The organism is Luteococcus sediminum, assembly GCF_054783495.1.
The window spans coordinates 111,378-165,585 of record NZ_BAAGQL010000018.1 but is presented as its reverse complement, the minus strand read 5'-3'; the positions used below and the strand labels follow the sequence as shown (position 1 = coordinate 165,585).

The window sequence follows — 54,208 nt, the reverse complement described above, 5'->3', positions numbered from 1 at the left end:
CTAGGACGCCGCCGGACTTATACATACCCCCTGTCGGGACTCTTCATGGGTTCCTGGCAGGGGGTATTTTCATGCCCGAAAACGGGTGCCCGCGGGCGGCGGTATGTCCACTCGCGGCGGTGTGTCCGCAAACGACAGTGGCAGCGCGGGGTGGTGGTGTTGGGCGGGGGTGGGGTGTGCTCACCCGCCCGTTTGGGGACGACACCCCGGGCGACCGCCCGGACGCCCCCAGACACAATCCTGCAACGAGAAGGCCCCGGAAGACAGGGGAGTGGTAGCCACGAGCACCAAGCCTGTCTGCTGCCTGCGAACCGGTCGTCAAACCGGGACACGGATTGGTTCTGGGGCCCACAAAGGAATACGGTTGGGGCGTCACCCTACAGGGCTGGTCAACGACGGCTGGCCCCGGGGTATCACTGCCAGGACCACGGCCCATGCCGGCTCTTGGTGGTGCGAACACAGGACCAATCGGAGGAATGGTTGTGGCATTCGGGAAGCGCAAGCCCAACAAGTGGCCCGTCGAGGCCGAGGAAGTTGACGTCGCCCTGATCGGTGGTGGCGTCCTGAGCGCCACGATCGGCCTGATCCTGCACGAGCTGCAGCCCGACTGGAAGATCGTGGGCTACGAGCGCCTGCCCAAGGTGGCCAAGGAGTCCTCCAACCCTTGGAACAATGCGGGAACGGGCCACGCCGGCCTGTGCGAGCTGAACTACACCAAGGAGAACCCGGACGGCACGATGGACAATGCCAAGCCGGTCCAGATCAACGAGCAGTTCCAGCAGACGCGGCAGTTCTGGGCACACCTGGTGGAGAAGGGCGTCCTCGGCCTGCCCGAGACCTTCATCAACCCGTCCCCCCACATGTCCCTGGTCCACGGCGACGCCGACGTCGAGTTCCTGCGCAAGCGCTGGGAGACCCTGAAGCAGAACCCGCTGTTCGCCTCGATGCAGTTCAGCGACGACCACGAGCAGATCCGCGAGTGGGCTCCGTTGATCGTGGACGGACGTGATCCCAAGGAACACATCGCTGTCACCTACGACCCGAGCGGCACCGACGTCGACTTCGGCTCCATCACCACCCAGATCTTCAACCACCTCGCCTTCGACGGCGTGCATGTCGAGACCTCCAAGGAGGTCACCGACCTCAAGCAGAACACCGACGGCAGCTGGACCCTGCGCATCGTCGACAGGGGAGACCTGGGCACCCGTGGCGGCAAGGAGAAGTTCGTCCGCGCCAAGTTCGTCTTCAATGGCGGCGGCGGATGGGCGCTCAAGATGCTCCAGAAGGCCGGCATCCCGGAGGTTGCGGGCTACGCCCTGTTCCCGGTCACAGGAGCCTTCCTCTCCACCGATGACCAGTCCGTCGTCGCGCAGCACAAGGTGAAGGTGTACGGCAAGGCCAAGGTTGGCGCCCCGCCGATGTCGAACCCCCACATGGACGCCCGCGTCATCAACGGCAGCAGTTCGGTGCTCTTCGGCCCCTATGCCGGCATTGATCCGCGCTTTTTGAAGTTCGGTTCGCTGTTCGACATGCCCAAGATGATCCGCACCGACAACATCGGAGCGGTCCTCAACGTCGCCAAGGACAACATCCCCCTGATCAAGATGCTGGCCGGCATGATCTTCATGACCCCCGGTCAGAAGCTCTCCGAGATGCGCGAGTTCGCCCCGCGGGCGAGCATGACCGACTGGCACCTGATCAAGGCCGGCCAGCGAGCCCAGATCATCAAGACCGATGCCAACGGCAAGGGCGGCAGCCTCCAGTTCGGCACCGAGGTGCTCACCTCCGCCGACGGCACGCTGGGCGCCGTCCTGGGGGCATCCCCGGGCGCCTCCACGGCCGTGCCGATCGTCCTCGACATGCTCACCCGCTGCTTCCCCAACAAGCTGGAGGAGTGGGAGCCCAAGTTCAAGGAGATGATCCCGACCTACGGCAAGAAGCTCAGCGAGGACCCGGAGCTGGCCTACGAAATCATGGGCCGCACCGCCGAGGTGCTCAAGCTGAACCGTCCGAAGAAGGTCGGCGAGGCCTGACCTTTCCGCAGTGACGCACAGTGGCGCCCGTCTTGTGTGGACGGGCGCCACTGCGCGTCAGTGCGGTCAGTACAGGACGCATCGGGTGCCGCGCGTTCGATCAGAAGCGCACGTGGGGGAGAGAGCAGTGAGAAGGATTGATGGCCTCCGCTGGTGGCAGGCGCGCGAGCTTGCGTCCCACCGGGGGCGACTGGTGTGGGACCTCCTCCGGTCGGTCCTGCGTGGCGAGCGTCCGGTGAGCGACAAGCCCGCCGTGGATGCCGTCGAACGGGAGTTCTGGGACCGGGGACGGCAGTTCCGCGTCTGGGACCTCCCTGCCCGTGCCGGGGATCCTGCACCGGTCTTCGTCCTGCTGCACGGGTTGGGCACTGCATCGCGGCTCTACCACCACACCGTGCACCATCTACGTCCCCACGGACGGATCCTGGTGGTCAACATGCCGGGCTTCGGTGACCTGGCGCGGCCGCAGGGGCCCATGGGCATCGCGGACTTCGCGGAGTCGATCGGTCGCGTCCTGGCCCGGATGGGAATCGAAGCCCCCGTTCTGGTCGGCCACTCGATGGGCACCCAGGTTGCGGTGGAGCTCGCCCGCCAGCACCAGCACCTTCGCGATCGCATGGTCCTGGAGGCGCCCGTCGTCCATCCGCGACGACGCACCATTCCACGCCTCCTGCTGGCCTTCGTCCTGGGATCGCTGAGAGAACGGCCCGGCGCGGCGCCGGTCTCGATCCGCGGATACCTGCAGATGGGCCTGGGCCTGGCCATGAGAGGTGCTGCCGTCGCTCGTCCATCATCCGCTGGAAGACCGGATCCAGGGCCTGGGAGGGCGTCTGGAGATCGTCAGGGGCGAGCACGACCTCCTGTCGACCAGCCAGTGGGCCGATGAGCTCCTGACGCGCAGTGGCGCCCAAGGCTCCGTGACGCTGGTCAAGGGTGCCTCCCACCAGATCCTGGTCGACGACGCCGACCAGGTGGCCGCGACCGCCGCAGAGGTGGCGGGCCGATGAATCGTTGGCAGCGGGTGGCCGTGGTCATGCGCGACTGGAGCCATGTTGCGTGGCGGATGCCGCTGGCCGTCGTGGATCGCACACCGCTGGATGCCTTCCGACAGGGCCATCTGGCGCCAGTGGTGCTGCTGCCTGGGATCTGGGAGCCGTGGCGCTTCCTGGTTCCCCTGGCGCGCGCCCTGAACGAGATGGGGCACCCGGTCCACCCTGTGCCTGGCCTTGGCTGGAATGGACGATCCCTCGAGGAGTCGGCCGCCATCGTCTCCGACGCTCTTGCAGGCCAGGTGCCTTCGCCAGCCGTTCTCGTGACCCATTCGAAGGGGGGCCTGATCGGCAAGCGGGTGAATGCTGGACGAGGTGAGGCCGGGGGAGAGGGCCGTTGGCCTGGTCGCCGTGGGATCACCCTTCGGGGGGTCCTCACTGTCCTGGCGCATCCTCGCCAGGACGCCCCTGGGCATGTTTGCGCCCGCCGGACTGGTGATCCAGGCCTTGGCGGCCGAGCTGGTCCTGAACTCCAGGATCGTGTCGATCGGTTCGGCCTGGGACGAGATGGTGCCCAACGGCACGCACCTGGACGGTGCGACCAATGTCACGGTCGCGGGCGCCGGACACTTCCTGCCGCACGTCGTGCAGCTCGTGCACGAGCACGTGCAGGCCTTGTGGGAGTCGCGTCACTGACCGCCGTGAGAGGGCATTGGGTGCTCGATGGCCTGGCCTCTTGAGAGGCGGTTAATGACCGATAAGCTACATTATGACAAAGTACCCTTTGAATCGCTCCTCCCCGTCATGGTGCCGGGCTGTACATCTTCACCACTGCGGACACCGTCGACGCGTACCATTTGGCACCTCCCTGCGCCGTGGGCACGCCCTCGGTGTTCAGCTGCTCGGCGATGGCCCGCAATGACTTCTTCCGTGCCCTCTGTTCAAGGATCCTGGCCACGATGTCGTCGTCGATGCCTCGAGGTCTGCCAAGGCTGGCCCCCGAGGCCTTCCGGTGGGCCAAGGCCTCCTTGGTGCGGACGCTCACCAAGTCCCGCTCGTACTGTGCGGCGCAGGCAAGGATGTTCGTGGTGAAGCGCCCAGCGGCATCGGTGGTGTCGATTCCCGGTGAGAGCATCACGACATCCCAGCCCTTGTCCTGGGCCCTGCCCAGGATCTCGCCGAGCCCTGCGACTGAGCGCGTGAGTCGATCCAAGCGCACGACCATGAGGACATCGGCCTCACCGGAATCAAGCTGGGCCATGGCCTGACGAAGCCCTGGGCGTTCCATGGTCGAGCCGGAACTCCCCTTGTCGGCAGTGATCTCGAGGCTCCATCCACGACGTCTGGCCTCCTCTTCGAGGGTGGCCTGCTGGGCCTCCAGGCTGATGCCATTGACGGCTTGGTCCGCGGTGCTGACGCGGACATATCCCACTGCCTGACGGGGGGTTCCGGGGGTACTCTTCGGGGTGCTCACTCCCCCAATGTACAACAAATGGTCCTCTGATGTACAGCAATGTTGGCGTACGCCGTGTGGTCCACAGCAGCACCCCGCCTCACGCAGTGGGCCATTTTACGTTCGTGGTGTCGGTTCCACGCCTTGCATGCTTCGCAGGCCCTGGAGAACTCCTGCCAGATAGGCCCGCTCACTGGGTGAGGCATCGAGCTCCCCCTCGTCGACCAGGCCGATCACCTGTTCCAGAAAGCGGCAAACCGTCGCCTCTCCCCCGTCCCCCGGCGCCGGGAGCTCCACTGTCATTCCCGGACCCACTCACGGGCCACGGCCACAGAACCCAGAGAACTGCCGTCTTCCCCCGTGACCACTGCGAAGGTCATCACGACATAGACCGAGGAGCCATCGGCGTGGATCGCCTTGGTCCGGCGTGGTGCACCGTCAGTGGACACATGGCCTTGTGCCATCGCCTTCTCGAAGCCCTTGTCGTGTGCCTGGCGGAGGCGCTCGGGGATCATGAAGTCGAGTTGCTGCCCCATGACGTCCTCCGCCCGGTGGCCGAAGAGTTTCTCGGAGGCGGCATTCCAGACAGTGACCCGGCCATCTGTGTCGATCACGATCACGGCATCACCAGCACACTGCAGGACACGCTCGGTCACATGGCTCATGAAGGCCAATGTACTGCCAGGGGTGGGTCCTGGGTGGTTCCGGCCTGTCGATCTGCTGTTTGGGGTGCCGGTTCAGAGCAGACACCCCGCCGGCGCTCGTACAGTGACTCGTTGTTCGCAGGTCGATTCGGGGGTGTCGCGGTGTGGCTGGAGCCACGCCCTGGGTCCTCGACACGACCCAGGTGTGATGGGGGAATCACCTTGATGGAATCTTTGCTCTCGCTCCGGAATGTGACCAAGCTCCACGGCGGGCGTCCCGTGCTTCGCGGTGTCAGCTTCGACCTCAGCAAGGGCGAGGTGCTGGGCCTGATCGGTGAGAACGTCGTCGGCAAGAGCACCCTGATGGGCCTGCTGGCCGGCGACTACCCGCCAGATTCCGGCCAGATCCTTCTCGACGAGTTGCAGTACCAGGTGCACAACCAGTCCGAGGCCATGGCTCGCGGCGTCGGCATGATCCGTCAGGACCTGGCAGTCAACCCCCGCCTCACCGTCGCCCAGGCGCTCTACCGCACCGGCCTTCCCCACGAAGAGATCCGGGAGCAGACAGCTCAGGAACTCGCCGACCACGGCTATGGCCTCAGCGTCGATGGCCGACTCGGGAGCCTGTCGGGGCTCGAGCGCGTCATGGTCGAGATGGCCCGCATGGGCGTCGGTGACGCATGCGTCATCCTGATGGACGAGGTCGGTGCCCTGTTCAACCGCCGTGAGATCGACGACCTGCACGACGTGCTGTGCGGACTCAACGAACGCGGCGTCAGCGCGCTCTGCATCACCCACCGCCTGTCCGAGATGAAACGCGTCGCCGACCGCGTGGCAGTGCTCAAAGAGGGCCGCATCTTCAGCATCGTCGACGCCGGGAAGCCAGCGTCGAAGAGATGGCCGCCCTGCTGATCACCCGCGAACAGATCCAGCTGGCCGACCGCAGCGGACATGCCCGTGAGGAACTGGCCCTGCAGGTCAAGGGATTCAACAGCTCCGCCTTCGAGGACATTGACCTCGAGCTGTACCGCGGAGAGGTCCTGGGACTCACCGGCCCCGCCCGCCGCGGCGGCATGCACCAGCTCGCGGAGGCCCTCACCGGCCAGGACCAGGAAGTCACTGTCGAGATGACCGTCGGTGAGGCAGCCGTGGACCCCACCAGCGGCGTGGCCGGGCTCGGCGTGGCCTACTTCGCCACCGAGGGCAGACTGCGCGCCGAGGACGACGAGAGCATCGCCCGCACACTGATGCCCAAGGGCCAGGACGGCGAGGATGCCTCCGAGATGGCGGCCATGCGCGAGATCGTCGGTATCATCAAGCAGATGAACATCCGCACCACCAGCGCCCACAAACCGCTGCGCAACCTCTCCGGAGGCGACCGGCAGAAGGTGGCCCTGAAGCGCTGGATCAATGACGGTCCGGATGTGCTGATCCTCAACCACCCGACCCGCGGTCTGGACGTGCGGTCCCGGCAGGACCTCTACCAGATGATCTACAACCACACAGAACAGGGAGGTTCGGCCATCCTGATCTCCTCGGACCCCACCGAACTGCGTGGCTGGTGCGACAGGATCGTCATCATGCGCAACGGCATGGTGTGCCAGGTGGTGCGCCCCGACGAGATCACCGACGACGAACTCGACGATGCGATGGTCGCTTCTCCGGCGCGCGGTGTCGTCGTCGATGACGACCGGTCCGCCGACGGATTCGATGGCTTCCGGGCCAGCCGCTTCCTTGTGGGGTGACTGAAAGAAGCCCCAGCAAAGTCTCGCGAGGTCAACAGCGGTCAGCCGTCCTCCGCAGAGTGAAAGGCGTCGTCGGGGGACGACGGATGGTTCCAGCAGCCATCGTCGTTGACTGGGGTTGAGGCAATCGTGGGGATCTTCGAGTGGTTCAGTGGCCGTGAGGCCCCTGCCCCGTCGCAGGACGAGTCCCACGACCACGGACCAACGGACGCGGACTCCATCGAGCCCAGGACCGTCACACCGGACTCCCCCGTCAACGCCCCTCAACTGGGCCCGAACACGGCGACCCCACCGGGTCCCCCACACCAGATGCGCCGCACCTCGGCGCTCCTTTGGAAAGGAACTCGTCCAAGAGCCCTCTGCAGCAGTCGATCCAGGATCTCCTGAGCATCGAGGGCGCCACCGGCGCTGCCATCGTCGACCTCAGCTCCGGCATGGCCCTGGCCACGGGTGGAAAACCCCGGCTTCAACCTCGACGTCGCCGCTGCCGGCAACGCCAGCGTCATCCAGACCAAGCTGCGCACCATGGCCGACATGGGCCTGTCGGACGAGATCGAGGACATCCTGATCACCTTGGGTGGCCAGTACCACCTGGTGAACGTCATGAACGAGGACACCACCAAGGGCCTGTTCGCGTACGCAACCAGGCGAACCTGGCCCTGGCCCGCCACAAGCTTCGCAATGTCGCCCGCAGCCTGACGATCTGATCGTCGCAGGACACCGGCCACGGGGTCGCCTCCCTTGGGGGCGACCCCGTTGTCACGTCCGAGGTGGGAGGCTGCGGTTCATGCCAGGGGTGGCCGCCCTTGGCCCATCTGTGACAATGGGTGCGTGAGCGGATACTTCTCGATGGGCAATGACCTGCGCGACCACTGGTTCAAGATCGGTCGCACCGAGGTCGGCTCGACCCTGCTGGTCGTGGGACTGGTCATCCTGTCCTGGTTCGTCTCGGTCGGCGCCCCCGCCGCCCCCACGCTGCTGGCCTATAGCCCCCAGGACCTGCTTGGTGGCGCCTTCTGGAAGGTTCTCACCTGGCCGCTGGCCAATCCCATCAGCCTGTGGGGTGCGCTGAACCTCTTCTTCTTCTGGGTCTTCGGCACTGAACTGGAGAGCCAGCTCGGCAAGGTGCGCATGGCGCAGCTGCTCGTCGGCATCTGGGCAGCGTTGACTCTGTCGTCCACCGTCGTCGGTCTTGCGCTGGGCGGCACGCTGCTGGCCGGCATGGGGCTGGTTCAGTTCGTCGTGCTGCTGTTGTGGATCGCCGAGAACCCCAACCGGCCTTTCTTCTTCAACATCCCCGCCTGGATCATCGGCGCCGTCCTGGTCGGGATCCAGGCCCTGGCGATGCTCGCGGGACGCGCCATCGGCTCCCTGTTGAGCATGGCGCTGGCCTTCATGCTGGTGGCCGTCCTGGCCCGTTGGCTGGGTCTCCTGGGCCACGTCGAGCAGATCCCCGGCCGTCGCAAGACACACCCCTCGCGTCCCACGCGGGAACAGCGACAGGCACGAAAGCAGCACCAGCAGCGTGAGCAGGACTCCGCACGCCTCGACCAGCTGTTGGACCAGATCAGCGAGAAGGGCATGGACTCCCTGACCCCTGCCCAGCGACGCGAGCTGATGAAGCTGCGCAATCGCCGCTGAGTCGGGTCCCACGCTGAGAGCCTGGCCCGTCAGGATCGCGCTGGGGTGCTGGCCCCACTAGATTGGAGCGGTGAGCACCAAGCACCCCAAGACCGAGCCCAAGCAGCCCGCCACCGCCGCTGAGGCCCATGACGAGACCACGCCCGAGGGCATCCCGCTGGAGGACATCCTCCCGGAGACGAGCTTCGAGCACCAGCGCTTCGCGGCCCGTCCGGCGATCGTGCGCCCACGTGCCACTCGGCACCGCCAGGGACGCGGTGCCAGCCCCCTGACGCCGCCCTTCGAGGCCGACGGCCGCAACAAGGCCTATGTCGAGTGGCTGGAGAGCCAGTCGATGCTCAGCGACGCCACCACCGTGGCCCGTCAGCTCGCCGGCAACCACCAGATGTGGGCCAACCCCTTCGCAGCCCCGGACCCGCGGGCCGCCGTGTCCACCGCGTCGGTGTGGTTCACCGCCTACCCGCTGAGCATGATCACCGAAGACGGCCAGTCCTTCCTCGGCGCCCTGGGCTCCGAGGAGCTGTGGGAGACCTTCGAACAGATCGGCATCGACGCCATCCACACCGGCCCGGTGAAGCTCGCCGGCGGCCTGACCGGGTGGAAGCCCACCCCCAGCATCGACGGACACTTCGACCGCATCAGCATGGCGATCGACCCCGTCTTCGGCACCGAGGCCGAGTTCCGCACCATGTGCGAGAACGCCGCGCGCCACCGCGGCACCATCATCGACGACATCATCCCGGGGCACACCGGCAAGGGCGCGGACTTCCGCCTGGCGGAGCTGAACTACCGCGACTACCCCGGCATCTACCACATGATCGACATCCCCGAGGATGCCTGGCACCTGCTGCCGGAGGTCCCCAAGGGGCAGGATGCCGCCAACCTCGATGCCGCCAGCGAGCGGGCCCTGGCCGAGGCCGGCTACATCATCGGCGAGCTGCAGCGCGTCATCTTCTACGAGCCGGCCGTCAAGGAGACCAACTGGTCGGTCACCCCCGAGATCCACGACTGCGAGGGCGTCAAGCGACGCTGGGTCTACCTGCACTACTTCAAGGAGGGCCAGCCGTCGATCAACTGGCTCGACGCCACCTTCGCCGGCATGCGACTGGTGATGGGCGACGCACTTCACTCGCTGCTGGACCTCGGCTCGGGCGGCCTGCGCCTGGACGCCAATGGCTTCCTGGGCGTCGAGAAGTCCGTCGACGCCACCCCCGCCTGGTCCGAGGGCCATCCCCTGTCCCAGGCCGCCAACCAGTTGATCGGCTCGATGGTGCGCAAGGTGGGCAGCTTCACCTTCCAGGAGCTCAACCTGGGCATGGACGACATCAAGAACACCTCCGCCGTCGGCCCGGACCTGAGCTACGACTTCGTCACCCGGCCCGCCTACCAGTACGCGATGGCCACCGCCGACACCGAATTCCTGCGCCTGACCCTGCGCGAGGCTGCCGGCATCGGCATCGACCAGGCCTCGCTGGTGCATGCGCTGCAGAACCACGACGAGCTCACCTACGAGCTGGTGCACTTCGCGAACAACCACAAGGACGACGTCTACCACCTCGACGGCCGGGACTGGACCGGCGCCGAGATGAGCGAGCACATCCGCCAGACCATGCGCGACCGCCTCACCGGCGAGGCCGGACCTTACAACTTCGTCTTCACCCAGAACGGCATCGCCTGCACCACCGCCTCCATCATCGCCGCCACACTGGGGATCACCGACCTCGACGAGATCGGCGAGGCCGAGACCCGGCGCATCACCCAGGCGCACCTGCTGTTGAGCATGTACAACGCCTGGCAGCCCGGTGTCTTCGCCCTGTCCGGCTGGGACCTGGTGGGTGCGCTGCCGGTCGACCGCGGTACCGTCTCCAAGCTCATCGAGAGTGGTGACACCCGCTGGATCGAGCGCGGCGCCTATGACCTGCTGGGGGCCAACCCCGAGGCGACCACCTCCGACTCGGGCATGCCCCGCGCACGGGCCCTGTACGGCTCGCTGCCCGAGCAGCTCGAGAACCCGAACTCCTTCGTCTCGCGCCTGGCGCAGGTGCTCAAGGTCCGCAAGCGCAATGGGATCGCCTCCGCCGAGCTGGTCGACACCCCGGACGTGGCACACCCTGCACTGCTGGTGCTCGTCAACCGTCTGGAGATCGGAGCGATCCAGGTGACCGCGCTGAACTTCGGGGCCGAGAAGCTCACCGCCCGGGTCCAGTCCGACCACATCCCGCAGGGACGCGTCTTCGACCTGACGACCCGCCGCAAGGTGGACAATGTCGACGCCCTGGGAGGGTTCACCGTCTCGCTGCCCCCCTTCGGCGGCATGGCGATGATCGTGCGCGACTGAGCACACCCGTGCAGCAGGGCCCCAGCCGATCCCGGACGGGGCCCTGCTGCACTGCGCTGGCGGGATCGGCCTAGGTGGCACCCATGCCGGTCAGCAGCATGACCGCGAGCACGGGGCAGCCGGCAGCCAGCGCGATGGCCCACACGCCACTGGCGAAGGAATCGGGGCGCCGCGCCAGACGGACGCCACCCACCAGCCCGACGAGCATGAGGAGGCCGGCCGGGACGAAGAGCCAAGCTCCTGCCTGCATCAGCCCCACGGCCTGGTCGGCCTCTGGCCCGGGAGGCACGCGGTCCAGTGCCGGCGTCGGGCCTGGGAGCCGGGCGAGGCGAAGGAAGCCATTGAACAGGACGCCGGAGGCCAGCGCCGTGGTCGCCAGTGCGAGGGCGGAGACGACCACCGCCCAGCGACCTCCCCTGCCGGAGCCGTCGTCGGCGCGGACGGCTCCCCCGGTAGTCCCGGGGCGCTCGTCGATCTCACTGGTCAGCACTACTCGTTCTCCTCCATGCCGGGCTCGCCCGGCTCGTCGTGGTGCCAGGTGGGCCCCGGCACGTACCCCAGGTTGCGGGCCACCACCGACAGGGCATCGGCGAGGTTGACGGTGGTGGCAGGGTCCATCCCGCCGAAGAGCAGTTCCTTGACCAGGTCGAGGTGCTTGGGTGCGGCCTGCTCGAGCTGTCTCATGCCCTCGCCGGTCGCCACCACCAGGGCGCCGCGACCGTCGCCGGGAACGCGCTGGCGAAGGACCATCCCGCGCCGCTCCATCCGCACCACGTGGTGCGAGGTGCGGCTGCGTTCCCAGCCCAGGGCCCGCGACAGCGCCCCCATGCGCAGCCGGTGATCGGGACTCTCGCGCAGGTACACCAGCACGTCGAAGTCCTGGAAGGACATGCCGCTGTCGGACTGCAACTGGCTGTTCAGGGCGCTGAAGAGCTGGGAGTTGACCGAGAGCAGGAGTCGCCAGGCCCTTTGCTGGTCACTGTCGAGTGACTGGCGGTCGAACGGCATGGCAGACATGCGCCGAATGCTACCTGCTGGCGGCCCTCGTCGAGGACTGACCGGTTGGGCCGATGCGCCAGACTGGTGCCGTGAGCCTGATGACCGATTCCCCCGGTGACGCCCAACGGCGCGCCGACCTGCGCCGGATGCGCGCCCTCGCCACCGGCCTGCTCGTCCTCGCGGCCGTGCTCTACCTGCTGACGCTGCGCGACGTGCGCCAAGGATGGCTCGGGTGGGTCAATGCCGGCAGCGAGGCAGCGATGGTCGGCGCACTGGCCGACTGGTTCGCCGTGACCGCCATCTTCCGCCACCCGCTGGGCCTGCCCATCCCCCACACGGCGCTGGTGAAGCGGCGCAAGAACGAACTGGGGCGCAGCCTGCAGGAATTCGTCACCAACAACTTCCTGACCGTGCAGATCATCCAGGACAAGATCGCCGAGGCCGGCCTTCCCGGACGTGCCGCAAGGTGGTTGCAGTCGGCCGAGAACCGCCGGCGGCTGGGTGCACAGCTCGTGCGCGGAGCCCGGCTCCTGCTGGCCAAGGTCAAGGACGACGACGTCGCCGCCGTGGTGGACCAGTCGGTGCTTCCCCGGCTGCGCGAGCACCAGGTCAGCCCCGTAGCAGGCAGCCTGCTGGCCGATGTTGTCGCCGACGGATCGCACCAGCACCTGGTCGACGTGCTGGCCCGCGAGCTCAACCAGTGGCTGCGCCGCAATCCAGACGCGGCCCGCCATGTCATCGGTGAGCGCGCACCGAGCTGGAGCCCGCGGTGGATCGACAAGCAGGTCTCGGGCTTCGGCTACCAACAGGCGCTGGACTGGACCCAGGCCGTCATCGACGAGCCCGGGCACCCCTTCCGCGGCGCAATCGACACCTTCCTCGAGAAGCTCGCCGTCGACCTGCGCGAGGACCCGACCGTGATGGCCAAGGCCGAGGCGATCAAGCTGCAGCTGCTGGACAGTCCGTCAGTGACCCCCGCCGTGGTGGAGGTCTGGCAGACCATCCGGGCCTCCTTCGAGCAGGCCCTGGACGATCCCGAATCGACCCTGTGGCGCAGCATCGACGGGTGGCTGAGCGAGCTGGCCGCCCAGCTGGAGCAGGACGCGCAGATGCGCGAACGCCTGGACGCCCGCATCCAGGACGTCGCCGCCTTCCTCGTCGAGACCTACGGCGAGGAACTCACCACGGTCATCTCCAGCACGGTGGACCGCTGGGACGCGAACGAGGCCGCCAGTCGCATCGAGCTGTTCGTGGGCCGCGACCTGCAGTTCATCAGGATCAACGGCACCATCGTCGGTGCGCTGGCGGGCCTCGCGATCCACGCGGTCAGCCAACTGGTCTGAGGCCTCAGCCGGGCAGCAGCCAGTCGTTGGGGCTGAACAGCTCGAAGTGGATCGACTCCTCGTCGACGCCCCGCTCGGCCAGCTGGCCGCGGACCGCCTGCAGGAAGGAGTTGGAGCCACACAGGTAGTAGCTGGCGCCCTCGGGCAGGTCCTGGTCTGCCAGGTCCATGTGGCCGGCCAGGGCGGGCTCGGTGGCGTGATGGGAGAACCACAGCTGCATCGAGCCGTTGGGCATTTCCTCGACGGCTGCGCGCAGTTCGTCGACCAGCGGCGCGTCCTCGGCGTCGGTGTCGGCGTGCAGCACCCGCACGGTGCGCTGGCTGCCGCTCTGGGACAGGTAGTTGGCCATGCCGAGCATCGGGGTGGCGCCGATGCCGGCGCTGATGAGCACCACCGGGTTGTCGGCGGTGGTGTCGAGGACCAGGTCGCCGGCGGGCAGGCTGAGCTCCAGCTCGTCGCCGGCCTTCAGCCCATCGATGATCGAGGCCGAGACCTCGCCGACCGGGCTGCCCGCCTCATCGATCTTCTTGACCGTGATCTGCCAGGCATGGGAGCCGGGGGCATTGCACAGACTGTACTGGCGCAGCTGCCCGGCGCCGTCGGCCATGGTGCGACGCACCGAGGTGTACTGGCCAGGCTTGAACGCCGGCAACGGCTTCTCGCCGTCGCGGGCGACGATGGTGAAGGTGGCGATCCTGTCATTGCGGTCGATGCGCTCGCTGACCCTGGCGGTGAAGAAGACATCTCCGGGCTCGACGCCGAGCTCGTGGTACTGCGTGCTCTCGAAGGCGACCAAGGTCTTGGCCATGCTCCAGTAGACGGCGTCCCAGGCCTCGGCGACCGGGGCAGTGACGACATCGGCACCGAGCACCTCGACGATGGCAGCCATCAGGTGGTCGTGGACGATCTGGTACTGGTCCTCGGTGATTCCCAGGCTGACGTGCTTGTGGCCGATGCGGCTGAGCAGGGAGTCGGGCGAGGGAGCCTGGTCATCCACCAGCAGGGTGGCATAGGTGGCGACGGAGGCGGCCAGGGCTCGCTGCTGGGCGCCCTGGGCCTGATTGCCACGGTTGAAGGTGTGGCGCAGCAGCTCGGGCTCGGCGGCGAACATGCGACGGTAGAAGTTGGGTGCGATCTCGTCGATCTTCGAACCGACCAGCGGCAGCGTCTGGCGCACCGTCTCGGCGTGCTCGGCGGAGATCTCATGGGTGGTGAACTCGCTCATCTGTCGCTCCTCGGGTTGACTGGTCTCGAGATTATCATTGACAAGGAAACTGCCATGTTTTTCGGCGGTGGCGTGCCCGGATGGGGGGCAGGCGACGACTCAGCAAATTCTTGGCCCAAGGTCCGCCAGCCGCTGCGGCAGCAGCCAGCCCTGCCTAGGATCGATCCAGGCGCGCCTGCGCCCGGATGCCATCGGGAAGAGGACATGCCGAACACCAGTCACTACCGCCAGTACATCGACCGTCTTCGGGCAGAGGGCTACACGGTGCTGCCCGACATTGCCGGCAGCGATCCCGACCTCATCGATCCCGGGGGCTCGGCCGTCGAGACCTGGCGCGAGGACTATCCCTACGAGGAGCGGATGGGCCGCGACGAGTACGAGGAGGAGAAGTACGCGTTGCAGGTGGAACTGCTCAAGTTCCAGTACTGGACCCAGGACAATGACCTCAAGCACATCGTGCTCTTCGAGGGCCGCGACGCCGCAGGCAAGGGTGGCACGATCAAGCGCTTCGAGGAGCACCTCAACCCGCGGTACCTGCACACCGTGGCGCTGACCAAGCCGAGCAACCGCGAGCTTCACCAGTGGTACTTCCAGCGCTACATCAACCACTTCCCCACCGCCGGTGAGATCGTGTTGTTCGACCGCTCCTGGTACAACCGGGCCGGCGTCGAGCGGGTGATGGGCTTCTGCGAGGAGGAGGAGTACCAGCAGTTCCTGGTGCAGGCTCCCCTGCTGGAGAAGATGATCACCAATGCCGGCATCTCGCTGACCAAGTTCTGGTTCTCGGTGACCCAGCACGAACAGCGCACCCGCTTCGCGATCCGCCAGCTCGACCCGGTGCGCCAGTGGAAGCTCTCCCCCATGGACATCGAGAGCCTCGACAAGTGGGATGACTACGGGGCTGCCAAGGACGCCATGTTCGCAGCGACCGACACCGACTACGCCCCCTGGTGGAGCATCAAGAGCAATGACAAGAAGCGCGCCCGCATCAATGCGATGCGCTTCTTCCTCAACCAGTTCGACTATGACGGCAAGGACACCTCGGTGGTGCACGAGCCCGACCCGCTGATCGTCACCCGAGGACGCGAGACGATTGGCTGAACCTGACCTCGCGCTGGCTCGCACTGACGGGCCGGCCATGTCACGAGCGGGGCAGCGCGCCCATGGCGCGCTGCCCCGCTCGTGGTGAGTCCAGCTCCGCTGGAGTGGTGCGATCGGTCAGAGGAAGGCGGCCTCGCTCCCCTGTCCGCGGTCACGACGCTGCGCGTGCAGCGAGTCTGCGCGACCGAAGAGTTCGTGCAGGTCGCGCTGGTCGCGGATCTCGTCGCGGTACTTGGCAGGGAGCAGCTCGATGGCGGCCTTCTCCTTGGTGAGCTTGGCGTAGATGCGCTCGCGCTCGGCCTGGTCGCTCTCCCAGTCGAGGTCGACGTACTGCTGTGCGTGCAGCCGGGCATTGTTCACCACGGTGTGTGCCTTGCCCTTGGGCGAGACCAGGGAGGCGAGCACCGTGAACAGCAGCACCCCGAGGATCACGGTCAGGCTGAAGCCGGTGCTGATCTCGACCAGGTTGACGTGCTGGCCCCCGTTGATGAACCACAGCGTGTTCTCGTGCAGTGCGTGCAGCACCAGCTTCACGCCGATGAAGGCGAGGATCGCGGCGAGTCCGTAGGACAGGTAGATCAGGCGGTCCAGCAGGCCGTCGATGAGGAAGAAGAGCTGACGCAGCCCCAGCAGGCTGAAGGCGGTGGCGGTGAACACGATGAAGGTGTTCTGCGTGAGGCCGAAGATGGCGGGGATGGAGTCCAAGGCGAACAGGATGTCGGTTCCACCGATGGCGGCCATCACCAGCAGCATGGGCGTCATCATGCGCTTGCCGTCGACGACCGTGAACAGCTTGTCCCCGTCGTAGTGCTCCGATGTCTTGAACAGCTTTCGGGCGATGCGCACCATGATGTTGTCGGCGCCATGGCCGTCGCCGGTGTCCTCGGGCTTGAGCATGTTGCCGGCCGTGACGAGCAGGATCAGGCCGAACAGGTAGAAGACCCAGGACCAGCGGTTGATGGCGGCAGCCCCCACCAGGATGAAGCCGGTGCGGGCGATGAGTGCGAAGACGATGCCGAAGAGCAGGACCTTCTGCTGGTCGGCGCGTGGCACACGGAAGCTCGCCATGATGATCAGGAAGACGAACAGGTTGTCGACGCTGAGTGCCTTCTCGGTGATGTAGCCCGCGAAGTACTCGGTGCCCATCTGGTTTCCGCCGAGGATCCAGACGCCCACGCCGAAGGCGACCGCGATGCCCACGTAGACAGCGGACCAGGTGGCGGCTTCGCGCAGGGACGGGATGTGGGCCTGGCGGACGTGGAAGAAGAAGTCGAACAGCAACAGGGCGGCGATCGCAATGATCGTCGCGCCCCACACGAGGGACGAAACGGGCACGTGCTCTCCAGTACGGGTTGGTGAGGGGTCGGCGGCGTGTGCAGCCGACTGGTCGGGATGCCTGGTCGATCACCAAGACGGGACCATGCGGTCGTTCGCCTCGACGGAGTGGTACTGGACGAGTGTGCGGACGGGAGCCGAGCCCGGCAGTCGACACTGGAGTGAAGGCTACCGAATGCATCGCTGTGAGGAAAATCACGCTTTGTGGGAGGCGCCAACCCGAGCGCCGGTGCCGCATGGCACGATGGGGCCATGTCGGAGCTGGCGCGCATCCTGTCCCACAGCAGCGACATCGTCTTCTTCGGCGGTGCCGGGATCTCCACCGAGAGCGGGATCCCCGACTTTCGCTCCTCGGCCGGGCTCTACGCCCACGCGAGGCCAGGCTCTCCCCCGCCCGAGTACCTGCTCAGCCACGACTGCCTGGAGCAGGATCCGCAGGCCTTCTTCGACTTCCACCGCACCAGCCTGCTGCACCCGCAGGCCAGGCCGAACCGAGCTCACCTGGCGCTGGCCCGGCTGGAGCAGGCGGGACGGCTGCGCTGCGTGGTGACCCAGAACATCGACGGGCTGCACCAGGCCGCCGGGAGCCGCGCGGTTCTGGAGCTGCATGGCAGCGCCCACCGCAATGTCTGCGTCGGGTGCGGTCGTGGGCATGGCATGGACTTCATGCTGGCCACCATCGGGGTGCCGACCTGCCTGGATTGCGGGGCGATGGTGCGCCCCGATGTCGTGCTGTACGGCGAGGCACTGGACCCCGAGGTGGTGCAGGGGGCCGTCGAGGCGGTTTCGAGCTGTGACGTGCTGGTGGTGGGAGGGACGTCGTTGAACGTCTACCCGGCGGCAGGCCTGGTGGACCACTTCCAGGGCTCCCACCTGGTGCTGGTAAACCGGGAGGCCACAGGCTGGGACCACCGCGCAGATCTGGTGGTGCACGACTCCCTGGGGGAGGTCCTGGGGCAGGCGGTGGACGAGCTGCTGGACTGAGCGGCCCGTCACCGCCTCTTCAGCGGCTCAGAGTCCCCACTGCTTGGCGAGCTGCTTGGCGCGTTTGCCGGCGGCGCGGCCACCCCACCAGCCCTGCACGCTGGACAACCGTTCCAGGCTCTGGACCAGTTCTGCCCCATGCGCGCCGGGGTTCTGCTCCGCCGCCGGCTCCAGGGCTGCGACGAGGGCCTCGAGTGCCACCTCCAGCGACTTCTTGTCGGTGGAGTGCTCGGCTGCCTGCACCCGTTCGCGCAGCGGGTCCAGCGGGTCGATACGGGCTGCCTCGGCCTCGGCGCGCCGCAGCTCCTCCAGGCGTGCGGCCTCAGCTCGTTCCTGGGCCTCTCGTTCCTGCTCCTCGGCACGTCGCCGGGCCTCTCCGCGGGCGGCTCGCTCCTGCTCGGCTGACAGTCGCTCCTGCTCGGCGCGAGCTGCCGTCTCCTGGGCCGCTCGGGCCTGGGCGTGTTCTGCTTCGAGTCGGGCGCGCTCTGCCGCGGCCTGCTCTGCCTGGCCGGAGACCTCCACTGCAGGCGCTGTCGCCTGCTCCGGGGTTGTGGCCTCGGCCAGCGCCTGTTCCTGCTCGGCGCGTTCCTGCTCTGCGGCGCGCTGCTCCGCCAGGGCCCGGGCCTCCTCCTGTGCCTGGCGCTCCCGCTCGGCCTCTGCCTCGTCGCGCTCGCGGGCGAGACGGTCGCGCTCGGCCTGCTCCTGCTCGAAGCGGTGACGGGCCTCCTGCTGCAGGCGCTCCTGCTCGGCACGTTCTGCTGCCTGGCGCTCCTCCTCGGCGGCGCGCTCTCGGGCGGCCTGCTCTCGCACCTGGTCGATACGTCGCATCGCCTCCGCATCGTCCTCGACGTGATTGCCCGGGGCAGTGCGGGGGGTGAGCGTCTGGACCGGATCGGGGACCTCCCAGTGCGGTGTGCCCTCCCCTCCCTCCAGCTGCGCCCCACGGGCCAGGGCACGCAGTGCCGTCATGGGGTCATGGTGACCGTAGAGCTGCTGGTCGCGTTCGGAGCTGCGCAGTTCGGACAGGACGGCCCTGGCGGCATGCAGGTCGGCGCTGGCGTCCGCCCCCTCGGCCTGGGAGACCTCGGCTCGCACCATCAGGGCGACCGCCCGCGCGGCCGCGTTCACGGCGATCGACGGGTGGGCCTGCAGGCGGGAGAAGACACCGTCGATGGTCTTGCGCGCCGCGGCCGAACGTCCAGCAGCGAGCTCGGCATGGGCCTTGGACGGGGCGACGAAGAGCTGGGTCGGCAAGTGCTGGCCGACGGGCTTCTCCGCCTTGAGCAGGGCATTGAGCGCCTGCTGGGCGTCCTCGGCAGCGCGCAGGGCCTCGCCCTCCTGCTCCGTGTCGGCAAGCGACCAGGCCTGGTCGCTGCGGGCCAGGGCCAGGTCGATACGGCCATTCTCGCCGCGGCGGGCGGCGCTGCGGTGCAGCAGGGTCGACAGCTCCTCGCGGGCCTCCAGTGACTCGTCGATGCGGCCCATCTCCTCGAGGCGGTCCGCGCGGTCACGCATCAGGGCGAAGGCGGGTGCCACCAGCCGCTCGAGGTGGGGCCTGGCCATGCGGGGAAGCTGGGCCAGGTCGTCGCGTGTCCAGGCGCGCCAGCGGTCGAGGGCCTCGTCGAGCAGGGCCAGGGACTGCTCCGGCAGGTTGACGGCCCATCGGGCGTCGGCGCTGGTGCGCAGGGCGTCCAGCAGGACCACCAGCTGGTCGCCGTCCAGCTGGCCCTCGCGGGCGGTGCGCAGCGCGGCGTCGGCCCAGGCATTGGCTGCAGCCAGGTCTCCGGTGGCGAGGGCGTGCTGGGCCATGGCCAGCAGCACCCAGGTGGTGGTGCGCGCATCGAGCTGTTCGGCGAGTCCGGGGCGCGTCAGCTGGTCCTTCCAGGACAGGGCGGCCTGCATGGTGCGGCCGGAGGCCTCGTCCAGGTGCATGCCCCGCTGGATGGTGGCGACGTGGGTGAGTGCGGTCACGTAGCGGGCCGCATCGACCATTGGTGTGTAGGGACCGACCGGTCCTCGCGAGGAGACCAGGCGGTCGGCGGCCGTCACGGCCTCGGTCGCCTCGGGTGCGGCCTCGGCCCACGCCCGGGAGAGCAGGCGCAGCCCGGTCGCGGCATTCAGGGCGTCGACGAACTCCTCGGTGCGGGTGGGGTCGCTCGCCATCCAGCCACGCAGCTGCTTGACGCTGGAGACCGTCTTCTTGAGCTGCTTGGCATGGTCATCGCGGGGTTGGTTGTCTGCCATGGGGTCCATTGTGGCAGGACTGGGCGATGGCTGAACCGTGCAGGCGCGTGGGTGCCGTCCGTGGTTGGCTGGTGCCATGCACCTTGGCATTGATTTCGGGACCACCCGCACCGTTGTCGCCCAGTCCGATCGGGGCAACTACCCGGTCGTCGGCTTTGAGGACCTCGACGGCGACCTGCACGACTACTTCCCCAGCCTGGTGGCCGTGGACCCCGAGGGTCGGACGAGCTTCGGCTTCGAGGCGCGCCGGGCTGCCGAGGAGGGCGCCACGCTGGTGCGCTCGGTCAAGCGTCACCTGGCCTCTGCCGACCTCACCCTCGACAGCACCATGAGCGTGGCCGGTCGGGAGCTGGTGCTGCTCGACCTGGTCAGTGGCTATCTGGCGGCCCTGAGCGAGGCGCTGGTGACGGGCTCCACCTGTGCCCGTGGCGAGGCCTTGGGGCGCGTGGCGGTCGCGGTGCCTGCCCATGCCTTCACCGCGCAGCGACTGTTCACCCTGGAGGCCTTCGACAGGGCAGGTTTCGCGGTTTCCTCCATGCTCAACGAGCCGTCCGCGGCCGGTTTCGAGTACACCCACCGTCACGCACGCACCGTGACCTCGCGCCGCAACCGGGTGCTCGTCTACGACCTGGGTGGCGGCACCTTCGACGCCTCGCTGGTGCAGGCCGACGGGACCCGTCACGAGGTGTTGGGTTCGGCCGGGGTGAACCGGCTCGGTGGCGACGACTTCGACCTGGTGCTGGCCGATCTGGTCCTGGCCAAGGCAGGGGTGGACGAGGCCTCGCTGCCGGTGACGGCCCTGGATGCGCTGGTGGAGCAGTGCCAGCAGGCCAAGGAGTCGCTGACCGCCCAGACGCGACGCATCCCGGTCGAGCTGGACGGGGAGCTCGTGGTTGTGCCGGCGGAGGACTTCTATCGGGCGTGTGATCCGCTGGTGGAGCAGAGCCTGGAGACGATGAGCTCGCTGGTCGATTCGCTCGGCCCCGAGACAGAGGAGCAGGTCGCGGGCATTCATCTGGTGGGAGGCGGTTCGTCACTGCCGAGTGTCCCTCGTCGCCTGCGGGAACGTTTCGGCCGCCGCGTGCACCGCGCCCAGCAGCCGGGTGCCTCGACTGCGATCGGCCTGGCGATCGCCGCCGATCCGGAGTCGGGCTACAGCCTGACCGAGCGACTGTCGCGCAGCTTCGGCGTCTTCCGTGAGCAGGAGTCGGGAGCGCGGGTGGTGCTGGACCAGGTGCTGTCGCCGCAGCAGGAGGTGGAGTTCGATGGGGCGGCGGTGACGCGACGTTACCGGGCGGTGCACGACCTGGGCGTGCTGCGTTTCGTGGAGTGTGCGGACGTGGCGCAGGACGGTTCGCCCGCGGGCGCGCTGGCGCCCGTGGGTGAGCTGCGTTTCCCCTTCGATCGTCGGCTGCAGGACGGGCGTGACCTGTCGGGGCATCGGGTGGGGCCGCTGCCGGACGGGGAGGACGTGTGGGTGGAGGAGGTCTACCGCGTCGACGGTAGTGGCGCGGTCTCGGTGACAGTCACCGACCTGGGGACGGGTTTTACCCTGGAGGCCCAGTGGGGCTGATGACCGGCCGGACATGATGCGTGGCCCGCACCCCAGTGGGGGTGCGGGCCACGCATGTGCCGTGGGGGGTCGGTCAGTTGAGGGCGGCGACGGCGGCGTCGTAGTCGGGCTCGGTGGTGATCTCGTCGACGAGCTGGCTGTGCAGGACCTTGCCCTGCTCGTCGAGGACGACGACGGCGCGGGCGAGCAGGCCCTGGAGGGGGCCCTCGGTCTGCAGGACGCCGTAGTCGGTGCCGAAGCTGCCGCGGAAGTCGGAGCCGACCGTGACGTTCTCGATGCCCTCGGCGCCGCAGAAGCGGGCCTGGGCGAAGGGGAGGTCCTTGCTGACGTTCACGACGGTGGTGTTGTCGAGGCCGCCGGCCAGTTCGTTGAACTTGCGCACGCTGGTGGCGCAGACGCCGGTGTCGACGCTGGGGAAGATGTTGAGGACGACGCGGCGTCCTGCGAGGTCCTGGGAAGTGACGGCGGACAGGTCGGCGCCGACCAGCTCGAAGCTGGGGGCGGTGCTGCCCTGGGCCGGCAGCTCGCCGGAGGTCTGGACGGGGGTGCCCTTGAATGCAGTGGTAGCCATGGCTCCTGTCTAGCACAGGCTGGTCCGAGAGATGAAGGCTTTGGCCTACGATGTAGCACATGAAGGATCGTGACTTCACGGCATGGTTCGTGGTGACGGCCGACCAGCGGGATTCGCGTCACCACAGTGACGCCGTCGACCCGGTGTTGGACCAGTTGCGGGCCCTCTCACCCACCCCGTGGGTACTTCCTGCGGAGCGAACTGCGGGTGACGAGGTGCAGCTGCTGGTGGACTCCTCCGCCCAGCTGGTGCGCGTCGTGGAGGTGCTGGTACGTGATGGCCGTTGGTGGATCGGGCTGGGGCTGGGGCAGGTGGAGCGCCCCCTGCCCGAGTCGACCCGTGAGGCACGAGGTGGCGCCTATCTGGCGGCACGGCAGGCGGTCGAGCTCGCGCACCGCTCCCCCACCGGGCTTCGGCTGGTCGGCGACGAGACTGTCAGTGGCGATGCCTATGGTGACAGCATCAGGCGTGCGGAGGCGGCCCTGTGGTTGTGGCAGGAGGTGCTGTCTCGACGAAGCAGTGAGGGGTGGCAGATCGTGGACCTGCTCGAGGAGGGACTGGGCGTGGGCGAGGCGGCGCGACGACTGGGGATCAGCCCTTCGGCGGTGAGCCAGCGCCATCGCCGGGCTGCGTGGGAACAGTCGGTGCGGGGCCGTGAGCTGTGCGCCGCCCTGCTGCTGCAGGCCCAGCAGGAAGCCTCCGCTGCCCTGCGCGCAGACGACACCGGGTGCGCGCGATGAGCGGGTGGGAGGCTGCACTGCTGCAGGTGGTCGCGGTGGTGGTTCCCGGTGCACTGGCGGTGCTGCTGGGTGGGCCGGTGGTGCAGGCCGTCTTCCGCCGGGTGGATCGTTCTGCGCATCGGGCCGTCGGCGCTGGCCGGTCGGCCGGGGACCAGGGCCAGGATGGGGTGGTGGCTGCTGCGCAGCAGTTGCCGGGCGGGGCGTGGATCGGGCGTCTTGAGCGGCTGGCGATCTTCTCTGGTCTTGTGGCGCGCTATCCGGAGGCGATCGCGATCTGTCTGGCGCTCAAGGGATTGGCACGCTATCCCGAGTTGAAGGCGACGACGGCGGGCGCGGCGGAGCGGTTCATCATCGGGACCTTCGTGAGCGTGCTGGTGGCCTGCGGTGCGGCGGGCGTGGGCACGTGGCTGGTGCGTCTGGTGCAGGGGTTGGTCTGAGTGCGGGGGCTGGTCTGAGTGTTGCTGCTGGACGAGCCGCGCTGGCCGGCGCACGGGACCATGTATGGGCACCTGGTCAGCGACGAGTCGCTGTGGGAGTTGCACGATGGCGCCCGGCGGGCGGGTCTGGACGTGAGGGCCTTCGACCACGACCACTACGACCTGCGCGCCGACCGGGTGCCGGCGGCACTGGCGGCGGGTGCCGTGCTGGTGGACAGCCGCGAGCTGGTGCGTCGGATGCGGGCGGGCGGTACCCGCACCGGGCATGCCGACCATGCTCCGCGGCGGGGCCGCAGTCGAGACCTGCTGCGGCGCGTGGTCGACGCGCACCTTCCTGGGCAGGGATTCGTGGCCCACGAGGTGGTGAAGGCATATGGCGCTCCCGGCAGGGTCTACCACGACGTGCGGCACCTCGTGGAGATGCTGACGCACCAGCAGTCGTTGGCGGCCGCCGTGGATCATCGGCTCTCGCGGGCTGAGGTCTTGGCGACGCTGGTGCACGACCTGGTGCACGGCATCGGTCCGGGGCAGGACGAGGAGCTGTCCGCCGAGCGGGGCGGGGCGCTGCTGGGCAGGGCTGGCCTGCCATCGCGTGAGGTGGCCGAGGTTCAGCGGCTGGTGCTGCTGACAATCGACCACCGGCCTGATCCTGGAGATGTGGCCGGGGCGGTGTTGAGTGATGCCGACATGGCGATCCTGGGCAGTGCCCCGGGCCGCTACCACGTTTCGGTGCGTGACCTGCGGCGGGAGTACGGCCGCTTCGACGACCAGCAGTGGCGCTCGGGCCGGGGCCAGGTGCTGCGCGCCTTCCTGGAACAGGAGCTGTTCGCCACCGCGCCGGGGCGCATGTGGTGGCAGGAGCGGGCCGCGTCGAACGTTGCCGACGAACTGGCGCACCTGCACTCGCCCCTGGAGGAGCTCTAGAGTGCGGGGCATGCCTTCTGTCCTGTCGGCGGTGCGTCTGGTCACCCACCGCGTCCATGTCCCCTTCGGCGTCTACAACCTGCGGCCGGTCACCTCCACGAGCAGTCCCGGCCGCGGGGTCTACCGCTCCTCGCTGTTGTGGGGTGCCACGTCCGCGGATCGTGGCCGCCTGGCCGAGCTGGGCCTGGGGCTGGTGGTGGACCTTCGCACCGAGAAGGTGGCGGCCAACTTTCCCGATCCTGCACTGCCGGGGGTGCGGCACGTGCTGGTGGACGTGCACGGCACCGGCGACGCTGTGACGGGAACACGGCGCACCGAGGACGACACCATGAAGGCCATGTGTGACCGCTACCGGCGCATGGTCACCGATGCCGGGCAGCGCGAGCGGATCGGCCAGGTGCTGCGGATGGTGGCCGAGGAGCCGCGGGCGGTGCTCTTCCACTGCACCGACGGCAAGGACCGCACCGGGTGGGTGGCGCTGCTGCTGCAGCACATCCACGGGGACTCGCCCGAGCAGATCCGCGAGGACTACATGGCCAGCCAGCCGGCGGTGGGCCACATGATGAGGCTGCGGTGGCGGATGGACCTGCTGCGTGGCGGGCGGGCCCGGGCAGCCTGCAACCGGCCGATGAACCTGGTGGACCTCACCTTCCTGGAGGCGGGCCTCGACGAGGTGGAGCAGCGCTGGGGTGACCTCGACGGCTACCTGCGCGACGGCATCGGGCTGGACGAGCAGACGCTGGAGGCACTGCGCGCCAAGCTGTGACACGGCTTTGACCTCGGCCCTGGCTCAGCCGCTGGTCTCGACGCCGGACAGTTCGTGGGCCAGCGTGGTGATGGTGGCCGAGCTGGACGGGTACCAGGACAGGAAGCGCCTGCCCACCGCGAAGCCGCACACGACCTGCCTGCTGGTGGGCCCGAGGCTCAGCGCCGGCAGCCGGTAGCTGGTGGTCTGCACCAGACCGGGCACGACGTCATGGGCGAGGTCCACCATCGCCCCTAGTACCTGCCGGTCAGTGGGGGTGCAGCTGGCGATGAAGTCGTCGATCGGGCCGGTCACCGGATGCCAGGTGCGGTGGGGGCAGCCAACAGCTGTTGGCGCAGCTCGGCCCGGCGTTGCCGCTCCTTGGTCACTCCCCTGGCCAGCAGGACCAGCAGGGGCAGGCTGAGCAGCACCATGGTGGCGCCCGTGACGAGGAGGTTGGCCGGCATGGTCCCGATCCTAGTCGTGGCCGGTCGGCCCGGGAGCGCGACGGGCCCGGTTGCCGTCCCCCCGTGGCCCGTTGCCTGGGCATGCCCACAGCCCACAGGGCACGCGCTGCATCACATGCCCGGTCGGTCAACGACGTGCCCAGTGTCGTCGAGCACCGTTCCAGCCGCATGTGGTTGGCTGGAGACGTGAGTCCACGAGGTAACTGGGCTGGTCACGTCACCTTCGGGTGAGGTGGCCAGCCGGATCCGACCAGCTCCGGCCCGTCGATGCGACAGGGCCGGAAGCCTGATCTGCATGTCCGATCCGGCCGTCGAGTACTGACGACGGCACAGCCCGCAGGCTCGACGGTCCCCTTGACCAGGAACCCTCGACCCCAGGACTTCTCGTGAACACCATCCACTTCGTCTGGCACCACCGTGCCCTGACGGTGGTCGCCATCGCCACGGCGCTCACCTCGGCCTCCTTCGCGGTGCCCGTCTCCACCCTGTACCTGCTCGCCCGCGACCTCACCTGGACCCAGGTCTTCACCCTGGAGACGGTGCTGGTGGTGAGCATCATGGTCTGTGACCTGCCCACCGGACGGCTGGCCGACCTGACCAGTGACCGCGCCGTACTGGTGGCCGGCTACCTGGTGGGAGCCGTGGCTGCCATCGGTTTTGCGACCAGCCATGGCTTCGGCCAGTTCGTCGCCACCCACGTGCTCTCCGGCCTCGGCATTGCGCTCGTCTCCGGTGCGGACCGCAGCTACCTGGCCGCCGTCCTCGACCGTGAGGCGGGTAACCGTCTGACCGGGGTGCTGGGTCATTACGGGGCGCTGTCGGCGGTCTCGGGAGCACTCGCCGGCATCATCGGCGCTCTGCTCGCAACCCGTGGCATCGGCTGGCCCGCAGCCGCGGCGGCCGTTGCCGAGACGGCGGGGGCGGCCGTCGTGCTGGCCCTGCCGGCAGCACCCCGCACCCGTGACGGCGACGACTCCCCCACACCGGAGCCGCTGGGCGCAGTGGCCCGGCATGTGCTTGCCACGCCCGTGTTGTGGCTCTCGGCACTCCAGCCCTGGATCCTCGTGGGCGCCGCCTTCTACCTGAACCAGCCCCGGTGGCAGTCGACAGGGGTGGACGTGCGCTGGTTCGGTGTCCTGCTCGCCCTGGCCCAGACGGGCGCCGCCGTGGGCTCCCACTCCTCGGAATGGCTCTGCAGCCGTGTGGGCTCGAGGACGCGTCTGGTCGCGGCAAGCACTTTCGGCTGTGCTGCGGGATTCGCCCTGATGACGATCCCGCACCGGTTCGGCACGATTGCCGGTTTCGTCGTCATCCTCGCCTCGGCGGCCGTACGAGGACCTGTCGCAGACACCCTCACCACCGTGGCAGCGCCCGTCACCAGCCGCGCCACCGCCCTGTCGATGGTGAGTACTGTCGCAAGCCTGGTCGGCGCCGCAATCAACCCACTGGTCGGGTTGGTCACCAGCCACAGCGTCACCGCCGCTTGCTTGACGCTCGCGGGGGTGATGGTGGTCTTCGCCCTGGCCTGGGCGCGGGTGTCCGACCCAAGTACGAGTGGGGCAGTTGCTTGCTAGCTTTCGAGAGCGAGGACCTCGATCCCCGGATCTGCCCTGACCCGGCCCCGACCCCTCCCCCAAGAAGGTGCTTCGGCGCAGCAGCACGCGAGAGGATGGGGTCATGAGCTACTACGCCAACCAGAACCCCTACTCCCATGGCACGCTGTCGGCGCAGATCCCCGACGAGGACCGTCACGCCGCGGCACTGGCCCACGCCTCGACCCTTGTCGCGATGGTGGTCAGCGCCGGCTGGTTGAGCTTCGTCGGCCCGCTCATCATCTGGATGCTCTACAAGGACCGCTCCCCCTACGTGCGCCGGGCCGCGGCGGGCGCCTTCAACTTCAACATCTGGGTGACCATCGCGACGATCATCGGATGGGTGCTGACCCTGACGCTGATCGGCTCACCGATCGGGATCCCGCTGCTGGTCTTCTGCGCGATCGTGCAGCTCTTCGCCCACCTCAACGCCTGCTTCAAGGCGCTGCGCGGCAAGCACCACGACTACCTGTTCCAGACCCGCATCCTCAACTGACCGGCTCGCGGTGGCGCACCAGGTGGTGCTGCACCAGCCCCAGCTGGTCCACCAGGCGCCCCGCCGCCACCTGCTCGTCGGGCACGGTGACGTGGCAGTAGGCAGCACCCACCTCTCGTGCGCTGGCCATCACCCCGATGGCCAGGGCACGGCCATGTCCGCGGCCCCGGTGCTCGGGCAGGACGAACAGCTCCCCCAGCTCGGCCCAGTCGTCGGCGCGCACCAGGCGGGCCCCACCGACCGTCTCACCGCCCAGCCGCAGCGTCGCGTAGCGGGCCGGCGCAGTGGCCAGCTCCGCCGCGCCTGCCTCGTCCTGCACCCCGGTCGCGGCGCACCAGGCCCGGGACGGCTGCTCCTCCCAGACGAGATCGGGCTGCGCTCCTGCAAGGTCGAGCTCCGCCAAGGAGCCCACCAACAGCCGCGAGGACTGGCGCACTGCCCACCCGCGTCGCCCCATCAGCTGGTCCAGCTCGTGGGCCGGCTCGGCATCGTCATGCCAGGAACGGGCCGCCAGCTGGATGCAGGGCACCAGCCCACGCTCCTGGTAGAAGCCGTCGACCTGCTCGACGGCCAGGCCCAGTTCGCGTTCGGCAGTGCCGGTGGCATGGCAGGAATTGGCCCGTCGCAAGCGCCCCTGGCCGACGTGCAGCGACCAGCCACCCATCCGCACCGTGCTGTCGCCGGGCAGCCCGAGCGCCGCCAGCCGCACCAGGTCGTCGACGCGGGAGGTGGGGCGCACCACCCGGGCGGGGGCCCAGCGCATCGCTCGGATCTGGCTGCGCGGCACCTCCACCGGACCCCTGCCGGCGGGCAGCACCACCACACGGTCGTCGTCGGCCAGCACCAGGTCGCCCACCAGGTCAAGGGCGGTGCCGTCGAGCTCGACCTGGCGCAGGGAGACCCGTCGCGGGGAGGTGATGTCCATGCCCGCCAGCCTAGAGGGCACGGCTGATAGGCTTCCGGGGTGAACGAACAGCCCGAACCGTCCCGCTCCGACGACGACCTGCTGGCCGACCAAGGGCTGCGCCGCAGCCTGCGCCGCACCGTGATGCTGGTGGCGGTGCTCAACCTGGCCTACTTCTTCGTCGAAGGAGCCGTCGCCCTGGCGATCGGCTCGGTGAGCCTGTTCGCCGACTCGGTGGACTTCTTCGAGGACTTCGCCGTCAACAGCCTCATCGCGCTGGCGCTGGGATGGAGCCTGCACCGCCGGGCCGTGGCCGGCAAGGTGATGGCCGGCATCATCATGCTGCCGGCACTGGCCGCGATCTGGCAGGCCGTGACCAAGTTCTCCGACCCCCACCCGCCCGAGGTGCTCTCGCTGGTGCTGACCGCTGGCGGAGCTGTGGTGGTCAACATCGCCTGCACCTGGCTGCTGGCCCGCTGGCGCAGCCACGGCGGCTCCATGACCACCGCCGCCTTCCTCGCCGCCCGCAATGACGTCTTCGCCAACCTCGCCATCATCGCCATGGCCGGCGTGACCGCCGCCACCCACAGCGGCTGGCCCGACATCGTGCTCGGCCTGTTCATCGTCGCGCTCAACCTCACTGCCGCCCGGGAGGTGTGGGAGGTGGCCGAGAGCGAGTCGCTGGCCGCCCGCGCCCTGGCCGGTGAGGACATCGACGACGACTGAGCCCCCGACGACCCGAACCAGACGACGCGCGGCCCCAGCGAGAAATTCGCCGGGGCCGCGCGTCTGTCTCGGGAGCGTCCTGGGGTGTCCAGAGCGCCCGGATCAGCCGTCCAGGCCGCGACGCTTCAGCAGCGGCTCCAGGCTGGCGTCACGACCACGGAAGGCACGGAAGCTCGCCAGCGGCTCGCGGGTGTTGCCCCGCGAGAGCAGCTCGGCGCGGAAGTGGTCGCCATTGACGCGGGTCAGTCCGCCGTTCTCCTTGAACCACTCGACCGTGTCGGCGTCCAGCACCTCGCTGAAGATGTAGGAGTAGTAGCGGGCGTCGTAGCCGCCGGCGAAGGTGTGCGAGAAATAGGTGCTACGATAGCGGGGCGCCACCAGCGCGCTGGCCAGGCCAACGCGCTGCAGGGCCTCGGCCTCGAAGGACTCCACGTCCTCCACGCGGCTGCCGGGGGCGATGCGGTGCCACTCCTGGTCGAGCAGGGCGGCGGCCAGGTACTCGCTGGTGCCGAAACCCTCGTTGAAGCTGCCCTGGGCGCGCAGCCTCTCGAGCACCTCCTCGGGCAGCGGCTCGCCGGTCTCGTGGTGCACGGCATAGTGGCGCACCACCTCGGGCCAGGTGATCCACATCTCGTTGACCTGGCTGGGGAACTCGACGAAGTCACGCGGCACCGAGGTGCCCGACAGGCTCGGGTAGCGGGCGGTGCTGAACAGCCCGTGCAGCGCATGGCCGAACTCGTGGAACATCGTGGTGACCTCGTCGAGGCTCAGCAGCACCGCCTCGCCCTCGGCCGGCCGGGGCACGTTGAGGTTGTTGCAGATCACCGGCAGCTCGCCGAACAGGGTGTTCTGGTCCACCAGGTTGTTCATCCAGGCGCCGCCGCGCTTGCTGTCGCGGGTGAACACGTCGTGGATGAACAGTCCCAGCACCGAATCGTCCGCGTCGCGCACCTCGAAGGCGCGGGCGTCGGGATGATAGGTGGTGATGTCGGGGCGCTCGACGAAGGTGATGCCGTAGAGCTGGGTGGCGGCCCAGAAGACGCCGTCGACGAGCACCTTCTCGTAGCTGAACCACGGGCGCAGTGCGGAGCTGTCGAGCTCGAAGCGCTCCCGGCGCACCATCTCGGTGACGAAGGACCAGTCCCAGGCCTGCAGCTGGTCGCGGGGCTCGCCGATGGCGTCCTGGTGGGTGTCGAAGGCCTCCTGGAGCACCTGGGCCTCCTGGCGCAGGTTGCGCATCGCGGGCGCGGCCAACGGATAGACCATCTCGTCGATCCGCTCGGGGCTGCCGGCGGTCTGGTCGGCGACCGCGACGGCGACGTGGTTGCGGTGGCCCAGCAGGCCGGCCCGCTCGGCGCGTAGTGCGGTGATGTCGAGCACCAGCTGGCGGTTGTCGTGCTCGTTGCCGCGCTGGCAGCGCTGCACCGAGGCGCGGTAGATGCGCTCACGCGACTCGCGTCGGGTCAGCTGGGCCAGGAAGGGGTGGTTGGTCCACAGCATGTGGGTGACCAGGTAGCCGTCCAGGCCGCGGTCGGTGGCGGCCTGGCGGCAGGCGCTGAGCTGGCCCTCGTTGAGGCCGTCGAGCTCGGCGGCGTCGTCGAAGTGGACCGCGCTGTCATTGGTGTCGGCCAGCAGGTTGCGCTGGTAGCTGCTGGTGGCCGAGGACAGCTGCTGGTTGATCTGGCGCAGACGGTCCTTGTCCTTCTCGGCCAGGCCGGCCCCGGCCAGCTGCATGCCGCGCCAGATGACCTCAACCAGGTGGCGCTGTTCCTCGTCGAGGTCGTCGCGGGAGTCCAGCTGGTCGCGCACAGCACTGACTCGCTCGAAGAGCCTGGGGTCCAGGGTGATCGTGTCCTGGTGCTTGGCCAGCAGGGGTGCCAGCTCGTCGTCGAGGGCGCGCAGGGCCTCGTCGGAGTCGGAGGAGACCTTGTTGAAGAAGATCCGCAGGGCGCGGCCCAGGGTGCGGCCACTGCGCTCCAGCGCCTCCAGGGTGTTCTCGAAGGTCGGCGTCTCGGGCGAGGAGGCGATCGCCTCGACCTCCTCGCGTTGTTCGTCCATGCCCTGCAGCACGGCTTCGCGGTAGTGCTCGACGGTGAGCTGGGTGAAGTCCGGCAGTCCGAAGGGGCGATCGCTCGGCGCGAGAAGAGGATTGTGCATGCCCGACAGCCTAGGGCCTCTGGCCCGGCCCCGACGCTGCCCACACGAAGCCCAGACGAGGCCCAGACGAGGACTGTGCTCAGGCGAGGAAGGGCGTGGGATCGCCGCTGCCCTCGCGGGCAATGCGCACCTCGTCGCCGGTGAAGTCGACCACCGTCGTCGACCCCTGGCCGACATCGCCGGAGTCGAGCACCAGGTCCACCTCGTGGCCCAGCTCGTCGGCGATCGTCCACCCATCGACCATCGGCTCCTGCTCCCCCGGCAGGATCAGCGAGGAGGAGGTGAGCGGCTCGCCCAGTTCGTCCAGCAGCGCCAGGGCGGTGGTGTGCTGCGGCACCCGCACGCCGACAGTCTTCTTCTTCGGGTGCAGCATCGCGCGCGGCAGGTCACGGGTGGCGCGCAGGATGAACGTGTAGGGGCCGGGGGTGGCGGCCTTGATGGCGCGAAATTCCCAGTTGTCCATCTCCACCCACTGGCCCAGCTGCGCGAAGTCGCTGACGACCAGGGTGAAGTGGTGCTTGTCGTCCAGCTGCCGCAGGCGCTTGATGCGCTCCAGGGCGTCCTTGTTGCCCATCGAACAGCCCAGGGCGAAACCGGAGTCGGTCGGGTAGGCCACCAGCCCCCCGTCACGGACGATCTTGGCCGCCTGCGCGAGCGAGCGCGGCTGCGGATTGGCGGGGTGTACGTCGAGGTAGCGAGCCATGGACGAATACTAGGACCGATCGACGCGTCGCGGGAGCCCCTTGGCCGGTCAGGGCCGGCGCAGTTCGGCGCTGGCGCTGCCAGTGGCCGGCAGTGCGTCGATGCCCAACAGGGACAGGAAGGTGGTGGGCGCCGAGGCGTGGGTGCGTGCGGTGATCCGGCCCTGCTCGACCAGCACCTCGCCCTGGACGCCCTCGTCGGCCAGCACGGCGCGGGCAGCCGACAGTCCCTCGGCGGTGCCGTCCTGGCCCAGCAGACGACGGGCTGCGGTGGCGTCGCTGCCCTGGCGCACGGCGCGGGCGGCGGCGACCTCAGCCCGCCGGTGGGCCTGGACCTGTGCGGAACCGTCGACGACCAGGCCGGCGGTCAGGAAGATGGCGGACATCACCGTCGCGATCAGGGCGCTGAGGCTCGCGCCCCGCTCGTCGCCGGGCACCGTGCCGGGCATTGTTGGACCCATGTCCATGATCGTGGCACCGCGGCACCGGCTATGGCCACCGCCAGAGCGACGATCACGGCACAGGCCCTGCCCATGCGGGGCACAGTGGCTAGGCTTGGCCTGACACATCTTCAACGAAAGGTCCGACCCCATGGTCAAGAAGGTTGCCCTGCTCACCGCCGGCGGCTTCGCCCCGTGCCTGTCGTCCGCCGTCGGTGGACTCATCGAGCGCTACACCGAGGTGGCCCCTGATGTCGAGATCATCGCCTACAAGCACGGCTACCAGGGCCTGCTCAAGGGCGACTACTTTACCGTCACCCCGGCCGTGCGTGAGAACGCCGCCGTGCTGCACGAGTTCGGTGGCTCCCCCATCGGCAACTCCCGAGTGAAGCTCACCAATGCCGCCGACCTGGTCAAGCGCGGCCTGGTCAACGAGGGCGACAACCCCCTGAAGGTGGCCGCCGACCGTCTGATCGCCGACGGCGTCGACGTGCTGCACACCATCGGCGGCGACGACACCAACACCACCGCTGCCGACCTTGCTGCCTTCCTGCACGAGAACTCCTACGAGCTCACCGTCGTCGGCCTGCCCAAGACCATCGACAACGACGTCATCCCGATCAAGCAGTCGCTGGGCGCCTGGACCGCCGCCGAGCAGGGCGCCGGCTTCGCTCGCAACATCGTCGGCGAGCACAACTCGGGCTCGCGCATGCTGATCATCCACGAGGTCATGGGCCGCAACTGCGGCTGGCTGACCGCCGCCACCGCCCAGAAGTACCGCGAGTGGCTCGACAGCGTCGAGACCTGGATCCCCGAGATCGGGCTCAGCAAGGAGGCCTGGGACGTGCACGCCGTCTACGTCCCTGAGGCCGAGCTCGACATCACCGCCGAGGCCGAGCGCCTGACCAAGGTCATGGACGAGGTCGGCAATGTCACGATCTTCCTGTCCGAGGGCGCTGGCCTGGAGTCGATCATCGCCGAGATGGAGAAGGCCGGTGAGGAGGTCCCCCGTGACCCCTTCGGCCACGTCAAGCTCGACAAGGTCAACCCCGGCGCCTGGTTCGGCAAGAAGTTCGCCGAGATGCTCAAGGCAGAGAAGGTCATGGTGCAGAAGTCCGGCTACTACAGCCGCGCCGCTGCCGCCAACGACGACGACCTGGCCCTGATCAAGCAGTGCACCGACATCGCCGTCGAGTGCGCCCTGTCCGGCAAGCCCGGTGTCATCGGCCAGGACGAGGAGAACGGCGACGAGCTGACCTCCATCGCCTTTGACCGGATCAAGGGCGGCAAGCCCTTCGACATCGATCAGGCCTGGTTCGGCCAGCTGCTGGAGACCATCGGCCAGGGAGCGCCGAAGCCGGCCCAGCACGCCCCCGAGCACTGAGACCGAGGCCCGCGCTGGGACTGACAGGCACCACCAGGAGGAGGCCCCCGTCCACCAGGACGGGGGCCTCCTCCACGTGATCGGGCTCGCATCACCCCAGCAGGCGCAGCACCGCCGGCAGCGCCAAGGCGGTCAGCACCCCGGACATGGCCATCGCGAGCGCCGCGAAGGCACCCTGGACCGGCCCCTCCTGGATGGCGCGGCTGGTGCCGATGCCGTGGGATGACACACCCAGTGCCAGCCCCCGCAGCCGCGGGTCCGAGACCCCCACCAGACCCAGCAGCATCGGCCCGAAGACCGCTCCCAGCACACCGGTGAGCACCGTCAGCACCGCCGCCAGGGAGGCGATGCCGCCACTGGAGTCGGCCAGCACGATCGCAATCGGCGTGGTGGCGGACTTCGGTGCGATCGTCGCCTCCAACGCGAGCCCTCCGTGCAGCGCCCGGACCACCACGATGCCGGTCGCCATCGCCGCGAGACAACCACACGCCACGCCAGCCAGGACGGGCAGCGCCAGCTGGCGGATGGAGCTCGAGGCCCGGTGCAGTGGCACGGCCAACGCCACCGTCGCCGGACCCAGCAGGAAGCTGAGGAAGCTGCCGCCCACCAGGTAGTCCTGGTAGGTGACACCCGAGAGCTCCAGGAAGGCCACCACCAGCGCAATGGCCACCAGGACCGGGGTGAGCAGTGCCGAGCGACCGGAACGGTGCCACAGGCGCAGGGCAACGGTGTAGGCGGCGACCGTCAGCGTGATGCCGAACAGGGGCGAGCTGAGGAACTGGTGCCAGGTCCCGGCCAGCGAGCTCATGCGTCCACCCGCCCGTCGGGACCGGGCGCCACGGGCTCCGGCTCCAGTCCGTCCATCCGCTCCCCATCGGCCACCAGCTCGGGTGCCTGCGTGGCGAGGCAGTCGGTTTGCGGGTTCTGGCGGCCGGGAAGGGCAGTGCCCAGAGCCAGTCGTGCAGCTCCGACCGTGGCCAGGAGCCCCGCGGCCCAGCCCAGCACCATCGCGGTGCTGATCGGCAGCCATTGCTGCCGGATCACCGACACGCAGCCCACCAGGCCGACGCCCGCGGGGATGAACAGCAGCGGCAGCTCGTCCAGGATGCGGTTGCCGGCGCGCATCACCGGGGCCTGCTCGTGCGGTGGTCGCACGGTGAGGTGTGCCAGCAGCAGGAGCATCCCCACCACCGGTCCTGGCACGGCCAGGTGCAGGCTGCTGGCCAGCAGGGTCCCGAGGGCCTGGAAGGCGAACAGGGCGAGCAGTCCTTCGATCATCACTTCTCCCGGCGGTGACGGCGCACCGCGTCGTCATTGTCCGGCATGACCGCCCGCATGGTCACGATGCGTGTGGTCCGACCACAGCATAGCGCGCGGTCGGAACCGGTTCAGCGACGAATTCGGCGCCGCTTCGACGCGGCGCTCTCCTGGCGTCGCTCCTCCTCGCGCGCCAGCTTCTCGCGCTCCCGGATCTTCTCGTCGCGCAGGCGTGCAGCCTCGGCGGCCTCCCAGTGCCCCGGCACGGTCATCACGTCGGTCCTGCGGCGCAGCGGCAGGTCCACCTCGGAGTACTTGCGCGGCACTGCCGGCTGGTAGCTGGTGGCGATCCATGCCGCCGCGAACAGGATCAGGCGGGCGAACAGGTTGAAGAAGAGCATCACGATGATGATGTTTCCGAAGACCACCGTCGACAGGCTGCGGCTGAAGATCTCGATCACCTGCGTCGTGCCGTACAACAGGCCCGTCATCAGCACGCCCGAGGCCAGCGAACCCTTCAGCATCTCCTTCAAGGGCGCCTGGTACTGCGGCAGGACGTGGAACAGGAACCAGAACAACAAGCTCGACAACACCACCGTCAGCGCCATCGCTCCCACCTGGAGGGTGCCGGCCACCCCAGCCGTTTGCTCGATGCCCAGCCAGGCCACCACCCGGTCGGCGAAAGTGCCTGACAGGGTCACGATCGTGAAGGAGACGGCCAGCGCCAGAATCAGCGCCACGAAGTAGAACAGGTTGACGAAGCGCTCCACCAGCCAGTTGCGCCCCGGTGGGCTCATGTCGAACTCCGGGCGCCACTGGGCCCGCACGGCGCCGCGCAGGTTGCCCATCCATCCCGAGCCCGAATAGGCCGCCGCCGCGATACCCAGCAGCAGCAGGTTGCGCCAGTTGTTCAGCGCATCCTCGATCATCTGGATCGCCTGCGGGCCACCAGCCACCACGCCGATCTCCCGCACGGCCACGTCCTTGATCCGCAGCAGCCAGTCGGGCCGGAAGACAGTCAGCATCCAGCCCAGGAAACTGAAGGCGAACATCAGTGCAGGGACCAGCGTCAGCACCGAGAAGTAGGTGATGCCGCCGGCCAGCTGGTTTCCCATCCGGTTCTGGAAACGGTCATTGGCCCGGATCAGGTGCGCCGACCACGGCGTGCGCTTGAGCCAGCGCCACACTCCCATCGCCTGCCCCCTGCCGTGTGCCGCCGATCTCGTCGAGCACAGCGTATCGGCTCGACACAAGGACCCCCGCACCGTCGAGCGACGGCGCGGGGGTCCTGGTGGTGAGGCGTGCCTCTGCCCGGATCAGTCCTGGTAGCTCTCCACCGGCGGGCAGGAGCAGACCAGGTTGCGATCCCCGCGCACCCCGTCGATGCGCGCCACGGCCGGCCAGTACTTGTCCCGGCCGGAACCGGCCAGCGGACCGGTGTGACGGCCGGCCGGGAAACCGGCCTCGGTGCGGCTGTACGGGTGGCTCCACTCGTCGGCGGTCACACGAGCCAGCGTGTGCGGGGCATTGGCCAGCGGATTGTCCTCCAGCGGCCACTCGCCCGACTCCACCTTCGCGATCTCGCCGCGGATGGCGATCATCGCCTCGCAGAAGCGGTCCAGCTCGTACTTGCTCTCGCTCTCGGTGGGCTCCACCATCAGCGTGCCAGCCACCGGGAAGCTCATCGTCGGCGCGTGGAAGCCGTAGTCCACCAGGCGCTTGGCGACGTCGTCCACGGTGACGTGGCTGGACTTGGTGATCGGACGCAGGTCGAGGATGCACTCGTGCGCCACCCGTCCGTCAGCGCCGGCGTAGAGGATCGGGTAGTGCTCCTCCAGGCGCTTGGCGATGTAGTTGGCACCCAGCACCGCGTTCAGCGTCGCCTTGCGCAGACCGTCCGGACCCATCAGGGCGATGTAGGCGTACGAGATCGGCAGCACGCCAGCCGAACCATAGGGCGCGGCAGCAACCGGGCCGTAGGAAGTCTCGGGGCCGGCCTCGGCCACCAGCGGGTGGTTGGGCAGGTAGGGCGCGAGGTGCTCCAGCACCGCCACCGGGCCGACACCCGGACCGCCGCCGCCGTGCGGGATGGCGAAGGTCTTGTGCAGGTTGAGGTGGCTCACGTCGCCGCCGAACTTGCCCGGCTGGGCCAGGCCCGCCAGCGCATTCATGTTGGCGCCGTCGACGTAGACCTGGCCGCCAGCGGCGTGCACCAGCTCGGACAGCTCGGTGATGGTGTCCTCGTAGACGCCGTGGGTCGACGGGTAGGTCACCATGATCGCGGCGAGCTCCTCGCGGTGCTTGTCGACCTTGGCGCGCAGGTCGTCCATGTCGACCGAACCGTCGGCCAGGCTCTTGACCACGACCACCTTCATGCCGGCCATCGCCGCCGAGGCGGCATTGGTGCCGTGGGCCGACGACGGAATCAGGCAGATCGTGCGCTGCTCGTCGCCGTTGGCGATGTGGTAGCTGCGGATCGCCATCAGGCCGGCGAACTCACCGGCGGAACCGGCATTGGGCTGCAGGCTCACGCGGTCATAGCCGGTGATCGCCTCCAGCATCCGGCACAGCCGCTCCACCAGCTCGGTGTAGCCGATGGCGTCCTGGGCCGGGGCGAAGGGGTGCAGGGCCGCGAAGCCGGGGTAGCTGATCGGCTCCATCTCCGCGGTGGCATTGAGCTTCATGGTGCACGAGCCCAGCGGGATCATGCCCTTGTCCAGGGCGAAGTCGCGGTCGGACAGGGCGCGCAGGTAGCGCAGCATCAGCGTCTCGGAGTGGTAGCTGTTGAAGACCGGGTGCAGCAGGTAGTCCTCGCCACGGTCGTGGCCGGCCAGCGAACCCACCGGCTCCGAGGCCAGGTCCAGTCCGAAGACCTCGGCCAGCGCCTGCAGGGTCGACTCGTCGGTGTCCTCACCGACCGAGATGCCGACGTGGTCATCGTCCACCAGGCGCAGGTGGATCCAGTGCTCACGGGCCTTGGTCACCAGGTCCGCGGCACGACCGGGAGCACTGACGGTCACGGTGTCGAAGAAGTCGGTGCTCGACAGCTCGAAACCGGCCTTGGTCAGGGCACCGGCCAGCTGCCGCGCCTGCTCGTGGATGGCATCGGCGATCGAGCGCAGGCCGTGCGGGCCGTGGTAGACGGCATACATCGACGCCGTCACGGCCAGCAGCACCTGCGCGGTGCAGATGTTGCTGGTGGCCTTCTCGCGGCGGATGTGCTGCTCACGGGTCTGCAGGGCCAGGCGGTAGGCGGGCGTCCCGTCAGCATCGACCGAGACGCCCACCAGGCGGCCGGGCATCGACCGCTCCAGGCCCTCGCGCACGGCGATGTAGCCAGCATGTGGGCCACCGTAGAACAGCGGCACACCGAAGCGCTGGGAGGAGCCCACCGCGACGTCGGCACCCCAGCTGCCCGGCGACTCCAGACGTGTCAAGGCCAGCAGGTCGGCTGCGGCCACCACCGTGGCACCGTTCTCGTGGGCCTTGTCGGCGATCTGGCGCAGTTCCTCCACCGGGCGCACACGGCCGCTGGTCCCGGGGACCTGGACCACCACGACGAAGGCCTCATGCTGCTGCAGGGCGGAGACCAGGTCGTCGGCCTCGACGACCTCCCAGCCCAGGGCCAGCGCGCGGGTACGCACGACGGCGGCGCTCTGCGGGAGGATGTCGGCATCCAGCAGCACCACATTGCCCTTGCGGGTGGTGCGGCGGGCCAGGCCGGCTGCCTCCGCCACGGCCGTCGCCTCGTCCAGCAGGGAGGAGCCGGCCGTGGTCATCCCGGTCAGCTCTGCCACGACGGTCTGGAAGTTCAGCAGGGCCTCGAGGCGTCCCTGGCTGATCTCGGGCTGGTAAGGGGTGTAGGCGGTGTACCAAGTGGGGTCCTCGAGGACATTGCGTCGCACCACCGGTGGCGTGATCGTTCCGTGGTAGCCCATGCCGATCATGGCCGTCATCGGCTTGTTCTTCGCGGCCAGCCGGCGCAGGTCGTCCAGGACGCCGGTCTCGGTCACCGCGGCCGGCAGGTCCAAGGGCTGCGGCATCCGGATCTTCTCGGGAAGGGCCTCGACCAGGTCGTCGAGGGTCTCCAGCCCGAGGGTCTCGAGCATCCCTGCTCGTTCGCTCTCGCTCGGCCCGATGTGCCGTGCGCCGAAATCATGTGCCAGAGGCTTCGTCACCATGGCCACACGATAGCGGCCCCAGTGAGTGACGCTTCACCGCGGTGGCGGCGCCTCACCCGGCCCGCAGCGCCGGTTCCCTCCTCAGCGCCCGCCGAGGCTTCTCGACCCGTTCGGTGGGCAGCTCCGCCAGGCTCCCCTCGATATCACGCCAGACCCCGCCCAGCGCGATCGCGAACATGCCCTGGCCGCCTCGCAGCAGGTCCACCACCTCGTCGTCCTCGGTGCATTCGTAGACCGAGACCCCGTCGCTCATCAGGGTGACGGCGCTGATGTCCTGCACTCCCCTGCGCCCCAGGTGCGCCACGGCGACCCGCACCTGTTGCAGCGAGATGCCGGCGTCGATCAGCCGCTTGACCACTCGCAGCAACAGGACGTCACGGAAGCTGTAGAGGCGCTGGGAGCCCGAGCCGTCGGCGGCCCGGATGCCGGGGCGGACCAGATCGGTGCGGGCCCAGTAGTCCAGCTGGCGGTAGGTGATGCCCGCCACACGGCAGGCCACCGGTCCGCGCAGACCGAGGTCGCCGGGCAGCGGCGAGAAGTCACCCTCGAACAGGGCGTCCTGTCCCACGGTCACCTCCTCGTCCATGGTGCTGTTCTGGTAGGTCGTCACAGTCCGACGCTAACGCCCCGGATTCGGCTGGCCCACCGAAGACGCGGATCGGGCCAAACCCTCAAGAAGCCTTGAAACTTGCCCTGACAAGGTATGACGCATTCGTCCTCGCGGAGGCCGGCAAGTCTGAAGATTCTGTCACCGGGCTCGCCGATCATGCGGCGGGACCGTCGAAGTCGTCCGGGCTGACGTGGTCCAGGAACTCGCGGAAACGCTCCACCTCGTCCTGGGCCGGCTCCTCCAGCTCGATGCCCACGCGCTCCAGCAGCTCCTCGGGGGCCACCACCGTCAGGCCGGTGCGCACGGCCAGCGCCACCACGTCGGAGGGGCGTGCCTGGACCACGTGGCCATCGACGTGCAACTCGGCGAGGAAGGTGCCCTCGACCATGTCGGTGATGCGGGCCTGCGATGGTTCGTGCCCCAGCACGGTCAACAGGTCGGCCAGCAGGTCGTGGGTCAACGGGCGTGGCGGGACCAGTCCGTCCATGGCCTGGGCGATGGCTGCGGCCTCCCCTGCCCCGATCCAGATCGGCAACACCCTGCTGCCGCCAGACTCGCGCAGCAACAGGATGGGTGAAGCGGTGGGGGCGTCCATCCGGACACCGATGACGTCGAGTTCCCGCATGTCCAACACCCTAGCCCGACGATGAAGGCACGCGGTTCAGCGCTGGATCAGGCTGTGCATCATCGCCGCGTGGGCGTGGACCACGAGCTGGGTCACCTCACGGGTCGCCTCGGCCGACTGGCTGGCCTGGCGGCGACGGTAGGGCGCGACGGCCTGCTCCACCAGGCCCGCCTCGCGCTCGGCGGACTGCTTGATCGCCCGCAGGTGGCGGGTGTCCATGCCATAGGCCTGGAGTTTGCGCGCCACCACGCAGATCGTCAGGGCCTCGCGGCCGTAGAAGCTCGACTGGCGCCGGGGCATCACCAGCTGCTGGCGCTCGAGGTCGATCAGCACGGCCTCGGAGATACCGGAGGCGGCCAGCAGCTCACGGCGGGTCATCCGCAAGGGCTTGCGCGCGCCCGCCGCGCGCGGGCGCACAGGCCGTCGCACGGGCGACGACTCCTCGGTGAGGCTTGGCGACGGGGGCGTGGACGCTGCCGGGGCAGGCGCCTCCAGGCTGGGCGGCTGCTCCCCCCTGTCCATCAGGTCCAGGTGCTCCCGGATGACCTTCAGGGGCAGGTAGTGGTCACGCTGGACCGTGAGGATGTAGCGCAGCCGCTCCACGTCGGCGTCGACATAGCGTCGATAGCCCGACGGTGCCCGCTCGGGGGCCAACAGACCCTCGCTCTCCAGGAAACGGATCTTGGAGATCGAGATGTCGGGGAATTCCGCCTTCAGCGCGGCCAGGACCTGGCCGATCGAGCGGTGGTGCTGGGGCATCAGTGCGGTCCGGGCTCACCCACGAAGAAGACCATGCGGAACTTGCCGATCTGCACCTCGTCACCCCGGCGCAGCACGGCATCGCCATCGACCAGCGTACGGTTCACGTAGGTTCCGTTGAGGCTGTTCTGGTCCGCCACGACCCACTGCCCGTCCACCTTGCGGAAGAGTACGTGGTGGCGCGAGACGGTGATGTCGTCCAGGAAGATGTCTGAATCGGGATGCCGCCCGGCTGAGACCTCGTCGGAGTCCAGCAGGAAGCGTTCACCCACCTCTGCCCCGCGCTCGACCACGAGCAGGGCATTCTCCCCGGACAGGGCCTGGCCGGCAGCCATCTGGCCGGTGTCGATCTCCACGGTGCCGGTCTTCTCGGTCACCACGGGGATCATGCGGGTCGTGTCGCCGGTGACGGCCTCGGACCCAGTGAGGCGTACACCGCAATTGGCGCAGAAGTTCGCGCCGGCGCCGGAATCGGCGCCACATCGGGGGCATTCAACCATCGTCTTGTTCTCCATCTGCCGTGACCGTGCGGGGGACGGTCACGCCTCCGAATGCGGACATCTTGCGACGGCCACCGTCCAGGGCCGGGTGACCGCCGCAGGCGTCCATTGTGTCACCGGGGCCACAGCGGCCCCAGCATCACTCGCCGACGGCCTCGGCGTAGGCGTCGCTGTCGAGCAACGAATCGGTGTCGCTGTCCTCGGCCAGTTCGATCTCGAAGAGCCATCCGTCGCCGTAGGGGTCCTGGTTGACCGTCTCGGGCGAGTCGGACAGGGTCTCGTTCACAGCGGTCACGACGCCGCCGACCGGGGTGAAGACATCGGAGACACTCTTGGTGCTCTCCAGCTCGCCACACGAGTCACCGGAGGCGATCTCCTCCCCGACGGTCGGCAGGGAGACGAAGACGATGTCTCCCAGCGCGTCGGCAGCGAAATCGGTGATGCCGATGCGAACAGTGCGTCCATTGCCGGCGCGCACCCACTCGTGCTCCTCGCTGTACTTCAGATCCTCGGGAAAACGGGACATCGCAATTGCTCCTTCGCAAGGTCTCCCGGGCCATCTCCGGGGCTGGCCCACTCAGACTAACGTGCCTTGGCACGGGGCACGACACGGTGGGGTGCCAAATGGCGGCGCTCGTCAGGCCGGACGCGCGAACTGGGGGGTGGGCGGGGTGAAGAGCGAGTCGATGCGCACCTCTTGGAGGCGCTGGATCTGCACCTGGCCGCCGACTGCCTCGGCCTGCACCTGGCTCACCAGTCCGCCCCGGAAACGGGCGCCCTCCTCGAGGGAGTGTGGGTCACCGATGACATCGAGCACCAGCGGGGTGCGCACCGGGTGGCCGTTGACCAGCAGCAGGTCGTCACCGGAGCCGAACCAGGTCTGGGCCACCACGCGCTGGGCGTCGTTGACCTCGATCGCCTCGGCACCGGCATCGCGAAGTTCCTCCACGGCATCCAGCACGATCTCCGGCGTGAGGCCATGGCCCGGGTCGTTGATGACGATGCGCACCCCAGGGCCGACCGCCGGCAGGGTGCCATTCAGGATTCCCAGTTCGGCCACGCGCCGCGCCTTCTCACGCTCCGCGATGCGTCGGGCGTCGGCTCCCGAGGCCAGCTGCTGCTGCGTGCGCTCCAGCTGGCTGGCTTCCTGGGCCAGGCGCCCCTGTTCGGCGGTGAGCTGGTCCAACAACTGCACCAGGTCGGTGCGGCGCATGCTGGCATAGGAATCGGCCCCGGCCCTCTGGTGCACCTGGGCCACCATCAGGAAGCCCAACAGGGAAAGCGCCAAAGCCATCAGGAGCTGGCCTGCCCCGGGCCGGAAGAAGTCGTGCAGGATGCGGTCCCAGGCCGGGTACCGCTCGCGCAGGCTCGAACGACCGGCGGGCCGACGCGGGCTTGCGCCGGACTCACTCGGGTCCACCTGCTCGGGCTCAGGCATGGATCAGGGCCCGTCGGATCGCGGCGGCATTGGTGAAGATGCGGATGCCCAGCACCACCACGACGGCGGTCGACAGTTGGGAGCCGACGCCGATCAGATCACCCAGCCAGACGATCAGGCCGGCGATCAGGACATTGCTGATGAAGCTGACCACGAAGACCTTGTCGGTGAAAGTGCCACCCAGATAGGCGCGCAGGGCACCGAAGACGGCATCGAGGGCGGCCACGATGGCGATCGGCAGGTAGGGCTGCAGTCCCACGGGCAGCGTCGGCTCCAGCCAGAGACCCAGGGTGATCCCCGCCAGCAGTCCCAGCAGTGCGATCATCCTTGCTCCTGCCGTCGAATCGCCGTCATCTCCATGTCATCCATCATGCCTCGCTGCCGTTCATCGTTCCGGTTCGGCCAGCCGGGTGCCCAGGCCAGGGTCGGCGTCCAGTCGCAGCTCATCGGCGATGGTCACCTCGTAGCCCAGCCGGTAGTTGTCCTTGAGGAAGGTCCACCAGTGCCCGCCCGGGGTTTCGTTCAGTGCAGAGCCCAGCCGTCGGGGGTCGCCAATGGCCTCGAGCTGGTAGGGATGGCCCAGCGAACGATAGTCGACGGTGATCGCCGAGCCCGCCCCGCGGATCGCGGTGCGGCTGGAGAGCCGGTGACCGTTGATGGCGATCGCCTCGGCGCCAGCCCCCCACAACCCATTGACCAGCCGTCGCAGGTCCTGGTCGGTCACCCGGGCAGGTTCACCCCCGGCGGGTGCCGGGGCGTCATCGACCTTCACCACGATGCCCGGCCCCACGACGGGTCGCAGGCCAGCCATGGCCTCCGCCGCCACCTGCTGGGAGGAGACGCTCGGCAGGGACCCTGCCTCGGCCCGTCGCACCTGCTCGTCCAGGGTTGCCACACGCCGGCGGGCCTGGTCCTGCTGCGCCTCGGCGGACTGGACGCGGGCGATGAGCTGCTCGCGCTCTACCTGTGCCACGGGCGCCTGCCTGGTCGTCATTGCCGCCGCCATGGTCACCAGCACGGCCGCGAGGGCCAGTGCCACGGCCGTCAGGGCCGGCCTGCGCGGCGGGCGTTCTCCCGCGACCGCTTCATAGTCCGGATCCACCGCCGTGCGGGTGATCGAGGTCAGCAGGTCCATGCTGGCGTCTGGCCTGGGGACAGCGCCCGACTCGGCGTCGGGGGTGCTGGCCGGGGGTGTCACCCGGCCAGCCTAGGCGATCAGGCCTCGGGGGTGGCCAAGATGCGCAGCGCGTCGTGGTAGGCCCGCACCACCTCTGGCCCGACCCGGTCCCAGGAATAGCTTCGGGCCAGCGCGATGCCGCGCGCGGTGGGGTGCTGGTCGCGCTCGAGCGTCCTGAGCACGGCCGCGGCCAGGTCATCGGGATCGCCGGCCCGGAAGAGCTCCGCCACCGGACCCTGGCCGTCGCTGACCACCTCGCGGAAGGCGGGAAGGTCGGCGGCCACCACCGGCGTCCCACAGGCCAAGGCCTCAAGCAGCACCAGCCCGAAGCTCTCGCGGCCGGTGTGCGGAGCAACATAGGCATCACAGCCGCTCAGCACCCGATCGCGGGCCTGGTCGTCGAGAACCCCGAGGAAGTCGACCCCCTCGAGCACGCGAGCACGCCCCGGCCCGATCACCAGTGTGCGCGCTCCGGGATGGACCTGCCTGACCAGCTCCATGGCGGCGAGCAGGACCGGCAGGCCCTTGCGGGGCTCGTCATGGCGCCCCACGAAACAGATTCGGGGGCCGGGCTCCGCGATCTTCGCATCCCTCCGTCCATCGTGCAGGACGGGTCCGTCCTGGAAACCTGTCGGATCGAGGCCATTGGGCACGACTCGCTGCGCTCCCGCGCCGTGCTGCTCGGCGACCTGCGCCGCGACGCGACTGACCGCGAGCCGCACCGCGATGCGCGACATGGGCCGCCCCAGGAACCGGTGGGCCAGGGCGAGCACGCGCGAGCCCGGGTTGGCGGTGTGGGCCGTGGCCACCATGGGTGCCCTCGACAGGACCACCGACAGGAGGGCGATCGAGGGTGTCATGGGCTCGTGGACGTGCACCACGTCTGGCTCGATCCGTCGCAGCGCCCAGTGCAGCCGCAGGGCCGCCAGTGGTCCGGCACCCACCCGGGCCGTCGATCCGTTCCAGCGCATGGCAATGGCCGGGCCGGTTGCGTGGATGCGGGATGGGTCGATGCCCCACTGCTGGGCCCGCTGGTGCGACAGGCGGCCCGGAGCCACGAGGTGTGCGTCGTGGCCCTGGCAGACCAACCAGGCGGTGAGTCCGAGCGCATGGTTCTGGACCCCGCCCGGCACGGACAGGGAGTAGGGGCACACGATGGCCACACGCAGCGCAGTCATGCCCAATCGGTCGCCTGGTCGTCGAAGAAAGGCACCAGCATGTGCCAGTCGGTGACGTTCTGGGCCACCTGCTCGGAGAAGAAGTCGGCCAGGTCCTGCGTCATCGCCGTGGTGGCCGCACCGTGCGGCGTGATCGGGTCCGAGAAGACCAGTCGCATCCCGTCGGCGGTGAAGTGGGCGGCGCAGCCCAGCAGGGTCGCCCCGGTACGACGGGCCAGCATCGCCGGACCCATCGGCAGCCGGACCGTGTGGGTGCCGTCGGCGCAGCGCCAGCGTACGGCCGCGCCGCCGATGGTGAAGGTGCGGTCGCTGACCAGGCAGACCATCCGGCCGGCGCGGGCGTCTCCGATGAGCTTGGCCATCACCCGGGGGTCGTCGTGGGCGTGGACGGTGAAGCCCAGCTGCTGGCGGGCGGCGACATACCAGTCGAAGTCGGGCACCCGCTCGGCGACGGTGGAGACCGGCAGGCCCAGGGCACAGGCCCAGGCGCCGGCGAGGTCCCAGGAGCCCATGTGGGGCAGGGCGACGACCACTCCCCCGCGGTTGTGCAGGTCGACCAGCCCGTTGCGGTCCTCGGGGCTCACCTCGACCTGGGCCAGCAGCCGCTCGGCCGGCCAGCGCCCCAGCTGGGTGGAGAGCACCAGGTTGCGCGCCCAGGAGTCCATGGCCATGGCGGTCTCGGACCGGGTCGGCGGCCGCCCGAGCACGACGGCAGCATTGTCCTGCCACTGGCGAACCCCCTGGGCTGGGGCAAGTGCGGCGGCCCGGCCCACAATCCTGGCGGTGGGCCGCCACACTCCTTCGGGGACATGGGCCATGCCCGTGAGCAGGCGGGACAGTCGCGTCATCGGGTCTCGCGCTGGTGCTCTGCCGCCACGACCGCCTGCGGGTCGACCACGATGCGCCCTTCGGCATCGGCCTGGCGGGCCTGGTCGCGCACCTGGTGCATGCGCTGCAGGACGGTGAAGGTGCTGGCCAGCAGCAGGTAGCACAGGGCCAGCGGCATCGCCCAGACCAGGCCCAGGCCGGTCAGCAGCATGCCGAGCAGCAGCGCGAGCAACCGGTCACCCCGTGCGGCGAGGCCGCCCCAGACCTTGAATCCCAGGGCAAGCCCCCGAGCCTTGGCATAGCTGGTGACCTGGCCCATGACCAGGGCCCCGATGGCCACGCCACACCACAGAACGGAGTCGCCGGCACCGGCATACCAGAGGGCGACGGCGCCGAAGATGGCGCCATCGGCCACCCGGTCGAGGGTGGAGTCCAGGAAGGCTCCATAGCTGGACCCCTTGCCGCTCATGCGAGCCATCTGGCCGTCCACGCCGTCGGTGAGCACACAGAAGGTGATCGCCAGCGCTGCCTGCCAGAGCAGACCTGCCGGAACCAGCCACAGCGAGATGCCGATCACCAGCAGCGTCCCGAACCACGTGACCATGTCGGGCGTCATGTGTAGCGCCAGGGCCAGTTTGGCGCCCGGCGTCATCAAGACCGAGTAGAGCCCCCGAAGCCGTTCGACCATCGCTCAGGCCTCCGCTGCCACGTCCGGCCAGGCCTCGGCCAAGGCCTGACGGGCGTCGTCGAGCAGCTGCGGAACGGCTCGCGTGCGGCCGATGATGGGCAGGAAGTTCGCATCGCCCTCCCACCGCGGCACGACGTGCTGGTGCAGGTGGGCGGCGATCCCCGCGCCGGCCACCGCACCCTGGTTCATGCCGATGTTGAAGCCGTGCGGGTGCGAGACCTCGGTCAGAACCTTCATCGCCGTGCGCGTGAGGCTGGCCATCTCGTCCACCTCGGCCTGGTTCGCATCGGTGTACCAGGAGATGTGCCGGTAGGGGCAAACCAGCAGGTGTCCGGGCGAGTATGGGAAGAGGTTCATCACGACGAAGCAGTGCTCGCCGCGATGGACGATCAGCCCCTCGTCGTCGGGACCCTTCGGCTTGGTGCAGAAGGGACACTGCTTCTCGGTGGCATCGATCGGCTTGGAGTCGCCCTTGATGTAGGCCATCCGGTGCGGCGTCCACAGGCGCTGAAAGGCGTCCGGGACGCCCGCCATCGACTCGGCCGGGTCGATGCGGACCTCCTGCTCGCCGCTCATCAGGCCTGCCCGGCAGGCTCTGCGTCCTGCACCGTGGCCTCGGCGACGGGCTCGGCGGCCGACGGACTGTCATTGCGACGCGAGCGCACCCACTCGACGACCTCCTGCACGGCTTGGTCGACCGGCACGCCATTGCGCTGGGAACCGTCGCGGAAGCGGAAACTCACCGCGCCCGCCTCGCGGTCCTCGCCTCCGGCGATCAGCATGAAGGGGACCTTCTGCTTGGTGGCATTGCGGATCTTCTTCGGGAATCGGTCGTCGGACTGGTCCATCTCGACGCGGATCCCCTCGGCCTCCAGCTTGCCGAGCACCTCGGAGAGGTAGTCGTTGAACTCGCCGGCCACGGGGATGCCCACCACCTGAACCGGGCTGAGCCACGCGGGAAAGGCACCGGCGTAGTGCTCGACGAGAACGCCGAAGAAGCGCTCGATCGAACCGAACTTGGCGGAGTGGATCATCACCGGCTGCTGGTGGCTGCCGTCACTGGCTGTGAACTGCAGGCCGAAGCGCTCGGGCTGGTTGAAGTCGTACTGGATCGTCGACATCTGCCAGGTGCGGCCAATGGCATCCTTAGCCTGGATCGAGATCTTGGGGCCGTAGAAGGCGGCGCCGCCCGGATCCGGTACGCACTCCAGACCGGACTCCTCGGCAGACTGGCGCAGCACCTCGGTGGCGGTCGCCCACTGCTCGTCGGAGCCGATGAACTTGTCCTTCTTCTTGCCGTCCTCGTCGCGGGTGGACAGCTCCAGGTAGAAGTCGTCCATGCCGAAGTCACGCAGCAGCGTCAGCACGAACTGCAGCAGGTGCTTGATCTCGGCGGGTGCCTGCTCAGGAGTGACATAGCTGTGCGAGTCGTCCTGGGTGATGGAGCGCACCCGGGTGAGGCCCTGCAGCACGCCCGACTTCTCGTTGCGGTAGACGGTGCCGAACTCGAACAGGCGCAGCGGCAGCTCACGGTAGGAACGGCCACGGCTTCGGAAGATCTCGTTGTGCATCGGGCAGTTCATCGCCTTGAGGCGGTAGGCGGTGCCGTCGTCATCCATGGCCGGGAACATGCCCTCGGCGTAGTAGGGCAGGTGACCCGAGGTGTAGAACAAGTCCTCCTTGCTGATGTGCGGCGTCTTGACGTAGATGAATCCGTTGTCGATGTGCGCCTGGCGGACGTAGTCCTCCATCTCGCGGATGATGACTCCACCCTTGGGGTGGAAGACGGGCAGCCCGGCGCCCAGGGTCTCGGGGAAGCTGAACAGGTCCAGCTCGCTGCCCAGCTTGCGGTGGTCTCGCTTAGCGGCCTCCTCCAGGCGCACCTGGTAGGCCTTCAGGTCCTCTTTGGTGGCCCAGGCGGTGCCGTACAGGCGCTGCAGGTGCGCCTTCGACTGGTCACCGCGCCAGTAGGCCGCGGAGCTCTTGGTGAGCGCGAAAGCGTTGATGTAGCCGGTGTGCGGCACGTGCGGGCCGCGACACAGGTCATACCAGGCCACCGAGTCGTCCCGGCGACGGTTCTCGTAGATGGTCAGCTCGGCGCCACCCACCTCCACCGAGGAACCGTCCTCGTCATTGCTGCCGCCCTTGTCCTGGATCAGCTCCAGCTTGAAGGGCTCGTGCTGCTCGGCCTCGACCGCCTCCTCCTCGGTGACGACGCGACGCACGAAGCGCTGGCGCTCCTTGACGATGCGCTGCATCTGCTTCTCGATCTTCTTCAGGTCCTCCGGGGTCAGCGGATCGCACTGGAAGTCGTAGTAGAAACCATCGGTGATGGGAGGGCCGATGCCGAGCTTGGCATCGACGAAGAGGTTCTGGACGGCCTGCGCGGCCACGTGCGCAACAGAGTGGCGCACGATCGACAGGCCCTCGTCGCTGGTCATCAGGACGGGTTCGACGACATCACCGTCGGACAGTTCGCGTGCGAGGTCGAGGGTCTCGCCGTTGACGTGCATGGCGACGATCGAACGCTCCTGACCGAACAGTTCGAGCCCCGTGGTCCCGGTGTCGACCACCTGCTCGGAGCGTTGGGCATCCTGCTCGACGATGATGGTGAGTGACACGAGGTTTTCCTTTCGAGGTGACGCACGCCCAGACAGGGGACGCGCGCTGCCGGGAGTCCCGGCGGGTTGACCCGTCCATTCTGCCCGACGACGCCATTCTCGTGTGAACGCCGCTGCGTGTGCATGGGTGCTCTGGCTGGGAAAATGAAGTAGGGCCCCGGCACCAGCCGGGGCCCTACTGTCTTGTGGTGGGCGACACTGGGTTTGAACCAGTGACCTCTTCCGTGTCAGGGAAGCGCGCTACCACTGCGCCAGCCGCCCGAGGTGGAGACGGGATTTGAACCCGTGTACACGGATTTGCAGTCCGTTGCCTCGCCTCTCGGCCACTCCACCATTGGGTGAGTCCTCACCGTCTTGGATGGGGGCGAGAGCCTCTCCGAGCGGACGACGGGATTCGAACCCGCGACCCTCACCTTGGCAAGGTGATGCTCTACCAACTGAGCCACGTCCGCATGTGTTGCCTTCGGAAGGAATCTCTCCTCTTCCTCGTGCTGAGCACTCGACTTAGTTTAGTGGAAGTCTTCCTGACTTCCAAATCCGCTCTTTCGTTCCCGGCTCTTCACGTGCCGTTCGCGGTCGGTGCGTTGAGAACACTAGCCGAGCCCTGTTGGCTGCGCAAATCACCCCTGGGGAGCCCCGGAGGGCTTGACGAGGCCATCCAGAGGGACCGCGCTCAAGGGTGCCCTGCTGCCACGCGTGCCCTGGAGTGGACTCAAGGCAGGGCGGCAAGTACGCCATCGGTGCTCATGTGGACCGGATTTGTGCGCTTCCAGAAAGGCCGCTAGTGTTTCTCTTCGCAAGGGCGATTGGCGCAGTGGTAGCGCGCTTCGTTCACACCGAAGAGGTCACTGGTTCGAACCCAGTATCGCCCACCCTGCAAGGGAGGCCCCGACAGTTGTTGTCGGGGCCTTTTCCGTTTGCGGCGGCGTGCGTGACGAGGCCAGGGCGCCGCAGTTCCACGCGCCACTCAGTGGTGGGCACTTCGGTCGCCTCGGCTCGCCTCTCTCACCTGTTCCAGCGGGGGAAAGCACATCCCGTCTCGTTCGGGACCGGAGTCCGCGCGCCGACACCCACCGGCAAATCTCTGGTGAGGATGCTTGGAAGCCACACACCTTGCGCGCACGGGTGCTCGAACGGGGGTTCCGGTGGAGAATTTTTTGTGCCCGTCAATTCACGTCCTTTTTAGTGGAACTTCAAAGACATCTTCTGTGGCCGTGGCTCGAGTTGGCGGCCGACGCCGCGAACCGGGGGCGGCACTCCGAAGATCCTGCAGTTGAAGAGCCTCGATCGGGTAGCCAAAAGCATCCACATAGTGAGATATAGATCCACTATCTGGACACACGCTTGCCAGTGCGAGTCCTGTGCGAGGACTGTTGTCGGGACGGCAATGGAGCCGAAAGTCCCACTGACAAGAAAGAAGGCTCCTGATGACCGCACCCGCGCTCGTGCTGCTGGCCCATGGCTCCACGGATCCTCGAATCGCCGGACAGCTCCACGAACTTCGCCGATCGATGCAGCAGGCGCGTCCCGACCTCGACGTCTCGCTCGCCTTCCTCGACCACTGCCCTCCGTCCGGTCCTGCCGTGGTGCAGGCACTGGCAAAGAGGGGCGTGAAGGAGATGGTCTTCGTCCCCCTGGAGCTGTCCAGCGCCGTCGACGTGGACCAGGCCGCTATCGATGTCGTCGAGCTCCTGCGCCACAACCACCCATCCGTCTCGACGCAGCTGGCCCGTCCCGTGGGTCCGGCCACGGACCTGCTCAATGTGCTGGACCAGCGCCTGCGCGAGGCCCTGCGCGCCTCGGGCGCCGGCGAGCTTGACGCGCTGGTGATCTCCGTCCCCCAGACCGGCGACGCACGAGGCAATGCACTGCTGGCCCGCCGCGCCCGTCAGTGGGGCTCGCACCACCGCCTGCCCTGCCTGGTTGCTGCCAACGACTGCCCCGCCACCGACATCGCACACGCCATGAGCGCCCTGCGTGCCCAGGGCCGTCGCCACATCGCGGTAGGAAGCCTCTACGTCTGCGGCGACCAGTCCTTCCGCCTCCAGCGGGCCACCGCGCTCAAGGCTGGTGCCGTGGCCGTCTCGGAGCCCATCGGAGCACACGAGGTCCTGCTCGAACTGGTAATGGCCCGCTACGCCTTCGCGGCCATGGACCTGCTGGACCACGCCCAGCTGCAGGACGAGGCAACGCTCAGCGTGGCCATCTGACGAAGGACGGCAACGAGGGGCCCACACGGCATCGAGTGGACCCCTCGTCCCTTCCTGCAGGGGATCAACTCTTGGCCAGACGCGCCTTCTCCTTCGCGACGTCGAAGTCGGCCACCGGCCAGCTCAGCTCCATCTCCTCGAGCCTCTCCAGCAGGAGCTGGGCCACCGCCCAGTTGCGGTACCACTTGCGGTCTGCCGGGACCACGTGCCACGGGGCCGGGTCGGTATTGCACCTCTCAAGCAGGTCCGCATAGGCCTCCATGTAGGCCGGCCACTTCTTGCGTGCGTCGATGTCGCCCGGGTTGTACTTCCAGTGCTTCTCGGGATTGGCCAGACGCTCGGCCAGCCGCGCCCCCTGCTCCTCACGGCTGACGTTGAGGAAGCACTTGATGGTCTTCGTCCCACTGGCCGCCAGGTCAGCCTCGAACTTGTTGATCTGCTCGTAGCGCTTCTCCCACTCCTCGACGGGGACAAGTCCCTCGACCCGCACCGCCAGCACGTCCTCGTACTGGGACCGGTCGAAGATGCCGATCATGCCGGGACCAGGCAGGGCCTTGCGGATGCGCCACAGGAAGGAGTGGGAGAGCTCCTCCTTCGTGGGCTTCTTGAAGGCCTTCAGGGCAATACCCTGGGGATCGACCATGCCGATGGCGTGACGGATCACGCCGCCCTTGCCGGAAGTGTCCATCCCCTGCAGCACGACCAGGACGCTCGGTGCGTCCTCGTGCTCACGGCCGTTGGCGTAGAGCCGCTCCTGCAGCTCGTCGAGGCGCTGCCCGACCAACTCGCTCTGGGCGGGGGCGTCAACCTTCCCCTTGCCCGGATAGCCAGGCGTGGCACGCGAGTCGAGCGAGGCCACGTCGACCGGGCCCTGGGGCAGGCGCAGCAGTTCGTGCAGGCTGGTCTTCCTGCCCTCAGCGAGCTCCTGCTCGGAGGACGACTTGTCAGACTTCTTCTTCTTGGACATGCCCGTCATTGTGATCGAGGTGAGGCCCGGGCGGAAGGATTCTCGACCTGGGCGAAGTCGGATCTCGGGCGCTCAGTGGTCCTTGCGGGCACGGCTGGGTTGCACCCGGGGCGGCTCACCGGGCATCTTCGGGTACTCAGGAGGATAAGGCATTTCCCCCTGCCCGGCGGCGGCGTCACGTGCGTACCAGTCCAGAGCCGTCGCCAGACTGGCCGGGGACACGCGGTACAGCGGCTCCCAAGGGTCGCCCACCTGCTCGAAACGGGCGGGCATCGTCGCCACGGTGAACTCGCGGGGGTCGACCTCGGCCACCTCATCCCAGTCCAGGGGTGCAGAAACCAACGCTTCGGGGACGGGCTTGATGGAATAGGCGCTCGACATCAGGCGGTCGCGTGCCATCTGGTTGAAGTCGACGAAGATGCGCTCTCCTCGCTCCTCCTTCCACCAGTCGACCGTGACCAGCTCGGGCATCCGACGGGCCAACTCACGCCCGATGGCGATGGCGGCGTGGCGCGCATCGATGAAGTCGATGGGCTCCACGGAGGCGTAGACATGCAGGCCGCGTCCGCCCGAGGTCTTGCAGAAACTCTCCAGTGCGAGCTCAGCCAGCAGCGCGCGCAGTTCCAGCGCCACCTGCCGTGCTTCGGCGATACCGGTCCCCGGCTGCGGGTCGAGGTCCAGGCGCAACTGGTCCACCAGTTCGGTCTCGGGAGCCGTGACGGGCCAGGCATGGAAACGCAGCGTGCCGAGGTTCACCAGCCACAGCAGGTCTGCCAGGCAAGTGGGCATCACCTGCTGCGCGGTGCGCCCCGAGGGATAGGTCACCGTCGCCGTCTGCACGTGCTCCGGCATCGAGAAAGGTGCCTTCTTCTGGTAGAAGGCGGCTCCGCGTCCCGCACGGCTGGTGATGGTGGCACCGGGCTGCACTCCCCCGGGCCACCGCTCCAGGGTCGTCGGCCGGTTCCGCAGGGCTGCGAGCAGACCCTCACCGACGGACTGCACGTAGTTGGCCACGTGGAGCTTGGTGAGCCCCAGCTCGGGGAAATAGGGCTTGTCCGGGCTCGACAGGCGCACGGCGACGCCGTCTGCGTCCAGCTCGATGGCGGTGCTCGGCATGCCGCCAAGACTATCCGGAGGCTCTGGTGTGGCCGGGTACATTCGAGCCATGGCCGATGAGCAGAACGAATCCGTGACCCTTCCCAGCATCGAGCGCATCGTCAAGAGCGATGCCGAATGGC

General features: G+C 68.5%; 55 protein-coding genes and 4 tRNA genes (1 of these 59 running past the window's edge). 23 read left to right on the top strand and 36 right to left on the bottom strand.

All coding sequences use genetic code 11. The features are described 5' to 3' along the window. Window positions 1–482: 482 nt before the first annotated feature. The 3 genes from mqo to ACYVKA_RS10480 all read left to right on the top strand — a co-directional run bounded on the left by mqo (window position 483) and on the right by ACYVKA_RS10480 (window position 3,718). Complete coding sequence (gene mqo, locus ACYVKA_RS10490) at window positions 483–2,033, top strand: malate dehydrogenase (quinone) (RefSeq protein WP_460705219.1); 1,551 nt, start codon at window positions 483–485, stop codon at window positions 2,031–2,033. Window positions 2,034–2,268: 235 nt separating this feature from the next. Then, window positions 2,269–2,919: an alpha/beta fold hydrolase gene (locus ACYVKA_RS10485; protein WP_460705217.1), complete on the top strand. Its 651-nt coding sequence runs from the start codon at window positions 2,269–2,271 to the stop codon at window positions 2,917–2,919. 514 nt (window positions 2,920–3,433) lie between these two features. Further along, window positions 3,434–3,718: a hypothetical protein gene (locus ACYVKA_RS10480; protein ID WP_460705215.1), complete on the top strand. Its 285-nt coding sequence runs from the start codon at window positions 3,434–3,436 to the stop codon at window positions 3,716–3,718. Between the two features lie 106 nt (window positions 3,719–3,824). Here ACYVKA_RS10480 and ACYVKA_RS10475 read toward each other — a convergent pair whose 3' ends face one another. Both ACYVKA_RS10475 and ACYVKA_RS10470 read right to left on the bottom strand, forming a co-directional pair. Next, window positions 3,825–4,496: a recombinase family protein gene (locus ACYVKA_RS10475; protein ID WP_394276489.1), complete on the bottom strand. Its 672-nt coding sequence runs from the start codon at window positions 4,494–4,496 to the stop codon at window positions 3,825–3,827. A 278-nt stretch (window positions 4,497–4,774) separates the two neighbouring features. After that, a complete protein-coding gene (locus ACYVKA_RS10470) occupies window positions 4,775–5,140 on the bottom strand; it encodes a PAS domain-containing protein (protein WP_460705213.1) in 366 nt (121 codons plus the stop codon). Between the two features lie 231 nt (window positions 5,141–5,371). On the opposite strand from ACYVKA_RS10470, the gene ACYVKA_RS10465 reads away from it, so the two are divergent. The 5 genes from ACYVKA_RS10465 to treS all read left to right on the top strand — a co-directional run bounded on the left by ACYVKA_RS10465 (window position 5,372) and on the right by treS (window position 10,843). After that, window positions 5,372–6,031 carry an ATP-binding cassette domain-containing protein gene (locus ACYVKA_RS10465; protein WP_460705211.1) on the top strand — a complete coding sequence of 220 codons (660 nt, stop codon included), beginning with the start codon at window positions 5,372–5,374 and terminating at the stop codon, window positions 6,029–6,031. Beyond that, window positions 6,016–6,864 carry an ATP-binding cassette domain-containing protein gene (locus tag ACYVKA_RS10460; protein ID WP_460705209.1) on the top strand — a complete coding sequence of 283 codons (849 nt, stop codon included), beginning with the start codon at window positions 6,016–6,018 and terminating at the stop codon, window positions 6,862–6,864. The genes ACYVKA_RS10465 and ACYVKA_RS10460 overlap by 16 nt, the downstream gene beginning before the upstream one ends. A gap of 450 nt (window positions 6,865–7,314) precedes the next feature. Beyond that, window positions 7,315–7,563 carry a hypothetical protein gene (locus ACYVKA_RS10455; RefSeq protein WP_460705207.1) on the top strand — a complete coding sequence of 83 codons (249 nt, stop codon included), beginning with the start codon at window positions 7,315–7,317 and terminating at the stop codon, window positions 7,561–7,563. 132 nt (window positions 7,564–7,695) lie between these two features. After that, entirely contained in the window at window positions 7,696–8,505 is an 810-nt protein-coding gene (locus ACYVKA_RS10450; RefSeq protein ID WP_460705205.1) for a hypothetical protein, read from the top strand. Between the two features lie 70 nt (window positions 8,506–8,575). After that, complete coding sequence (gene treS / locus ACYVKA_RS10445) at window positions 8,576–10,843, top strand: maltose alpha-D-glucosyltransferase (protein ID WP_460705203.1); 2,268 nt, start codon at window positions 8,576–8,578, stop codon at window positions 10,841–10,843. Between the two features lie 70 nt (window positions 10,844–10,913). Here the strand turns inward: treS and ACYVKA_RS10440 are convergent, their stop codons facing one another. Together ACYVKA_RS10440 and ACYVKA_RS10435 are read right to left on the bottom strand one after the other, a co-directional pair. Beyond that, complete coding sequence (locus ACYVKA_RS10440; protein WP_394276484.1) at window positions 10,914–11,333, bottom strand: hypothetical protein; 420 nt, start codon at window positions 11,331–11,333, stop codon at window positions 10,914–10,916. Then, window positions 11,333–11,860, bottom strand: coding sequence for a MarR family winged helix-turn-helix transcriptional regulator (locus tag ACYVKA_RS10435; RefSeq protein WP_394276483.1), 528 nt, complete (start codon window positions 11,858–11,860; stop codon window positions 11,333–11,335). Before ACYVKA_RS10435 ends, ACYVKA_RS10440 begins: the two co-directional genes overlap by 1 nt. A gap of 80 nt (window positions 11,861–11,940) precedes the next feature. Between ACYVKA_RS10435 and ACYVKA_RS10430 the strand changes: the two genes are divergently transcribed. Beyond that, window positions 11,941–13,185, top strand: a complete 1,245-nt coding sequence (locus ACYVKA_RS10430; protein ID WP_460705240.1) for a DUF445 domain-containing protein — start codon at window positions 11,941–11,943, stop codon at window positions 13,183–13,185. A gap of 4 nt (window positions 13,186–13,189) precedes the next feature. On the opposite strand, the gene ACYVKA_RS10425 is transcribed toward ACYVKA_RS10430, so the two are convergent. Then, window positions 13,190–14,410: a globin domain-containing protein gene (locus ACYVKA_RS10425; RefSeq protein ID WP_460705201.1), complete on the bottom strand. Its 1,221-nt coding sequence runs from the start codon at window positions 14,408–14,410 to the stop codon at window positions 13,190–13,192. 204 nt (window positions 14,411–14,614) lie between these two features. Here ACYVKA_RS10425 and ppk2 point away from each other — a divergent pair, with 204 nt between their 5' ends. Next, a complete protein-coding gene (gene ppk2 / locus ACYVKA_RS10420) occupies window positions 14,615–15,511 on the top strand; it encodes a polyphosphate kinase 2 (RefSeq protein WP_394276523.1) in 897 nt (298 codons plus the stop codon). Window positions 15,512–15,628: 117 nt separating this feature from the next. On the opposite strand, the gene ACYVKA_RS10415 is transcribed toward ppk2, so the two are convergent. Continuing rightward, entirely contained in the window at window positions 15,629–16,846 is a 1,218-nt protein-coding gene (locus ACYVKA_RS10415; RefSeq protein ID WP_460705199.1) for a TerC family protein, read from the bottom strand. Between the two features lie 252 nt (window positions 16,847–17,098). On the opposite strand from ACYVKA_RS10415, the gene ACYVKA_RS10410 reads away from it, so the two are divergent. Then, window positions 17,099–17,830 (top strand): NAD-dependent protein deacylase, encoded by a 732-nt coding sequence (locus ACYVKA_RS10410; RefSeq protein WP_460705197.1) that lies wholly within the window; start codon window positions 17,099–17,101, stop codon window positions 17,828–17,830. A 27-nt stretch (window positions 17,831–17,857) separates the two neighbouring features. Here the strand turns inward: ACYVKA_RS10410 and ACYVKA_RS10405 are convergent, their stop codons facing one another. Further along, complete coding sequence (locus tag ACYVKA_RS10405; protein ID WP_460705195.1) at window positions 17,858–20,074, bottom strand: coiled-coil domain-containing protein; 2,217 nt, start codon at window positions 20,072–20,074, stop codon at window positions 17,858–17,860. A gap of 76 nt (window positions 20,075–20,150) precedes the next feature. On the opposite strand from ACYVKA_RS10405, the gene ACYVKA_RS10400 reads away from it, so the two are divergent. Continuing rightward, window positions 20,151–21,647 carry an Hsp70 family protein gene (locus ACYVKA_RS10400; RefSeq protein WP_460705193.1) on the top strand — a complete coding sequence of 499 codons (1,497 nt, stop codon included), beginning with the start codon at window positions 20,151–20,153 and terminating at the stop codon, window positions 21,645–21,647. A gap of 73 nt (window positions 21,648–21,720) precedes the next feature. Here the strand turns inward: ACYVKA_RS10400 and tpx are convergent, their stop codons facing one another. Then, on the bottom strand, window positions 21,721–22,218 hold the full coding sequence (gene tpx, locus ACYVKA_RS10395) for a thiol peroxidase (RefSeq protein ID WP_394276981.1): 498 nt from the start codon (window positions 22,216–22,218) through the stop codon (window positions 21,721–21,723). Window positions 22,219–22,277: 59 nt separating this feature from the next. Between tpx and ACYVKA_RS10390 the strand changes: the two genes are divergently transcribed. From ACYVKA_RS10390 to ACYVKA_RS10375, 4 genes are read left to right on the top strand one after another with little or no spacing between them, the layout of a single operon-like run. Further along, a complete protein-coding gene (locus tag ACYVKA_RS10390; RefSeq protein ID WP_460705191.1) occupies window positions 22,278–22,958 on the top strand; it encodes a hypothetical protein in 681 nt (226 codons plus the stop codon). After that, window positions 22,955–23,395, top strand: coding sequence for a hypothetical protein (locus tag ACYVKA_RS10385; RefSeq protein ID WP_460705238.1), 441 nt, complete (start codon window positions 22,955–22,957; stop codon window positions 23,393–23,395). The genes ACYVKA_RS10390 and ACYVKA_RS10385 overlap by 4 nt, the downstream gene beginning before the upstream one ends. Window positions 23,396–23,413: 18 nt before the next feature. Beyond that, window positions 23,414–24,319, top strand: coding sequence for a DUF4031 domain-containing protein (locus ACYVKA_RS10380; RefSeq protein ID WP_394276098.1), 906 nt, complete (start codon window positions 23,414–23,416; stop codon window positions 24,317–24,319). 10 nt (window positions 24,320–24,329) lie between these two features. Beyond that, window positions 24,330–25,085, top strand: coding sequence for a tyrosine-protein phosphatase (locus ACYVKA_RS10375; protein ID WP_460705189.1), 756 nt, complete (start codon window positions 24,330–24,332; stop codon window positions 25,083–25,085). A gap of 24 nt (window positions 25,086–25,109) precedes the next feature. On the opposite strand, the gene ACYVKA_RS10370 is transcribed toward ACYVKA_RS10375, so the two are convergent. Beyond that, on the bottom strand, window positions 25,110–25,379 hold the full coding sequence (locus tag ACYVKA_RS10370; protein WP_460705187.1) for a hypothetical protein: 270 nt from the start codon (window positions 25,377–25,379) through the stop codon (window positions 25,110–25,112). After that, window positions 25,376–25,531, bottom strand: a complete 156-nt coding sequence (locus tag ACYVKA_RS10365) for a hypothetical protein (protein WP_460705185.1) — start codon at window positions 25,529–25,531, stop codon at window positions 25,376–25,378. Before ACYVKA_RS10365 ends, ACYVKA_RS10370 begins: the two co-directional genes overlap by 4 nt. 386 nt (window positions 25,532–25,917) lie before the next feature. Between ACYVKA_RS10365 and ACYVKA_RS10360 the strand changes: the two genes are divergently transcribed. Both ACYVKA_RS10360 and ACYVKA_RS10355 read left to right on the top strand, forming a co-directional pair. Further along, complete coding sequence (locus ACYVKA_RS10360) at window positions 25,918–27,105, top strand: MFS transporter (protein WP_460705183.1); 1,188 nt, start codon at window positions 25,918–25,920, stop codon at window positions 27,103–27,105. A gap of 103 nt (window positions 27,106–27,208) precedes the next feature. After that, a complete protein-coding gene (locus tag ACYVKA_RS10355; protein ID WP_394276093.1) occupies window positions 27,209–27,619 on the top strand; it encodes a DUF4870 domain-containing protein in 411 nt (136 codons plus the stop codon). Here the strand turns inward: ACYVKA_RS10355 and ACYVKA_RS10350 are convergent. Continuing rightward, window positions 27,612–28,544, bottom strand: coding sequence for a GNAT family N-acetyltransferase (locus ACYVKA_RS10350; protein WP_460705181.1), 933 nt, complete (start codon window positions 28,542–28,544; stop codon window positions 27,612–27,614). The genes ACYVKA_RS10355 and ACYVKA_RS10350 overlap by 8 nt on opposite strands. A 39-nt stretch (window positions 28,545–28,583) precedes the next feature. On the opposite strand from ACYVKA_RS10350, the gene ACYVKA_RS10345 reads away from it, so the two are divergent. Then, a complete protein-coding gene (locus ACYVKA_RS10345) occupies window positions 28,584–29,249 on the top strand; it encodes a cation transporter (protein ID WP_460705178.1) in 666 nt (221 codons plus the stop codon). A 102-nt stretch (window positions 29,250–29,351) separates the two neighbouring features. On the opposite strand, the gene ACYVKA_RS10340 is transcribed toward ACYVKA_RS10345, so the two are convergent. The 3 genes from ACYVKA_RS10340 to ACYVKA_RS10330 all read right to left on the bottom strand — a co-directional run bounded on the left by ACYVKA_RS10340 (window position 29,352) and on the right by ACYVKA_RS10330 (window position 32,568). Continuing rightward, the gene (locus ACYVKA_RS10340) at window positions 29,352–31,406 is read right to left on the bottom strand and encodes a M3 family metallopeptidase (protein ID WP_460705176.1); all 2,055 of its coding nucleotides are present in this window, start codon (window positions 31,404–31,406) and stop codon (window positions 29,352–29,354) included. 79 nt (window positions 31,407–31,485) lie between these two features. Further along, on the bottom strand, window positions 31,486–32,109 hold the full coding sequence (locus ACYVKA_RS10335; protein ID WP_460705174.1) for an L-threonylcarbamoyladenylate synthase: 624 nt from the start codon (window positions 32,107–32,109) through the stop codon (window positions 31,486–31,488). 48 nt (window positions 32,110–32,157) lie between these two features. Next, window positions 32,158–32,568: a hypothetical protein gene (locus ACYVKA_RS10330; RefSeq protein WP_460705172.1), complete on the bottom strand. Its 411-nt coding sequence runs from the start codon at window positions 32,566–32,568 to the stop codon at window positions 32,158–32,160. A gap of 130 nt (window positions 32,569–32,698) precedes the next feature. On the opposite strand from ACYVKA_RS10330, the gene ACYVKA_RS10325 reads away from it, so the two are divergent. Continuing rightward, window positions 32,699–33,931 carry a pyrophosphate--fructose-6-phosphate 1-phosphotransferase gene (locus ACYVKA_RS10325; RefSeq protein ID WP_460705170.1) on the top strand — a complete coding sequence of 411 codons (1,233 nt, stop codon included), beginning with the start codon at window positions 32,699–32,701 and terminating at the stop codon, window positions 33,929–33,931. Window positions 33,932–34,022: 91 nt separating this feature from the next. Here the strand turns inward: ACYVKA_RS10325 and ACYVKA_RS10320 are convergent, their stop codons facing one another. From ACYVKA_RS10320 to ACYVKA_RS10225, 20 genes are all read right to left on the bottom strand, one after another. Further along, window positions 34,023–34,739 (bottom strand): LrgB family protein, encoded by a 717-nt coding sequence (locus ACYVKA_RS10320; RefSeq protein WP_460705168.1) that lies wholly within the window; start codon window positions 34,737–34,739, stop codon window positions 34,023–34,025. Continuing rightward, a complete protein-coding gene (locus ACYVKA_RS10315; protein WP_460705166.1) occupies window positions 34,736–35,209 on the bottom strand; it encodes a CidA/LrgA family protein in 474 nt (157 codons plus the stop codon). Before ACYVKA_RS10315 ends, ACYVKA_RS10320 begins: the two co-directional genes overlap by 4 nt. Window positions 35,210–35,319: 110 nt before the next feature. Continuing rightward, entirely contained in the window at window positions 35,320–36,381 is a 1,062-nt protein-coding gene (locus ACYVKA_RS10310; RefSeq protein WP_460705164.1) for a YhjD/YihY/BrkB family envelope integrity protein, read from the bottom strand. A 123-nt stretch (window positions 36,382–36,504) separates the two neighbouring features. Next, a complete protein-coding gene (gene gcvP / locus ACYVKA_RS10305; RefSeq protein WP_460705162.1) occupies window positions 36,505–39,369 on the bottom strand; it encodes an aminomethyl-transferring glycine dehydrogenase in 2,865 nt (954 codons plus the stop codon). A 52-nt stretch (window positions 39,370–39,421) separates the two neighbouring features. Beyond that, the gene (locus ACYVKA_RS10300) at window positions 39,422–39,955 is read right to left on the bottom strand and encodes a MerR family transcriptional regulator (protein ID WP_460705236.1); all 534 of its coding nucleotides are present in this window, start codon (window positions 39,953–39,955) and stop codon (window positions 39,422–39,424) included. Window positions 39,956–40,133: 178 nt separating this feature from the next. Next, complete coding sequence (locus ACYVKA_RS10295) at window positions 40,134–40,604, bottom strand: bifunctional nuclease family protein (RefSeq protein WP_394276883.1); 471 nt, start codon at window positions 40,602–40,604, stop codon at window positions 40,134–40,136. 36 nt (window positions 40,605–40,640) lie between these two features. Further along, on the bottom strand, window positions 40,641–41,363 hold the full coding sequence (gene ftsR, locus ACYVKA_RS10290) for a transcriptional regulator FtsR (RefSeq protein ID WP_394276884.1): 723 nt from the start codon (window positions 41,361–41,363) through the stop codon (window positions 40,641–40,643). Then, window positions 41,363–41,878: an FHA domain-containing protein gene (locus ACYVKA_RS10285; protein ID WP_460705160.1), complete on the bottom strand. Its 516-nt coding sequence runs from the start codon at window positions 41,876–41,878 to the stop codon at window positions 41,363–41,365. Before ACYVKA_RS10285 ends, ftsR begins: the two co-directional genes overlap by 1 nt. Window positions 41,879–42,002: 124 nt before the next feature. Beyond that, complete coding sequence (gene gcvH, locus ACYVKA_RS10280; protein WP_394276886.1) at window positions 42,003–42,389, bottom strand: glycine cleavage system protein GcvH; 387 nt, start codon at window positions 42,387–42,389, stop codon at window positions 42,003–42,005. Between the two features lie 111 nt (window positions 42,390–42,500). After that, window positions 42,501–43,301 carry a DUF881 domain-containing protein gene (locus ACYVKA_RS10275; RefSeq protein WP_394276887.1) on the bottom strand — a complete coding sequence of 267 codons (801 nt, stop codon included), beginning with the start codon at window positions 43,299–43,301 and terminating at the stop codon, window positions 42,501–42,503. Further along, entirely contained in the window at window positions 43,294–43,626 is a 333-nt protein-coding gene (locus tag ACYVKA_RS10270; RefSeq protein ID WP_460705158.1) for a small basic family protein, read from the bottom strand. Before ACYVKA_RS10270 ends, ACYVKA_RS10275 begins: the two co-directional genes overlap by 8 nt. 60 nt (window positions 43,627–43,686) lie before the next feature. Continuing rightward, window positions 43,687–44,499: a DUF881 domain-containing protein gene (locus ACYVKA_RS10265; protein ID WP_460705156.1), complete on the bottom strand. Its 813-nt coding sequence runs from the start codon at window positions 44,497–44,499 to the stop codon at window positions 43,687–43,689. A 17-nt stretch (window positions 44,500–44,516) separates the two neighbouring features. Further along, window positions 44,517–45,656, bottom strand: a complete 1,140-nt coding sequence (locus tag ACYVKA_RS10260; protein ID WP_460705154.1) for a glycosyltransferase family 4 protein — start codon at window positions 45,654–45,656, stop codon at window positions 44,517–44,519. Then, window positions 45,653–46,504, bottom strand: a complete 852-nt coding sequence (locus ACYVKA_RS10255) for an LpxL/LpxP family acyltransferase (RefSeq protein ID WP_394276891.1) — start codon at window positions 46,502–46,504, stop codon at window positions 45,653–45,655. The genes ACYVKA_RS10260 and ACYVKA_RS10255 overlap by 4 nt, the downstream gene beginning before the upstream one ends. After that, window positions 46,501–47,172, bottom strand: a complete 672-nt coding sequence (pgsA, locus tag ACYVKA_RS10250; protein ID WP_394276892.1) for a phosphatidylinositol phosphate synthase — start codon at window positions 47,170–47,172, stop codon at window positions 46,501–46,503. Before pgsA ends, ACYVKA_RS10255 begins: the two co-directional genes overlap by 4 nt. 3 nt (window positions 47,173–47,175) lie before the next feature. Next, a complete protein-coding gene (locus ACYVKA_RS10245; protein WP_460705152.1) occupies window positions 47,176–47,748 on the bottom strand; it encodes an HIT family protein in 573 nt (190 codons plus the stop codon). After that, complete coding sequence (gene thrS / locus ACYVKA_RS10240; protein WP_460705150.1) at window positions 47,748–49,793, bottom strand: threonine--tRNA ligase; 2,046 nt, start codon at window positions 49,791–49,793, stop codon at window positions 47,748–47,750. The genes ACYVKA_RS10245 and thrS overlap by 1 nt, the downstream gene beginning before the upstream one ends. A gap of 186 nt (window positions 49,794–49,979) precedes the next feature. Beyond that, window positions 49,980–50,054 (bottom strand) — tRNA-Val (locus tag ACYVKA_RS10235). Window position 50,055: 1 nt separating this feature from the next. Next, window positions 50,056–50,126 (bottom strand) — tRNA-Cys (locus tag ACYVKA_RS10230). Window positions 50,127–50,172: 46 nt separating this feature from the next. Beyond that, window positions 50,173–50,245: transfer RNA gene (locus ACYVKA_RS10225), tRNA-Gly, on the bottom strand. A gap of 348 nt (window positions 50,246–50,593) precedes the next feature. On the opposite strand from ACYVKA_RS10225, the gene ACYVKA_RS10220 reads away from it, so the two are divergent. Together ACYVKA_RS10220 and ACYVKA_RS10215 are read left to right on the top strand one after the other, a co-directional pair. Continuing rightward, window positions 50,594–50,665, top strand: a tRNA-Val gene (locus ACYVKA_RS10220). A 555-nt stretch (window positions 50,666–51,220) separates the two neighbouring features. After that, the gene (locus ACYVKA_RS10215) at window positions 51,221–52,003 is read left to right on the top strand and encodes a sirohydrochlorin chelatase (protein WP_460705148.1); all 783 of its coding nucleotides are present in this window, start codon (window positions 51,221–51,223) and stop codon (window positions 52,001–52,003) included. Window positions 52,004–52,067: 64 nt separating this feature from the next. Here the strand turns inward: ACYVKA_RS10215 and ACYVKA_RS10210 are convergent, their stop codons facing one another. Together ACYVKA_RS10210 and ACYVKA_RS10205 are read right to left on the bottom strand one after the other, a co-directional pair. Beyond that, window positions 52,068–52,970 (bottom strand): PPK2 family polyphosphate kinase, encoded by a 903-nt coding sequence (locus tag ACYVKA_RS10210; RefSeq protein WP_460705146.1) that lies wholly within the window; start codon window positions 52,968–52,970, stop codon window positions 52,068–52,070. Window positions 52,971–53,042: 72 nt separating this feature from the next. Then, a complete protein-coding gene (locus ACYVKA_RS10205; RefSeq protein ID WP_460705144.1) occupies window positions 53,043–54,086 on the bottom strand; it encodes a DNA polymerase domain-containing protein in 1,044 nt (347 codons plus the stop codon). Window positions 54,087–54,135: 49 nt separating this feature from the next. On the opposite strand from ACYVKA_RS10205, the gene msrB reads away from it, so the two are divergent. Next, window positions 54,136–54,208: the 5' portion of a peptide-methionine (R)-S-oxide reductase MsrB gene (msrB, locus tag ACYVKA_RS10200; protein ID WP_460705142.1), read on the top strand. 374 nt of this gene lie beyond the right edge of the window; 73 of the gene's 447 nt are visible here — the first part of the coding sequence; it begins with the start codon at window positions 54,136–54,138; its stop codon lies beyond the right edge, outside the window.

What these genes read in the sequence shown, in the direction of transcription:
- ACYVKA_RS10470 (WP_460705213.1), bottom strand. Translation starts at nt 5,140, where the DNA reads ATGAGCCATGTGACCGAGCGTGTCCTGCAGTGTGCTGGTGATGCCGTG.
- ACYVKA_RS10460 (WP_460705209.1), top strand. Translation starts at nt 6,016, where the DNA reads ATGGCCGCCCTGCTGATCACCCGCGAACAGATCCAGCTGGCCGACCGC.
- ACYVKA_RS10435 (WP_394276483.1), bottom strand. Translation starts at nt 11,860, where the DNA reads ATGTCTGCCATGCCGTTCGACCGCCAGTCACTCGACAGTGACCAGCAA.
- ACYVKA_RS10430 (WP_460705240.1), top strand. Translation starts at nt 11,941, where the DNA reads ATGACCGATTCCCCCGGTGACGCCCAACGGCGCGCCGACCTGCGCCGG.
- ACYVKA_RS10425 (WP_460705201.1), bottom strand. Translation starts at nt 14,410, where the DNA reads ATGAGCGAGTTCACCACCCATGAGATCTCCGCCGAGCACGCCGAGACG.
- ppk2 (WP_394276523.1), top strand. Translation starts at nt 14,615, where the DNA reads ATGCCGAACACCAGTCACTACCGCCAGTACATCGACCGTCTTCGGGCA.
- ACYVKA_RS10410 (WP_460705197.1), top strand. Translation starts at nt 17,099, where the DNA reads ATGTCGGAGCTGGCGCGCATCCTGTCCCACAGCAGCGACATCGTCTTC.
- ACYVKA_RS10405 (WP_460705195.1), bottom strand. Translation starts at nt 20,074, where the DNA reads ATGGCAGACAACCAACCCCGCGATGACCATGCCAAGCAGCTCAAGAAG.
- ACYVKA_RS10400 (WP_460705193.1), top strand. Translation starts at nt 20,151, where the DNA reads ATGCACCTTGGCATTGATTTCGGGACCACCCGCACCGTTGTCGCCCAG.
- tpx (WP_394276981.1), bottom strand. Translation starts at nt 22,218, where the DNA reads ATGGCTACCACTGCATTCAAGGGCACCCCCGTCCAGACCTCCGGCGAG.
- ACYVKA_RS10390 (WP_460705191.1), top strand. Translation starts at nt 22,278, where the DNA reads ATGAAGGATCGTGACTTCACGGCATGGTTCGTGGTGACGGCCGACCAG.
- ACYVKA_RS10385 (WP_460705238.1), top strand. Translation starts at nt 22,955, where the DNA reads ATGAGCGGGTGGGAGGCTGCACTGCTGCAGGTGGTCGCGGTGGTGGTT.
- ACYVKA_RS10375 (WP_460705189.1), top strand. Translation starts at nt 24,330, where the DNA reads ATGCCTTCTGTCCTGTCGGCGGTGCGTCTGGTCACCCACCGCGTCCAT.
- ACYVKA_RS10365 (WP_460705185.1), bottom strand. Translation starts at nt 25,531, where the DNA reads ATGCCGGCCAACCTCCTCGTCACGGGCGCCACCATGGTGCTGCTCAGC.
- ACYVKA_RS10355 (WP_394276093.1), top strand. Translation starts at nt 27,209, where the DNA reads ATGAGCTACTACGCCAACCAGAACCCCTACTCCCATGGCACGCTGTCG.
- ACYVKA_RS10350 (WP_460705181.1), bottom strand. Translation starts at nt 28,544, where the DNA reads ATGGACATCACCTCCCCGCGACGGGTCTCCCTGCGCCAGGTCGAGCTC.
- ACYVKA_RS10340 (WP_460705176.1), bottom strand. Translation starts at nt 31,406, where the DNA reads ATGCACAATCCTCTTCTCGCGCCGAGCGATCGCCCCTTCGGACTGCCG.
- ACYVKA_RS10335 (WP_460705174.1), bottom strand. Translation starts at nt 32,109, where the DNA reads ATGGCTCGCTACCTCGACGTACACCCCGCCAATCCGCAGCCGCGCTCG.
- ACYVKA_RS10330 (WP_460705172.1), bottom strand. Translation starts at nt 32,568, where the DNA reads ATGGGTCCAACAATGCCCGGCACGGTGCCCGGCGACGAGCGGGGCGCG.
- ACYVKA_RS10325 (WP_460705170.1), top strand. Translation starts at nt 32,699, where the DNA reads ATGGTCAAGAAGGTTGCCCTGCTCACCGCCGGCGGCTTCGCCCCGTGC.
- ACYVKA_RS10320 (WP_460705168.1), bottom strand. Translation starts at nt 34,739, where the DNA reads ATGAGCTCGCTGGCCGGGACCTGGCACCAGTTCCTCAGCTCGCCCCTG.
- ACYVKA_RS10315 (WP_460705166.1), bottom strand. Translation starts at nt 35,209, where the DNA reads ATGATCGAAGGACTGCTCGCCCTGTTCGCCTTCCAGGCCCTCGGGACC.
- ACYVKA_RS10310 (WP_460705164.1), bottom strand. Translation starts at nt 36,381, where the DNA reads ATGGGAGTGTGGCGCTGGCTCAAGCGCACGCCGTGGTCGGCGCACCTG.
- gcvP (WP_460705162.1), bottom strand. Translation starts at nt 39,369, where the DNA reads ATGGTGACGAAGCCTCTGGCACATGATTTCGGCGCACGGCACATCGGG.
- ACYVKA_RS10300 (WP_460705236.1), bottom strand. Translation starts at nt 39,955, where the DNA reads ATGGACGAGGAGGTGACCGTGGGACAGGACGCCCTGTTCGAGGGTGAC.
- ACYVKA_RS10295 (WP_394276883.1), bottom strand. Translation starts at nt 40,604, where the DNA reads ATGCGGGAACTCGACGTCATCGGTGTCCGGATGGACGCCCCCACCGCT.
- ftsR (WP_394276884.1), bottom strand. Translation starts at nt 41,363, where the DNA reads ATGCCCCAGCACCACCGCTCGATCGGCCAGGTCCTGGCCGCGCTGAAG.
- ACYVKA_RS10285 (WP_460705160.1), bottom strand. Translation starts at nt 41,878, where the DNA reads ATGGAGAACAAGACGATGGTTGAATGCCCCCGATGTGGCGCCGATTCC.
- gcvH (WP_394276886.1), bottom strand. Translation starts at nt 42,389, where the DNA reads ATGTCCCGTTTTCCCGAGGATCTGAAGTACAGCGAGGAGCACGAGTGG.
- ACYVKA_RS10275 (WP_394276887.1), bottom strand. Translation starts at nt 43,301, where the DNA reads ATGCCTGAGCCCGAGCAGGTGGACCCGAGTGAGTCCGGCGCAAGCCCG.
- ACYVKA_RS10270 (WP_460705158.1), bottom strand. Translation starts at nt 43,626, where the DNA reads ATGATCGCACTGCTGGGACTGCTGGCGGGGATCACCCTGGGTCTCTGG.
- ACYVKA_RS10260 (WP_460705154.1), bottom strand. Translation starts at nt 45,656, where the DNA reads ATGACTGCGCTGCGTGTGGCCATCGTGTGCCCCTACTCCCTGTCCGTG.
- ACYVKA_RS10255 (WP_394276891.1), bottom strand. Translation starts at nt 46,504, where the DNA reads ATGACGCGACTGTCCCGCCTGCTCACGGGCATGGCCCATGTCCCCGAA.
- pgsA (WP_394276892.1), bottom strand. Translation starts at nt 47,172, where the DNA reads ATGGTCGAACGGCTTCGGGGGCTCTACTCGGTCTTGATGACGCCGGGC.
- ACYVKA_RS10245 (WP_460705152.1), bottom strand. Translation starts at nt 47,748, where the DNA reads ATGAGCGGCGAGCAGGAGGTCCGCATCGACCCGGCCGAGTCGATGGCG.
- ACYVKA_RS10215 (WP_460705148.1), top strand. Translation starts at nt 51,221, where the DNA reads ATGACCGCACCCGCGCTCGTGCTGCTGGCCCATGGCTCCACGGATCCT.
- ACYVKA_RS10210 (WP_460705146.1), bottom strand. Translation starts at nt 52,970, where the DNA reads ATGTCCAAGAAGAAGAAGTCTGACAAGTCGTCCTCCGAGCAGGAGCTC.
- ACYVKA_RS10205 (WP_460705144.1), bottom strand. Translation starts at nt 54,086, where the DNA reads ATGCCGAGCACCGCCATCGAGCTGGACGCAGACGGCGTCGCCGTGCGC.